The organism is Pelagibacterium lacus (genome assembly GCF_003345525.1).
Classification (GTDB): domain Bacteria; phylum Pseudomonadota; class Alphaproteobacteria; order Rhizobiales; family Devosiaceae; genus Pelagibacterium; species Pelagibacterium lacus.
The window spans coordinates 1-40,654 of record NZ_QQNH01000026.1 but is presented as its reverse complement, the minus strand read 5'-3'; the positions used below and the strand labels follow the sequence as shown (position 1 = coordinate 40,654).

At 65.8% G+C, this 40,654-nt stretch carries 38 protein-coding genes and 1 tRNA gene; 25 read left to right on the top strand and 14 right to left on the bottom strand.

Annotation, left to right across the window (positions count from 1 at the left end; all coding sequences use genetic code 11):
* Window positions 1–144 precede the first annotated feature (144 nt).
* Window positions 145–657 carry an MgtC/SapB family protein gene (locus DVH29_RS13865; protein WP_114646785.1) on the top strand — a complete coding sequence of 171 codons (513 nt, stop codon included), beginning with the start codon at window positions 145–147 and terminating at the stop codon, window positions 655–657.
* Window positions 658–742: 85 nt separating this feature from the next.
* Window positions 743–928 (top strand): DUF3008 family protein, encoded by a 186-nt coding sequence (locus tag DVH29_RS13860; protein ID WP_114646784.1) that lies wholly within the window; start codon window positions 743–745, stop codon window positions 926–928.
* Between the two features lie 10 nt (window positions 929–938).
* Here DVH29_RS13860 and DVH29_RS13855 read toward each other — a convergent pair whose 3' ends face one another.
* Complete coding sequence (locus DVH29_RS13855; protein WP_114646783.1) at window positions 939–1,316, bottom strand: response regulator; 378 nt, start codon at window positions 1,314–1,316, stop codon at window positions 939–941.
* A 218-nt stretch (window positions 1,317–1,534) separates the two neighbouring features.
* Between DVH29_RS13855 and DVH29_RS13850 the strand changes: the two genes are divergently transcribed.
* Window positions 1,535–1,768 carry a hypothetical protein gene (locus DVH29_RS13850; RefSeq protein WP_114646782.1) on the top strand — a complete coding sequence of 78 codons (234 nt, stop codon included), beginning with the start codon at window positions 1,535–1,537 and terminating at the stop codon, window positions 1,766–1,768.
* 86 nt (window positions 1,769–1,854) lie between these two features.
* Window positions 1,855–2,718: an aminoglycoside phosphotransferase family protein gene (locus DVH29_RS13845; RefSeq protein ID WP_114646781.1), complete on the top strand. Its 864-nt coding sequence runs from the start codon at window positions 1,855–1,857 to the stop codon at window positions 2,716–2,718.
* Here DVH29_RS13845 and glpK read toward each other — a convergent pair.
* Entirely contained in the window at window positions 2,703–4,220 is a 1,518-nt protein-coding gene (gene glpK, locus DVH29_RS13840) for a glycerol kinase GlpK (RefSeq protein WP_114646780.1), read from the bottom strand. The genes DVH29_RS13845 and glpK overlap by 16 nt on opposite strands.
* Window positions 4,221–4,331: 111 nt before the next feature.
* Here glpK and DVH29_RS13835 point away from each other — a divergent pair, with 111 nt between their 5' ends.
* Complete coding sequence (locus DVH29_RS13835) at window positions 4,332–5,267, top strand: AEC family transporter (protein WP_114646779.1); 936 nt, start codon at window positions 4,332–4,334, stop codon at window positions 5,265–5,267.
* 54 nt (window positions 5,268–5,321) lie between these two features.
* On the top strand, window positions 5,322–6,974 hold the full coding sequence (locus DVH29_RS13830; RefSeq protein WP_114646778.1) for an alpha-amylase family glycosyl hydrolase: 1,653 nt from the start codon (window positions 5,322–5,324) through the stop codon (window positions 6,972–6,974).
* Here the strand turns inward: DVH29_RS13830 and DVH29_RS13825 are convergent.
* Window positions 6,961–8,022 carry an AbrB family transcriptional regulator gene (locus DVH29_RS13825; RefSeq protein ID WP_114646777.1) on the bottom strand — a complete coding sequence of 354 codons (1,062 nt, stop codon included), beginning with the start codon at window positions 8,020–8,022 and terminating at the stop codon, window positions 6,961–6,963. The genes DVH29_RS13830 and DVH29_RS13825 overlap by 14 nt on opposite strands.
* Complete coding sequence (locus DVH29_RS13820; RefSeq protein ID WP_114646776.1) at window positions 8,019–9,185, bottom strand: M20 aminoacylase family protein; 1,167 nt, start codon at window positions 9,183–9,185, stop codon at window positions 8,019–8,021. Before DVH29_RS13820 ends, DVH29_RS13825 begins: the two co-directional genes overlap by 4 nt.
* 120 nt (window positions 9,186–9,305) lie before the next feature.
* Between DVH29_RS13820 and DVH29_RS13815 the strand changes: the two genes are divergently transcribed.
* A complete protein-coding gene (locus DVH29_RS13815) occupies window positions 9,306–9,920 on the top strand; it encodes a class I SAM-dependent methyltransferase (protein WP_114646775.1) in 615 nt (204 codons plus the stop codon).
* On the opposite strand, the gene DVH29_RS13810 is transcribed toward DVH29_RS13815, so the two are convergent.
* Window positions 9,917–10,174, bottom strand: a complete 258-nt coding sequence (locus DVH29_RS13810; RefSeq protein ID WP_114646774.1) for a BrnA antitoxin family protein — start codon at window positions 10,172–10,174, stop codon at window positions 9,917–9,919. The two genes, DVH29_RS13815 and DVH29_RS13810, sit on opposite strands and share 4 nt — an antisense overlap.
* Window positions 10,134–10,406, bottom strand: coding sequence for a BrnT family toxin (locus DVH29_RS13805; protein WP_114646773.1), 273 nt, complete (start codon window positions 10,404–10,406; stop codon window positions 10,134–10,136). Before DVH29_RS13805 ends, DVH29_RS13810 begins: the two co-directional genes overlap by 41 nt.
* Before the next feature lie 108 nt (window positions 10,407–10,514).
* Here DVH29_RS13805 and DVH29_RS13800 point away from each other — a divergent pair, with 108 nt between their 5' ends.
* From DVH29_RS13800 to DVH29_RS13785, 4 genes are all read left to right on the top strand, one after another.
* Window positions 10,515–11,699: an amino acid aminotransferase gene (locus DVH29_RS13800; protein WP_114646772.1), complete on the top strand. Its 1,185-nt coding sequence runs from the start codon at window positions 10,515–10,517 to the stop codon at window positions 11,697–11,699.
* Window positions 11,700–11,750: 51 nt separating this feature from the next.
* Window positions 11,751–12,407 (top strand): fructose-6-phosphate aldolase, encoded by a 657-nt coding sequence (fsa, locus tag DVH29_RS13795; RefSeq protein WP_114646771.1) that lies wholly within the window; start codon window positions 11,751–11,753, stop codon window positions 12,405–12,407.
* Window positions 12,408–12,458: 51 nt separating this feature from the next.
* Window positions 12,459–13,499 carry an Mrp/NBP35 family ATP-binding protein gene (locus tag DVH29_RS13790; RefSeq protein ID WP_245944989.1) on the top strand — a complete coding sequence of 347 codons (1,041 nt, stop codon included), beginning with the start codon at window positions 12,459–12,461 and terminating at the stop codon, window positions 13,497–13,499.
* A gap of 90 nt (window positions 13,500–13,589) precedes the next feature.
* On the top strand, window positions 13,590–14,915 hold the full coding sequence (locus tag DVH29_RS13785) for a GH1 family beta-glucosidase (RefSeq protein ID WP_114646769.1): 1,326 nt from the start codon (window positions 13,590–13,592) through the stop codon (window positions 14,913–14,915).
* Here DVH29_RS13785 and DVH29_RS13780 read toward each other — a convergent pair whose 3' ends face one another.
* Window positions 14,916–17,186: an LLM class flavin-dependent oxidoreductase gene (locus tag DVH29_RS13780; protein WP_114646768.1), complete on the bottom strand. Its 2,271-nt coding sequence runs from the start codon at window positions 17,184–17,186 to the stop codon at window positions 14,916–14,918.
* A gap of 91 nt (window positions 17,187–17,277) precedes the next feature.
* Between DVH29_RS13780 and DVH29_RS13775 the strand changes: the two genes are divergently transcribed.
* From DVH29_RS13775 to DVH29_RS13760, 4 genes are all read left to right on the top strand, one after another.
* Window positions 17,278–17,652, top strand: coding sequence for a winged helix-turn-helix transcriptional regulator (locus DVH29_RS13775; RefSeq protein WP_114646767.1), 375 nt, complete (start codon window positions 17,278–17,280; stop codon window positions 17,650–17,652).
* Between the two features lie 226 nt (window positions 17,653–17,878).
* A complete protein-coding gene (locus DVH29_RS13770; protein ID WP_114646766.1) occupies window positions 17,879–19,243 on the top strand; it encodes an ABC transporter substrate-binding protein in 1,365 nt (454 codons plus the stop codon).
* Between the two features lie 119 nt (window positions 19,244–19,362).
* Window positions 19,363–20,373 carry a carbohydrate ABC transporter permease gene (locus DVH29_RS13765; RefSeq protein ID WP_199562597.1) on the top strand — a complete coding sequence of 337 codons (1,011 nt, stop codon included), beginning with the start codon at window positions 19,363–19,365 and terminating at the stop codon, window positions 20,371–20,373.
* Entirely contained in the window at window positions 20,373–21,575 is a 1,203-nt protein-coding gene (locus DVH29_RS13760; protein ID WP_114646764.1) for a carbohydrate ABC transporter permease, read from the top strand. The genes DVH29_RS13765 and DVH29_RS13760 overlap by 1 nt, the downstream gene beginning before the upstream one ends.
* Here DVH29_RS13760 and DVH29_RS13755 read toward each other — a convergent pair.
* Window positions 21,530–22,654 (bottom strand): LacI family DNA-binding transcriptional regulator, encoded by a 1,125-nt coding sequence (locus DVH29_RS13755; protein ID WP_114646763.1) that lies wholly within the window; start codon window positions 22,652–22,654, stop codon window positions 21,530–21,532. The genes DVH29_RS13760 and DVH29_RS13755 overlap by 46 nt on opposite strands.
* A gap of 229 nt (window positions 22,655–22,883) precedes the next feature.
* Here DVH29_RS13755 and bglA point away from each other — a divergent pair, with 229 nt between their 5' ends.
* Window positions 22,884–24,566 (top strand): beta-galactosidase BglA, encoded by a 1,683-nt coding sequence (gene bglA / locus DVH29_RS13750; RefSeq protein WP_114646762.1) that lies wholly within the window; start codon window positions 22,884–22,886, stop codon window positions 24,564–24,566.
* A 25-nt stretch (window positions 24,567–24,591) separates the two neighbouring features.
* The gene (locus tag DVH29_RS13745) at window positions 24,592–25,653 is read left to right on the top strand and encodes an ABC transporter ATP-binding protein (RefSeq protein ID WP_114646761.1); all 1,062 of its coding nucleotides are present in this window, start codon (window positions 24,592–24,594) and stop codon (window positions 25,651–25,653) included.
* Here the strand turns inward: DVH29_RS13745 and DVH29_RS13740 are convergent.
* The gene (locus DVH29_RS13740) at window positions 25,650–27,938 is read right to left on the bottom strand and encodes a sensor histidine kinase (protein ID WP_114646760.1); all 2,289 of its coding nucleotides are present in this window, start codon (window positions 27,936–27,938) and stop codon (window positions 25,650–25,652) included. The two genes, DVH29_RS13745 and DVH29_RS13740, sit on opposite strands and share 4 nt — an antisense overlap.
* A 258-nt stretch (window positions 27,939–28,196) precedes the next feature.
* Here DVH29_RS13740 and DVH29_RS13735 point away from each other — a divergent pair.
* Window positions 28,197–28,273 (top strand) — tRNA-His (locus tag DVH29_RS13735).
* 11 nt (window positions 28,274–28,284) lie between these two features.
* Here DVH29_RS13735 and DVH29_RS13730 read toward each other — a convergent pair.
* Window positions 28,285–28,899 (bottom strand): L,D-transpeptidase, encoded by a 615-nt coding sequence (locus tag DVH29_RS13730; protein ID WP_439331628.1) that lies wholly within the window; start codon window positions 28,897–28,899, stop codon window positions 28,285–28,287.
* A gap of 128 nt (window positions 28,900–29,027) precedes the next feature.
* Here DVH29_RS13730 and DVH29_RS13725 point away from each other — a divergent pair, with 128 nt between their 5' ends.
* Window positions 29,028–29,636 (top strand): DNA-3-methyladenine glycosylase I, encoded by a 609-nt coding sequence (locus DVH29_RS13725; RefSeq protein WP_114646759.1) that lies wholly within the window; start codon window positions 29,028–29,030, stop codon window positions 29,634–29,636.
* Window positions 29,637–29,890: 254 nt separating this feature from the next.
* Here DVH29_RS13725 and DVH29_RS13720 read toward each other — a convergent pair whose 3' ends face one another.
* Window positions 29,891–30,103 (bottom strand): hypothetical protein, encoded by a 213-nt coding sequence (locus DVH29_RS13720; RefSeq protein ID WP_114646758.1) that lies wholly within the window; start codon window positions 30,101–30,103, stop codon window positions 29,891–29,893.
* A gap of 528 nt (window positions 30,104–30,631) precedes the next feature.
* Between DVH29_RS13720 and hisS the strand changes: the two genes are divergently transcribed.
* The 3 genes from hisS to hisG are packed head-to-tail and all read left to right on the top strand — an operon-like array spanning window position 30,632 to window position 33,857.
* Window positions 30,632–32,077, top strand: coding sequence for a histidine--tRNA ligase (hisS, locus tag DVH29_RS13715; RefSeq protein ID WP_114646788.1), 1,446 nt, complete (start codon window positions 30,632–30,634; stop codon window positions 32,075–32,077).
* On the top strand, window positions 32,074–33,153 hold the full coding sequence (locus DVH29_RS13710; protein WP_114646757.1) for an ATP phosphoribosyltransferase regulatory subunit: 1,080 nt from the start codon (window positions 32,074–32,076) through the stop codon (window positions 33,151–33,153). Before hisS ends, DVH29_RS13710 begins: the two co-directional genes overlap by 4 nt.
* Window positions 33,150–33,857 (top strand): ATP phosphoribosyltransferase, encoded by a 708-nt coding sequence (gene hisG / locus DVH29_RS13705; RefSeq protein WP_114646756.1) that lies wholly within the window; start codon window positions 33,150–33,152, stop codon window positions 33,855–33,857. Before DVH29_RS13710 ends, hisG begins: the two co-directional genes overlap by 4 nt.
* A 96-nt stretch (window positions 33,858–33,953) precedes the next feature.
* On the opposite strand, the gene DVH29_RS13700 is transcribed toward hisG, so the two are convergent.
* Window positions 33,954–34,337, bottom strand: a complete 384-nt coding sequence (locus tag DVH29_RS13700) for a DoxX family protein (RefSeq protein ID WP_114646787.1) — start codon at window positions 34,335–34,337, stop codon at window positions 33,954–33,956.
* Window positions 34,338–34,532: 195 nt separating this feature from the next.
* Here DVH29_RS13700 and DVH29_RS13695 point away from each other — a divergent pair, with 195 nt between their 5' ends.
* A complete protein-coding gene (locus DVH29_RS13695; RefSeq protein WP_114646755.1) occupies window positions 34,533–35,282 on the top strand; it encodes a TSUP family transporter in 750 nt (249 codons plus the stop codon).
* Window positions 35,283–35,544: 262 nt separating this feature from the next.
* On the opposite strand, the gene groL is transcribed toward DVH29_RS13695, so the two are convergent.
* Window positions 35,545–37,185 carry a chaperonin GroEL gene (gene groL / locus DVH29_RS13690; protein ID WP_114646754.1) on the bottom strand — a complete coding sequence of 547 codons (1,641 nt, stop codon included), beginning with the start codon at window positions 37,183–37,185 and terminating at the stop codon, window positions 35,545–35,547.
* Between the two features lie 50 nt (window positions 37,186–37,235).
* Window positions 37,236–37,526: a co-chaperone GroES gene (locus DVH29_RS13685; RefSeq protein WP_114646753.1), complete on the bottom strand. Its 291-nt coding sequence runs from the start codon at window positions 37,524–37,526 to the stop codon at window positions 37,236–37,238.
* Between the two features lie 220 nt (window positions 37,527–37,746).
* Between DVH29_RS13685 and DVH29_RS13680 the strand changes: the two genes are divergently transcribed.
* Window positions 37,747–38,877 (top strand): glycosyltransferase, encoded by a 1,131-nt coding sequence (locus tag DVH29_RS13680; RefSeq protein ID WP_114646786.1) that lies wholly within the window; start codon window positions 37,747–37,749, stop codon window positions 38,875–38,877.
* A gap of 17 nt (window positions 38,878–38,894) precedes the next feature.
* The gene (locus DVH29_RS13675) at window positions 38,895–40,430 is read left to right on the top strand and encodes a glycosyltransferase family 39 protein (RefSeq protein ID WP_114646752.1); all 1,536 of its coding nucleotides are present in this window, start codon (window positions 38,895–38,897) and stop codon (window positions 40,428–40,430) included.
* The last annotated feature ends 224 nt before the right edge of the window (window positions 40,431–40,654 follow it).

Sequence of the window (40,654 nt, the reverse complement as noted above, 5' to 3'; positions counted from 1 at the left end):
GATTTCGTCCGCATCGGCGCGGTGATGAACGTCGTCGTCTTCACCGCAGCCATGATCATGATCCCAATCGTCTTTCCGTTCTGACCCGCGGAACCGCGGCCCGTGTTGCGCGTTCCTCCGGGCAGGCGCAAACGGGGGACGGACATGCTCGAAAACTGGTTGGCCCTGGGGGGCAATCCCACCCACGAATCGGTCGCGGTCCTGGCCATTCGTTTGGGCGTTGCCGCCCTGCTCGGGGCGCTGATCGGCTTCGAGCGCGAGGCCAAGCAGCAGGCGGCGGGGCTGCGCACCCATATGCTGATCGCTGTCGCGGCCGCCGCCTTCACGGTGATGACCTTCGAGATTTATCACGAAATGATCGATCTGGGCGGCACCACCATGGCCCGCCTCGATCCGCTCCGGGTGATCGAGGCGGTGACGGCCGGTGTCGCCTTTCTCGCGGCCGGCGCGATCTTCCGGTCGCGGGCCGGCGACGTCAAAGGCCTGACCACGGGGGCGGGCATGTGGGCGGCCGGCGCCATCGGGGTCGCCTCGGGCGCCGGGTTCTTTTCCATCGCCGTGATGGCGACGGTCTTCGTCCTTGCCATCACCCTCCTGCTGCGCCCCCTGGAAAAGCGCCTGTTCGGCGACGACGACAAGCCGGACGATAAGGCATAGCCCTGTCGCCGGTTAACGCCCGGCGGAACCGCCGGGCCGGGGCTTCGTTTTCTCCCGCACACGCGTCTCAGGGAGATAAGCGAAAATGCCTGCCCGATCCAAAGCTCAGCAGAAGGCCGCCGGCGCGGCTCTTTCGGCCAAGCGCGGCGACACCCCCAAAAAGAACCTCAAGGGGGCGTCAAAGCAGATGGTGGACTCGATGACCGAAAAGGAACTCGAGGACATGGCTTCGACCAAGCGCAAGAACCTGCCCGAGAAGAAAAAGGACTGACCGCGCGCGGTCAGGCCGCCACGGCGACGAGGGAGCGCACGGTCTCGATAAGCTGCTCGGCCGCCATGGGCTTGGGGCAGATCGGCGCGCGCGAAAAGGCCGAGTCGAGCTGCGCCCGGTCCAGCCGGCCGGAATGAAAGAGGAAAGGTATGCCGCGCCGCACCAATATGTCCGCGGCGGGGAACACTTCGCGGCCTCCCAGGTCGACATCGAGAATGGCCGCGTCGATACCCTCATCGGCGGCGGCCGATTTCGCGTCCTCGAGCGAGTGGCAGGGGCCGACCACCTCGGCGCCCGCAGCGGCGAGCGAATCCGCCAGGTCCATCGCGATGAGCAATTCGTCCTCGACCACAAGCACGCGCTTGCCGGTCAACTGTCCGCTAGCCATTGTCCACTCCATGGGGCCAGACGAGGGATCGTCCAGTGTGCCATGGCCGGCCTTGCCCTTGGGTTAATGCCGCTGCAATTTTAATCGAATGCCGGCTTTGGCGTTTTCATCGGCTTGACCATGGAAGCGTGCGCTTGTGTGCAAGGGGTTCAGTTCTATGGTCCGACTCGGCGAGGATCATTACGCAATGGGGGCGAACCGACAGGGAGACAGAACACATGCCCTCTGCCTATACCTTGGCAAAAGATCAGATCGAACAGGCCCGCGCCATCCTCGCCAACGAGGTGTGGTACGATCCGGAAGTCGACAACCTGTTCGAACTGGCGCTGTTCCGGCTGCGCGAACTCGAAGCCTCGCTGGGCGATCTGCCCCATGACCATGTGCGGCCCGTCGCCCCCACGCCGCTTGAGGGCCCGGCCCGGCTTCGGCTGATGCCGTGGCTGGAAAGCTGAGGAAGGACAGACCTTTCGCCCGAAATTTGCTAGAATGGGAACTTATGGGAGAATCAGTTGATTCTTCCTGTCCGGGCTGACTCCGTTTGCAAGAGGGGGTTCCGATCGGTACCGCTCCGCACGACACCGTTCTCAACAAGGCTGCCATTCGCTGGAGCCTCACCAAGCTCACCCCCGTGGCCGAAACCGGCGCGGCGTGGACCTACAGGGTCACCCGCGACGACAACACCCCGGCCGCCTTGCGCATTTACAAGGCGAACGGCAGAAGCGCGGCCCGCGAGGGCGAACTCCTCGACTGGTATCGCGGCGACGGGGCCCTGCGCCATTACGGCACCGCCGAGAACTGCATCCTCACCGAATGGGCCGATGGCAAGCTGCTGTCCGAGCCGGCGCTGGACGGCAAGGACGATCAGGCCACCGGCGCCATCGCCAACCTGGTCGGCATGCTGCATGTGAACCGCCCCGACGCGCCGGAGAATCTGGTCGGCCTACGCGACCATCTCGCCGATTTCTTCGCCGCCGATGTACGCCTCTGGCCCGATACGGCGCGCGATCTCTATGCCCGCTCGGTGGGGATCGCCTATGGCGCGCTGGACAAGCCCTCGGCCGAAATCCCCCTCCATGGCGCCGTGCACCATGATCGCATCGTCTTGACCGAGCGCGGCTGGGTGGCCCGTTCGCCGCTCGGGCTGATCGGCGACCCGGCCTATGACATGGCGGCCAGCTTCCTGCATCCCTGGGGCAAGGTGAAGCTCGCCGCCAACCCCAGCCGCATCAATGCCATGGCCGATGTCTACGAGGCCAAGCTCGGCTACAAGCGCAAGCGCATCCTGGCCTTCGCCGCGATCCATGCCGCCAATTCGGCCAGCCAGGCGCTCATGCGCGGCGATTCGATCAACTGGCACCTGGCGGTGCTGCCCAACCTGCTGGCCGTCTACGACCTGGCCTGAATGCCATCCGCATAGCCGGTGAGGGTACGGCGCACCGCGTCGCGCCATCCGGCCAGCTTGGCGTTGCGCGTCCCGGCGTCCATTTCGGGCCGGAACTGGCGTTCCCGCGCCCAGCTTGCGGCAAACCGCTCCTGGCCCGGCCACAGCCCGGCCGCCTGCCCGGCCAGCCATGCGGCCCCCAGCACGGTGGTCTCGAGCATTTGCGGCCGGTCGACCGGCGCGTCGAGAATGTCGGCGAGGAACTGCATGGTGTAGTCCGAGGCGACCATGCCCCCATCCACCCGCAGGACGGTTGCCTCCGCCTCGCCCTGCCAGTCGCCGCGCATGGCGTCGAGCAGGTCGGCGGTCTGGTAGCACACCGCTTCCAGCGCCGCACGGGCGAATTCCTCCGGGCCGGTATTGCGCGTCAGCCCGAAAATGGCCCCCCGAGCCTCGGCGTCCCAATAGGGCGCGCCCAACCCGACAAAGGCGGGAACCAGATAGACGGCCTGGTTGGGATCGGCATCGCTGGCCAGTCGCCCCGAATCCGAGGCCTTGCCGATGATCTTGAGCCCGTCGCGCAGCCATTGCACTCCGGCGCCGGCGATGAAGATCGAGCCCTCCAGCCCATAGGTGGATTTCCCGCCCAGCCGGTAGGCGATGGTGGTCAGCAGCCGATTGTGCGAGCGCACCGGAGTGTCGCCGGTATTGAGCACCGCAAAGCATCCGGTGCCATAGGTCGATTTCAGCATTCCCGGCGCAAAGCAGGCCTGGCCGAGCATGGCGGCATGCTGGTCGCCGGCGACCCCGAGAATGGGCACCTCGGCCCCGAAAACGCCGGCATCGGTCACCCCGAAATCCCCATCGCAATCGAGCACTTGCGGCAGCAGGGTGCGCGGTATGCCGAACAGCGCCAGCAGGTCGTCGTCCCAGTCGTTCTCGATGATGTTGAACATCAGCGTCCGGCTGGCATTGGTGGCGTCGGTGACGTGGCGCCTGCCGCCGGTCAGCCGCCAGATGAGATAGCTGTCCACGGTCCCGAACGCCAGGGCGCCGCTTTCCGCTTTCTCGCGCGCGCCGGGGACGGTATCGAGCAGCCATTTGAGCTTGGTGCCGGAAAAATAGGGGTCGAGCAGCAGCCCGGTGCGTTCGGTGACGAGGTCTTCCTTGCCTTCGGCCCGCAGCGTCTCGCAGATCGGTGCGGTGCGCCGGTCCTGCCAGACGATGGCGTTGTGGATCGGCGCGCCGGTCCCCCGGTCCCAGACCAGCGTCGTCTCGCGCTGATTGGTGATGCCGATGGCCGCGATGTCGGCGGGCTGGAGCGCGGCCTCGCGCAGGGCGCGCCTTATCGCCCAGTCCACCGACTGCCAGATATCCTCGGGCGCGTGCTCCACCCAGCCGCTATTGGGAAAGTGCTGCGCGAACTCCTTTTGCCCCTGTCCCGCCACCTTCTGGTCGGCATTAAAGATCATTGCACGGCTCGATGTGGTGCCCTGATCGATCGCCAGAATGTGGTCGGCCATGCTGTTCTCCGCTTTTCCAGAACTTGCCCGAAACCCGCTCGCGGGTAAAGATTGACCTTGCGAGCGGGAACGTGTCTGCTGGCCATTCCCGCCTGACTGCGAAGCCCGTCCATGCTCTCGGTTCTCAATATCATCGCGCCCGTCTTCGTGCTCATCGGGCTGGGCTATCTCGCCGTCCGGCTGCGCCTTTATCCCCAGGAAGGGGTGCGGGGGCTGATCGCCTATGTGAACGGGTTCGCGACCCCGTGCCTGCTGTTCCGCGCCATGCTGGACGTGGATTTTTCCAGCGCCTTCAACCCGGCCATCATCGCGCCATTCTATGTCGGTGCGCTCAGCGCCCTGGCGCTGGCCGCGCTCACCGCAGCCTTCGTCTTCAAGCGCCGGCCGGGCGAGGCGGTTTCGGTGGGGTTTTCGGCGACGTTCACCAATACGGTGCTGGTGGGCATTCCCGTCATGCAGCGCGCCTATGGCGAGGAGGCCATGCCGGTGGTCTATTCCATCATCGGCCTGCACGCCCCCATCGTGATGACCCTCGGCATGTTCCTCATGGAACTGGCGCGCCGCGACGGCGGCAAGCTCGCCACGGCCCTCTGGCAGGGCCTGCGCAAGACCGTGGCCAACCCGATCCTGATCGGCATCGCGCTGGGGCTGGTGGGCAATCTCTTCGATGTGGAACTGTCCGGGATTGCCGACGATGTGACGCTGCTGCTCGCCAGCACCGTGATGCCGGTCGCCCTGTTCGGGCTGGGCGGCGCGCTCAACGAATACCGGCTCGGGGAGACCTGGGGTCCGGCGCTGATGACCTCGGCCATGCAGCTGATCGTCCACCCGGCCATCGCCTGGGTGCTGATGGTGCCGGTCTTCGGCGTCGACCCCCATATCGCGCGCTATGGCGTGCTGCTCGCCGCCATGCCGGCCGGCATCAACGTCTATATCTTCGCGACCTTCTACAATCGCGCCGTCGATGTCGCCGCCAACACCATCCTGATCTCGACGGTCCTGTCGCTGTTTACCATTGCCGGCTGGCTGCTGCTGCTCGCGGCGTGAACCGGCCCGGGTTTGACTATAGGATGCCGATCACAGGCTTTTACGGAGGATTTCATGGGTGACTGGTGGCGCGGCGGGGTGATCTATCAGATCTATCCCCGGTCCTTTCAGGACAGCAATGGCGATGGCGTCGGCGATCTGCGCGGCATTCTGGGCCGGCTCGATCACGTCGCCTCGCTGGGCGTCGATGCCATCTGGCTCTCCCCGATCTTCACCTCGCCCATGGCCGACATGGGTTATGACGTTTCCAACTATACCGACATCGATCCCCTGTTCGGCGCCCTGGCCGATTTCGACGCGCTGATCGAACGCGCCCACGATCTGGGGCTCAAGGTGATCATCGACCAGGTGGTCAGCCACACCTCCGACCGGCATCCCTGGTTCATCGAATCGCGATCCTCGCGCACCAATTCGCGCGCCGACTGGTATGTGTGGGCCGAGCCCAATGAGGACGGCACCCCGCCCAACAACTGGCCCTCTGTGTTCGGCGGCCCGGCCTGGGAGTGGAACGGCACAAGGCGGCAATACTATCTGCACAATTTCCTCATCGAGCAGCCCGACCTTAATTTCCATAACCCCGAGGTGCAGGATGCGGTTCTCGACGCCATGCGCTTCTGGCTGGAACGCGGGGTGGACGGCTTCCGCTTCGATACCGTCAATTACTATTTCCACGACCGGCAATTGCGCGACAATCCGGCCGCGCCGCGGGAGAAGGAAACCCCGCTCGAGGTCGATCCCTATGGCATGCAGCTGCACACCTATTCCAAGAACCGCCCGGAAAATATCGATTTCCTCAAGCGGGTGCGCCAGCTGATGGACGAATTCCCCGGCACGACCACGGTGGGCGAAGTGGGCGAGGCCCATCGCCCCATCGAGATCATGGCCGAATATACCGCCGGCGGGGATCGCCTGCACATGTGCTATTCCTTCTCCATGCTCGGCCCCGAATTCACCCCGCGCCATTTCCGCTCGCGCATCGAGGGCTTTTTCAGCGGCGCGCCCGATGGCTGGCCGTGCTGGAGCTTTTCCAATCACGACGTCAACCGCCATGTGACCCGCTGGGAGGCCCATGCCGCCAATCCCGATGCCCTGGCGCGTTTGGCGATTGCCATGCAATCGACCTTCAAGGGCTCGGTCTGCCTCTATCAGGGGGAGGAACTGGGCCTGCCCGAGACCGAGCTCGACTATGGCGAATTGACCGATCCGCCCGGCCTGCGCTTCTGGCCCGAAAACAAGGGCCGCGACGGGTGCCGCACGCCCATGCCATGGACCGGCGACGAGCATGGAGGGTTCTCCGACGTAAAGCCCTGGCTGCCGGTCAAGGCACCGCAGCGCAAGCGCAATGTGGCGGCGCTCGACGCCGACCCGGATTCCATTCTCAACTATTATCGCGCCATCCTCGCCTATCGGCGGGAGGTCCCCGCGCTGGTTGGCGGCGAGATCGTCTTTTATGACGTCGAGCGGCCGATCCTCGCCTTTGCCCGCCATAGCGGCCAGACGGCGCTGGTGTGCGTGTTCAACCTCTCGGCCTTGCCCCGCGGCCTCGCCGTCGACGGCCTGCCGCCCCTGGCGACCGTCGCAGCGGTTTCGACCGGGGCCGAATTGGGGGATGGCGGGCTGGCGCTCAAGGCCAATGGCTTCGCCATCATCGAATGCGGCGCGGGGTTCGACCCCGCCGCCTTGACGCTGGCCCTTATCGAGGCGTGACGCTGCGCGGGGCCGGCGGCGGCGAATAGCGCTTGAGCGCCACCACCACGATGGGGATGGCAAGGGTCAGCATCAGCAGCCGCGCCACGTGATGGGCGGCGATGAAGGCGGTGTCATAGCCCAGGGCGATCCCCAGCGCGCCCATGGATTCGAGCCCACCCGGCGACAGGCCCAGCCACAATTGCCCGATCGGCATCGATACGAAGCGGCTGACCGCGAGGGCGAACAGCGTGGTGACGGTGATGGTGAGCACCATGGAGACCGTGCCGCCCCAGGCGGCCTGCACGACTTCCGCGCGCGTGATCCCAGCAAAGCGCGACCCGATCAGCGCCCCCATGCCGACAAAGGTCAGGTCGACCAGCAGCGGGGGCAGGGCGCCATGGAAATTGCCGGTGAGCTTCATCACCGTCGCGAACAGCATCGAGCCCAGCACATAGCCGGCCGGCATCCGCAGCCGCGTGAATATCCACCCGGTCAGCGCGCAGCCTGCGACGCCGATGGCCAGCGTGTGCAGCGCCATAGGCTCGCTCGAGGCGCCTGCATATTGCCCGACCGGCAGGAACAGCGCCCCGATCGGCGCGAACAGCGTCAGCGCCATCACCCGCTCGACCTGGATGATGACGATCTGCCGGGGATTGCCGACCCCGGCGGTGGCCAGCGCCATGATGAAGGACAGGTGTCCGGGGAACGAGCTGAGAAAGGCGGTGCCCGAATCGAAGCGGAACATGCGGTGCAGCATCCACCCGCACAGGGCGACGATCACCACCAGTTCGAGGGCCAGCGCGACCAGCGTCACCGGCCATTGGCCGATCAGTTGCAGCGTATCGGGCGCCACATTGGCCCCCATGGAGAGGCCGACGCAGACGAACAGCACGTTGCGCACCCCATCGGGCATGGTGACCGGCGCGCCCAGCATGGCCGCGATCATCACCACGAAGGCGGCCCCCATCAGCACGCCGCCGGGGATGTCGAAGAACCCGAACGCGATGGAGCCGACCGCCGCGATGGCCAGCGTCATGAGGGTCCGCAGGATCATGCCGGTGTTCATCTGGCCGGCAGCGCCATTTCCGCCAGCCGCACCCAATAGCTGACCCCTGCCGGAATCGCCTCGTCGTTGAAGTCATAGGTATCGGTATGCAGGTCGGCGCTCTCGCCATTGCCGAGGAAGATATAGGCGCCCGGCCGTTCGTTGAGCATATAGGCGAAGTCCTCCCCGCCCATGGTGGGTTCGGCCGCGTCGTTGACCCGCTCGCCACCGGCCACGTCCCGCGCCACACGGGCGGAAAAGGCCGTCTGCTCCACAGCGTTGACCGTCACCGGATAGCCCGGCATCCAGGTGACCGTGGCGCTGGCGCCGAAGGCCTGGGCGAGTTGCGGCGCGAGCCGCTTGATGCCTTCTTCCATCTGCCTGCGCACCGCCTCGTCGAGGGTGCGCACGGTGCCGGTCAGCCGCGCCGTGCGCGGGATGACGTTATAGGCCGTGCCCGCATTGACGGTGGTGACCGACAGCACCGCCGAGCGGATGGGATCGACATTGCGCGAGACGAGTGTTTGCAGCGCGGTGATGATATGGGCCGAGACGATCACCGGATCGATGGCGAGATGGGGCATGGCCGCGTGCCCGCCATGGCCCTCGATATCGATGGCGAACTGGTCGGTGCCGGCCATGATGCCGCCCGCGCGCATGGCGAATTCGCCCAAGGGGATGCCCGGCATATTGTGCATCCCAAAGACTTCCGAGACCGGGAACCGCGTGAGGAGCCCGTCCTCGAGCATGGCGCGCCCGCCCCCGCCGCCCTCTTCGGCCGGCTGGAAGATCACCGCGACCGCGCCGTCGAAATTGCGCGTCTCGGCGAGATGGCGCGCCGCGCCCAGCAGCATGGCGGTGTGCCCGTCATGGCCGCAGGCATGCATTTTCCCCTCGTTCTGGGAGGCATAGTCCTTGCCGGTCCGCTCGGTGATCGGCAGGGCGTCCATATCGGCCCGCAGCCCGATCATCCGGCCCGAATCCGATGCGCCGCGGATGATCCCCACCACCCCCGTGCGCCCGATCCCGGTCACCACCTCGTCCACGCCGAAGCCCCGGAGCTTTTCGGCCACGAACGCCGCCGTCTCCTGCACGTCATAGAGCAGTTCGGGATTGGCATGGAGTTCACGGCGCCACGCCGTGATCTCGGCATGGAAGTCGGCGACACGATTGAGAATGGGCATGAAATGTCCTGATGAAATAGTCGAGAGCACCAGTTTCGGCTTCAAGCCTCTTTCCGTCAATGCACCTTGTGCCCGGCGGGGAACCTCTCTATGCCCGATCCACACCCCGTGGATGGATCGATGGCCGAACCGCAGGACCCCCATATTCCCATCGCGATCGATTTCGTCGGCGGCGCCGTGGGCTTCCGCCTGCGGAGCGGCGAGGGCAGGGGACAGCCCCTGGCGCGTGCCTGCGGACTGGGCAAGGGAGCCCTGCCCACGATCGTCGATGCCACGGCGGGGATGGGCCGCGACGCCTTTTTCCTTGCGGCCCTGGGAGCCGAGGTCACCCTCATCGAGCGCAGCCCGGAGGTCCACGCCGCCCTGGCCGACGCCATGGGGCGCGCCCGCCGTCACGATGCGGAGTATGCCGCCATCATGGGCCGCATGACGCTTGTCCACGGGGACGCCATCGACCTCCTCGCCGGGCTGGCGCCGGAGGTGGTGCTGGTCGACCCCATGCATCCCGAGCGGAGCAAATCGGCCTTGGTGAAAAAGCAGATGCGCGACCTGCGCGATGTGGTGGGCACCGATCCCGATGCCGCCGAGCTCATGGCCGCCGCCCTCGCCGCCGCCCGCCGGCGCGTGGTCCTCAAATGGCCCCTGCGCGCCGCCCCCATCCCCGGCCTGCGCAAGCCCAGCCACCAGATCGCCGGCAAGACCATCCGCTACGACGTGTTCGTCACCGCAGCCTAGGCCTTGGTTCCCGACATGGCCTTGCGAAGGGCTGCGTTGATCCGGCTTTGCCAGCCCGGACCGCCCTCGCGAAAATGCGCGATCACGTCGGCATCGAGGCGAATGGTGGTCGAGACCTTGGGCTGCTCGGCATGCGGCCGCCCGCGACGGGGCTTGGCCCGGGCAAGTTTCTCCTGCCATTGCGCTTCCGAAAGATCGGGAGCGTCGTCGGCATCAACCCAGTCTTTTTCCGTAGAGTGCCTGTTCGCGGACATTGGCTTTCCTCATGGAGCTAATTCTGTAACTGTCGTCTCTCGGCGTCCAGACGATCACGACCATCCGTCCGTCGAGCAATCCGATGGTGATGAACCGTGGCTCGCCATAGTCGAGCCGGTCGTCTTCGACCGTCAGGGTCGTCCCGATGAACACCTCGGCAGCCTGTGCCATGTCCAGGCCCCGGTTGCTGAGCGTCTGCTCGCGCTTGATCGGATCGTATGTGACGCGCATCAATTAATGTTACAACAATAAATAGGCATTTGCAATTGCCGTTGCAAACCGTCGCATGGCTACTATAAAGGCCGCGCGCCCTCTCTTTTCCCCTCTGGAAGCCCGAAAATGTTCGAAACTCTTTCCAAGGCCCCCCAAGACAAGATTTTCGCGCTGATGGCCGAATATGCGGCCGATAAGCGCGACGGCAAGATCGATCTCGGCATCGGCGTCTACAAGGACGATGCGGGCAATACCCCCATCATGTCGGCGGTGAAAAAGGCCGAGGAGCGCATCATCGCAACCGCCACGACCAAGACCTATGTCGGCGTCGCCGGCAATAAGGGGTTCTCGGCCGCCATGGTCAAGCTGGCGCTGGGCGACAGCGTGCCGCTCGATCGCGTGCGGGCTGCCCAGGCCCCCGGCGGCACGGGCGCGTTGTGGGTGCTGCTGACCCTGCTCAAGCGCGCCAAGCCCGATGCGACGGTGTGGATTTCCGATCCCTCCTGGCCCAACCACGCCCCCATGGCGCGCCAGGCCGGTTTCGCCGTCGAGCATTATCCCTATTTCGATCCCGAGACCGGCACGGTGCGCTTCGAGGACCTGCTGGCCCGCTTCGAGAAATTCTCAAAGCACGACATCGTGCTGCTGCATGGCTGCTGCCACAACCCCACCGGCGCCAACCTCACACCCGAACAATGGGACCGCGTGGTGGCGTTGCTCAAAAAAACCGGCGCCTTCCCGCTCGTCGACATGGCCTATCAGGGCTTTGGCGACGGGCTCGAGGAAGACGCCTACGGCCTGCGCGCCGTGGGCCGGGAAATCGAGCAATTCGTCTGCGCCACCTCGTGCTCGAAGAATTTCGGCGTCTATCGCGAGCGGGTCGGCTGCGCCATCATCGTGGGCAAGGACGCGGCCCAGGCCGATATCGTTAACTCCCAGATGCTCAACGTCATCCGTGGCGCCTATTCCCAGCCGCCCGATCACGGGGCGGAAATCGTGCGCCTGATCCTCGAGGACGACGCACTGCGGGCCGAGTGGCAGGCCGAGCTCGAAGCCATGCGCACCCGCATGATCGCCAATCGCAAGGCGCTGGCCGAGGCCATCCGCAGCCGGTCCAACAGCTCCGATTTCGACTTCGTGGCCGAGCATCGCGGCATGTTCTCCCTTCTCGGCCTTAGTGCCGAGACTGTGAACCATTTAAAAGCCGAAAATGCTGTCTATATGTTGGATGACAGCCGCATCAACATCGCGGGCCTGGCCGATGACCGCATCCAGCGTCTTGCCGACGCCGTCGTTGCCGCCAGCCGCTGATCCGTCCAGACCGCCGAACACCGGACCACTACGATCCCGAAGGGGGAGACAATGAAATTCTTCGTCGATACCGCCGACATCAGTGAAATTCGTGAACTGCACGAGGCCGGCCTGCTCGATGGCGTGACCACCAATCCCTCGCTGGTGGCCAAGTCGGGCCGCGATTTCAAGGAAGTGGTCAAGGAAATCTGCGACCTGCTGCCCGGCCTTCCCGTGTCCGCCGAAGTCACCGCGACCGATTACGAGACCATGATGGCCGAGGCCGACGTGCTGGCCGCCATCGCCGACAATGTGGTGGTCAAGGTCCCGCTCACCCTCGCCGGCCTCAAGGCCTGCAAGGCCCTGTCCGACAAGGGCGTCAAGACCAACGTCACCCTGTGCTTCTCGGCCAACCAGGCCCTGCTCGCCGCCAAGGTCGGCGCCACCTATATCTCGCCCTTCCTGGGCCGGCTCGACGACATCAATCTCGATGGCATGCAGCTCATCCAGGACATCCGGGTGATCTACGACAATTACGATTTCTCGACCCAGATCCTCGCCGCCTCCATCCGCTCGGCCAACCACGTTTCCGATGCGGCCTTGGCCGGCGCGGACGTGGCCACCATTCCCCCGGCCGTCCTCAAGAAGCTGGCCGACCATCCTTTGACCGACAAGGGCCTCGCCGCCTTCGTCAAGGATTGGGAATCCACCGGCCAGTCGATCCTCTGACCGGCGCATAGCGAGAGCGGCTTGGCGGACGAGGACCTTCGGAAACGGATCATGGACGCGCTGGGCACCATCGAGGTGCCCGGCGGCTCGTCCCTTGCCGCCTTTCCCGGGCTGTCCGACATCATCGTCACCAAGGGCGCGGTCGCCTTCGCCATTTCCGTGAGCCCGGGCATGGAAGCGGCCTTCGCCCCGGCCCGCACCGAGGCCGAGGCGGCGGTGAAGGCAGTGGCCGGCGAGCGCAAGGTCATGGTTTCCCTCACCGGCAGCAAGGCCCCGGTCCAGGCCGCGGCGCCGACCCCGGGTCACCGGCCTGGTCCCCCGCCGCGCACGCCCGTCCCCGGCATAAGGCACATCCTCGCGGTCGGCTCCGGCAAGGGCGGGGTGGGCAAATCCACCTGCTCGGTCAACATCGCCCTGGCTCTGGCCAAGGAAGGTCTGCGGGTCGGCATCCTCGACGCCGATCTCTATGGCCCGTCCCTCCCCAAGCTGCTGGGGATCGAGGGCGAGCCCGCTGTCCGCAACGACAATATCTTCAAGCCCTTCGAGGTCCACGGGCTCAAGGCCATGTCGATCGGCCCCATGCTCAGCGGCACCCAGGCGGTGGTCTGGCGCGGCCCCATGGCCACCTCGGCCCTGCGCCAATTGCTGCGCGAAACCGATTGGGGCCAGCTCGACGTGCTGGTGGTCGACCTGCCGCCGGGCACCGGGGATATCCAGATCTCCCTCGTGCAGCAGGTCGAACTGGCCGGGGCGGTGATCGTCTCCACCCCGCAGGACATGGCGCTGATCGACGCCCGCAAGGCCATCGACATGTTCCGCCGCACCCAGGTGCCCGTGCTCGGCATCGTCGAGAACATGAGCTATTTCCGCGCGCCCGATACCGGCCAGCGCTATGATATCTTCGGGCATGGCGGGGCGAGGGCAGCGGCCCGCGAACTCGACATCCCCTTCCTTGGGGAAGTCCCGCTGGTCATGACGATCCGCGAAGGCTCCGATGCCGGCCGGCCCCCCATGGTCACCGATCCGGACGGCCCGGAGGCCGAGGCCTTCACAGCGCTGGTCCGTCCGCTCGTCGCCCGTTTCAGGCCCTAGGCGGGAGTGGCGCGGTGACAAGGACGGCCCCGGCTGCTAGCTTGACCGTAACCGATTGCAGTGCTGGTTACCGGGCGGAGAGCGCATTCGATGTTCACCCATAAGCGGGCCGATTTCGGCCAGGATTTCATCTTCGGCGCCGCCACGGCCTCCTATCAGATCGAGGGCGGGCAGACCGATGGGCGCGGTTCCTCGATCTGGGACACTTTTTCGGCCACCCCCGGCAATGTGCGCGATGGCGATACCGGCCGCGTCGCCTGCGACCATTACAATCGCTGGCCGGAAGACCTCGACCTTCTGGCCGATGGCGGCTTCGACGCCTATCGCTTTTCCTTCGCCTGGCCGCGGCTGATCCCCGAGGGCACCGGCGCGGCCAACCCCAAGGGCATCGACTTCTACGACCGGCTGATCGACGGCATGCTCGAACGCGGCCTGAAACCCTTCGCCACGCTCTATCACTGGGACCTGCCCAGCGCCCTGCAGGACAGGGGCGGCTGGATGAACCGCGACATCGCCGCCTGGTTCGCCGACTATGCCGTTCTGGTCAACAGCCGCTTCGGCGACCGCCTCGCCGCCACCGCCACCATCAACGAGCCCTGGTGCGTGGCCTATCTCTCGCACATGCTGGGCATCCACGCCCCCGGCTATCGCGACATCCGCGCCGCCGCCCGCGTCTCCCACAACGTGCTGCTCACCCATGGCACGGCCATCGCGGCGCTGCGGGCCGAGGGCGCGAAAAATCTCGGCATCGTGTGCAATTTCGAAAGTGCCCAGCCCGCGAGCGATTCGCCCGAGGACCGCGAGGCCGGCCGCCTGTGGGATGGCGTATTCAACCGCTGGTATCTCGACGGGCTGTTCAAGGGCCGCTATCCGGACGATGTGCTGGCCCAGTTCGGGCCGCACATGCCCCAGGCCTATACCGACGACATGGCGGTGGTGTCGGCGCCCCTCGACTGGTTCGGCATCAATTACTATTCCCGCAGCCTGTGGGCCCACGATCCCCGGCGCAGCGCCTTCCCGCTGCGCCAGGTCGAGGGCCCGCTGGAAAAGACCGCCATCGGCTGGGAAATCTATCCCCAGGGGCTGGAGGATATCCTCACCCGCATCTCCGACGACTACACCAAGCTCCCCCTCTACGTCACCGAGAACGGCATGGCCGAAGTGGAAGGCACCGACGATCCGCGCCGCGTCGCCTATTACGACGCCCACCTCGGCTCGGTTCTCGCCGCCCGCCAGCGCGGGGCCGATGTGCGCGGCTATTTCGGCTGGTCGCTGCTCGACAATTTCGAATGGGCCGAGGGCTATGACAAGCGCTTCGGACTGGTGCATGTGGATTACCAAACCCAGAAGCGCACGCCGAAAACCTCCTATCGCGCCTTCCAGACCCTGCTCACCGGCGCAAACAACCCGCGATGATCATACCGCCGCGCGCAGGTCCGCCGCCGGAACGATGGCGAAATTCTGGTTGAACACATTGTCGGGGTCATAGCGCCGCTTGAGTGCCCGCAGCCGCGACAGGGCGGGTTCCGGAAACGCCTCGGCCAGCCGGTCCGGATGGGTGTCGGTCTCGAAATTGGTATAGAGCCCGTTGAGCAGCGGACGCAATTGGGCCCATTGCGCCTCCAGCGCTTCGCGATGGCCGGCCGTGGCGATCATGGAGAAATTCTGCGTGCGGTGCGCATAGGCCATGGCGTCGGGCGCCACATCGTTCACCGCCCCGCCCACCGCGCGGATTTGCAGCATCCCTGCCGCGCCCGAGGCGAGCAGCCCGGCCGCCCGTCGGGCGATCTCCGGCGTGAAATGGTCGACCAGCCCGGAGCGGATCACCGCGCTCCCGCCCCGATGGGGGCTGGCCGCATGGTTGACGATGGCCGGGTAGGGGACCAGATAGCCCCGCTGGTCGAGCAGGGGCCCGGCCGCCGACAGCGCGTTGAGCGCGTCGGAGGCGGCCTCCACATCCTCGCTCGCGAACACCGTGGTCGCCTGCGCGATGGCCGGCTGGCCGCTGCGGGCCGGGACCACGACGAGGAAGCTGGTCAGCTCGCGCGGCGCGGCTTCCACCAGCCGGCCCCAGTTCTCGAGCAGGTCAGCCGCGTCGCTCGCATCGAAAATCTGCGTCGCCTGCACCACATTGCCCAGCCGATAGGCTTCGAGCTCGAAGGCGGTGATGATGCCGAAATTGCCGCCCGCCCCGCGCACCGCCCAGAAGAGGTCCGGTTCGTTCTCTGCGTCGGCCCGCACGATCCGCCCATCGGCGAGGACGATCTCCACCCCCACCACATGGTCGATGGTCAGCCCGTATTTGCGGGCGAGAAAGCCCAGCCCGCCGGCGCTGGCCAGCCCGCCGACCCCGACCGCGCCATAGTCGCCCGAACTCATGGCCAGCCCGGCTTCGGCGAGCCTCGACGCCACCGCGCCCCACCGCGCGCCAGGCTCGATCCGCACCAGGCCGCGATCCGGGGCGAGGATCTCGATCCTGTCCATGCGGCCCAGGTCGATGACGATGCCGCCGCGATTGGTCGAGCGGCCGGAAATGCCGTGCCCGCCGCTGCGCACCGCAAGCGGCACGTCCTGCCGCCGGGCGAAGCCTATGGCGTCGGCCACCTCCGATGCCGTCTCCGGCCGCAGGATCAGCCCGGGCCGCCCCGACCACACATAGGAATGGCGCAGGTCTTCGAAGGCGAAATCCCCCGGCTCGACGGCCTTGCCCTTGAGGGTACCGGGCAGGGAATCGTAGTCGATGCCGTCGGCCCGCTTGGCCAGTGCCCGGCTCGACGTCGGCGCCGCCATCCCCGACACCTGCCGGGCTTTGGAAACCGCCTCGCGCACCGCCGGCGCGATCTCGCGCCCGATGGTGGTGAGCAGGTCGGGATCGTCACCCCCGAAGAAGAAGCCGCTGAACCCGTGTTCGAGCACCAGTTCGCTCAGCTCTTCCACCCACTGGCTGACCGGCCCTTGCAGGAAGCCGGCATTGTCCGGGCTAATCGCGGTGCGCATGATGTTGAGCAGGCGCTTGACGTCCCCCGGCTTCCGCCCCGCTTCGAGCGCCGCCGCATCGATGATGCGGTTGGATTCGGCCATGTCCGGCGATTTGAAATAGTCGTAGGAGGGTAGCCAGCCATCCGCCTTGGCTCCGGTGATCCCGAGCATGCGCGGCTTATAGGCGCCCAGCCATATGCCGATCTCATGGGCCGGCCGCGGCCCGCGCCGCAGACCGGCGATCTGGTAGTGCTCGCCCTGGTGCCTGAGCCCGGCGCGGCTGGTGTCCCAGACCCCGCGCATCACGTCGATGGCCTCCTCCAGCGCGGCGACGCGCTGACCCACCGTCTGGTCCGGCCCGCCCGCCGCCTTGATGGCGTCGCCGAACCCGCCGGCCCCCAACCCCATCTCGAATCGCCCGCCCGAGAGCAGGTCGATGGAGGCGGCCATCTTGGCCAGCACCACCGGCGGGCGCAAAGGCAGGTTGGTGACATTGGCCGCCACCTTGATGCGGCTGGTGCGGGCCGCGATCCAGGTCAGCAGCGTATAGGTGTCGAGGAAGTCCGAATTATAGGGATGGTCCTGCAGCGTGACCGCGTCGAGGCCCGCTGCCTCCGCCGCTTCGGCCACCGCCAGCGCGTGCTGCGGATTGGCGGCCGAGGGCGTGGTGAAGGTGCCGAACATCAGCGCGTGGCCGTAATCGGGCATGGCCTGGTCCTCTTGTTACTGTTTGTTCCCGTCGTATATCATGGTAAGCATGATCATCCGCAAGTCGGCACGCGCGTGTAAGGCCAGGCACATGAATGTAATCGAAAACACCCACCCCACCGAGCAATGCCTCAAGATCAGCCAGGTGCTGGCGCGCATCGGCGACAAATGGAGCCTGCTGATCGTCGGCCGGCTGGGGGGAGGGCCCATGCGGTTCGGCCAGTTGCTGCGTTCGATCGAGGATATTTCCCAGCGCATGCTCACCCGCACCCTGCGCGGGCTCGAACGCGACGGGCTGGTGCGGCGCACCGTGGTCGCCGACCTGCCGCCCCATGTCGAATACGAGCTGACCGATCTGGGCCGTTCCCTGCAGGCGCCGGTGACCGTGCTCAGCGACTGGGCCGCCAACAATCTTTCCGCCATCGACGCCGCGCGCTCCAGCTACGACGCCGCCGACGAGGCCTGATCGCCGGGCCGGGAGAGGGGCGTTTTCCGTTGCGTCGCATCCGCCTCGCGGGCTGCGTTATCGGCTTGGCAACGCATTGCGTTTGTGCGACCTTTTGAAAGCCGCAAAGACGTTGCCCGCGCCTCATAAAGGGCAACTAAAACGTTTTGGCTGCCAAAACGTTTTGGACTGTCGTGTGCGGCGGTGTGACGCCTCGTGCGTCTCCATTGTGCTATGGGAGGACTACATGCACAAAACTCTATTGGCCGGGGTTTCCACCCTGGCGCTCGCCATGACCGCGACTGCGGGCTTTGCCCAGGACATCGTGCGCGGCGAGGGTGATTTCTCGTGGGATTCTCTCGATGCCTTCGAAGCCGAATATGGCGACCTCGGTGGCCAGCTCACGTTCTGGACCCCCTGGCGCGACGATCCGGGCGATGCTTCGCAATGGCGTGCGGTGGTGTCCTTCTTCGAGGAAGCGACCGGCGTTTCCACCCAGCTCGGCTCCTCGCCCAATTATGAAGAGCAGGCCCGCATCGATATCGCCGCCGGCTCGCCCGCCAACATCACCATCCTGCCCCAGCCGGGCCTTTTGGCCGAATTCGCCGCCCAGGGCGCGCTGACCGATCTCGGCGACGACGCCACCGCCTGGATCAACGAGAACTACGCCGCCGGGGAATCCTGGTCGGCGCTCGGCCAGTTCGAAGGCCAGGACGGCAATGTCGCCCAATACGCCTTCCCCTTCAAACAGGAAGTCAAGTCGCTGATCTGGTACTCGCCGGTCAATTTCGACGAGATGGGCTATGAAGTGCCCGAAACCATGGAAGGGCTCTTCGCCCTTCAGGACCAGATCAAGGCCGATGGCGGCACGCCGTGGTGCGTGGGGCTCGAATCGGGCGGGGCCACCGGCTGGCCGGCCACCGACTGGATCGAGGACCTGATGCTGCGCACCCAGACCCCGGAAGACTATGACGCCTGGGTCTCCAACGAGCTCAAGTTCAACGATCCCAAGGTCGTCGAAGCCATCGAGATCTTCGGCTCCATCGTCAAGGACGACGCCAATGTCGCCGGCGGCACCGCGGCCGTCGCCACCACCGCGTTCGGCGACAGCCCGCTAGGCCTCTTCACCATCCCGCCCCAGTGCTACATGCACAAGCAGGCGTCCTTCATCGCTTCCTTCTTCCCCGATGGCAGCGAAGCGGGCTCGGATTACGACTTCTTCTACATGCCGCCCTATGAATCCGAAGCCGATCTGGGCCGTCCGGTGCTCGGTTCGGGCACGCTGATTTCGATCACCCGCGATTCCGATGCGGCCCGAGCCTTCATCGAATATCTCAAGACCCCGATCGCCCACGAAATCTGGATGGCTCAGCCCAATTCGAGCTTCCTCACCGCCCATACCGGCGCCAATGTGGACGTCTATTCCTCCGACGCGCTGCGCCAGCAGGGCGAGATCCTGCTCGAGGCGACCACCTTCCGCTTCGACGGTTCGGACATGATGCCCGGCGCCATCGGGGCCGGCTCGTTCTGGACCGGCATGGTCGATTTCGTGAACGGCCTGTCCGCGCAGCAGGCGGCCGATCAGATCCAGGCCTCCTGGGACAATCTCTGACCGCGCCTGGCGCCCCCTGTGGGGCGCCCGTCTTTGCCGTGGCGGGACATTCCCGCCACGGAACCGGAGGGGCAACGGCAGGAGACCGGGCTCCACCACATGTGAGGGGGTAGGCGATGATCGGGCAGGTTCTGAATGCCATCCTGGCAGTGGTCGTGGCCCTCGTGGCGGCGGGCGCCTATTTCTGGGGCTCCAACTGGCTCCTCGACAAGTTTCTGCGCTCCGATGCCGGGGTGAGCCCCGGTGCGTCGGTGCGCAACGACCGGCTCCGCACCTCCATCCGCCCTTGGCTGTTTCTCGCCCCCGCCCTGTTGTTCCTCTCGCTCTATCTTGTCTATCCGGTGTTCGAGACGGTGCGCCTGAGCTTGATGAACAACAACAGCACCCGCTTTATCGGGCTGTCCAACTATCTCTGGGCCATCAACGACGCCAATTTCCGCCAGTCGCTCCTCAACAATTTCCTCTGGCTGCTGATCGTCCCGGCGCTCTCCACCGCCTTCGGCCTCGTCATCGCAGTGCTGGCCGACCGGCTCTGGTGGGGCAATATCGCCAAATCCCTGGTCTTCATGCCCATGGCGATCTCCTTTGTCGGCGCCTCGGTCATCTGGCGCTTCGTCTATGCCTATCGCGGGCCCGACCAGGCGCAGATCGGCGTGCTCAACGCGCTGGCCACCGGCATGGGCTTTGCGCCGCAGAACTGGCTGACCAACATCCCGTGGAATTCCTTCCTCCTGATGGTCATCCTCATCTGGATTCAGACCGGCTTTGCCATGGTCATCCTCTCCGCCGCCCTGCGCGGCATTCCCGAGGAGACCCTAGAAGCCGCCCGCATCGACGGGGCCAACGAAGTGCAGATCTTCTTCACCATCATGATCCCGCAGATCACCAGCACGCTCATCGTGGTGTGGACCACCATCACCATCACCGTGCTCAAGGTGTTCGACATCGTCTTCGCCATGACCGGGGGGCAGTTCCAGACCGAGGTGCTGGCCAATCTCATGTATTCCTGGATGTTCCGCTCCGGCGATTTCGGGCGCGGCTCGACCATCGCCGTGGTCATCCTCATCGCCGTGATGCCGATCATGATCTGGAACATCCGCAACGCCAATCGTGAGCAGGGGACCCGCTGATGAGCACCGTTTCCGCCAGCCCCGCCGCCCCGGCCGCCACCGCCGAACCGGCTTCGGCCTTCGCCCGGCTGAGGATCGGGCGCATCGCCGCCAATCTGGCGCTGCTGCTGATCGTCGCGCTGTGGACCTTCCCCACCGCCGGCCTCCTGATCTCCTCGGTCCGCGACGCCGACCAACTGGCGCTTTCGGGCTGGTGGACCTCGCTCACCACCTCGGAAGCCACCGGCGCCGCGGCGCTGGGCACCGCCGCCGACCAGACCGACGAGGACGGCCAATACGTCATCTCCGGCGATATCCTCGCCGATGGCACCAGCTTCACCGTCAGCGCCGTGGGCATCACCAGCCGCGAGCCCGGCGCCTTCGGGGTCGGCGAGCCGGTCGAGATGCGCGATGGCGGCATTTTGACTGTCGACGAGACCGGGGCCTATCGCTGGACCTCCGCCACCCCCTTCGCGCATGAGCGCGGACCGCGCGTCTATTATGTGGCCAGCGAACCCCCGCGCTTCACCTTCGACAACTATGTCTCGGTGCTTACCGCCAACGGCATCGGCCAGTCCTTCATCAATTCGCTGACCGTGGCCATCCCCGCCACCGTGGTGCCCATCCTCATCGCCGCCTTCGCGGCCTATGCCCTGGCCTGGATGAGCTTTCCCGGCCGCGGCATCCTGGTCGCCATCATCGTGGGGCTGCTGGTCGTCCCCCTGCAGATGTCGCTGATTCCCATCCTGCGCATCTATAACGGCATCGCCCTCACCTTCGGCGGCGAGGCCAAGGGCTATCTCGGGGTCTGGCTGGCCCATACCGCCTTCGGCCTGCCGCTCGCCATCTTCCTCCTACGCAATTACATGGTCGGCCTGCCGCGCGAGATCATGGAGAGCGCCCGCATGGACGGGGCGACCCATTTCCAGATTTTCGTCACCATGGTGCTGCCGCTGTCCTTCCCGGCCCTGGCCTCCTTCGCCATCTTCCAGTTCCTCTGGGTGTGGAACGACCTGCTGGTGGCGCTGATCTTCCTCGGCTCGCAGGATACCGAGCTGGTGCTCACCGGACGGCTGGTCAACCTGCTCGGCACCCGCGGCAACAATTGGGAATTGCTCACCGCCGGCGCCTTCGTCTCGATGATCGTGCCGCTAATCGTCTTCTTCTCGCTGCAGCGCTATTTCGTCCGCGGCCTTCTGGCCGGCTCGGTCAAGGGCGGCTGACCGGGGGGAGCGGCGAGCGCCTCTCCCTCGACCCCATCCCCCAGATTGAAGACCGAGGGGATCAGCGTGCCGGTCACCGTCTTGCGCTCGCATTGGCGGATCACCTCGGCCACCAGCGCCCGCCCGGCCTCGCGCAGCGACGAGCGCACATAGGTGATCTGGCCCTCGAATGGGGCGAGGTTGAGATATTGCAGCTCGTCGTTCATCGAGGCGAGCATCACGTCCCGTCCCGGCACCCGACCGGCCCATGTCACCGCCCGCAACCCGTCCGTGGCCAAAAGGATCGAGGAATAGGCAAAGGCCGTCACCCCCGGCTCGGCCAGCGCCAGTTCGGTCAGCTGGTCGCCGGCCTCGACCATGGGATGGGTGCTTTCGAGATAAAGCACCGTGTCTTCGGGGAGGCCCAGATCGGCCAGCGCGGCATAGACCGCCTCCCGCCGCACCTGGGCATAGAGGAACCGCTCGTCGCCATTGATGAAGGCGAAGCGCTTATGCCCATTGCCGATGATCAGCCGGGTGAGCTGGTAGAAATTGCCCCAATTGTCCACGTCCACCCAGCCATAGCGGTCCGAGCGCGCCTCGCGCCCGTGCACGACGAACGGAATGCCCGCCTCGAGCAGGAAGCTGATGCGCGGATCGTCGGGGCGGGGCAGGTCGACGATGAACCCGTCGACGCTGCCATCGCGCACATAGCGCTCATAGGCGGCGATTTCCCGCTCCGGCGTCTCGCTGGTGAGCAGAATGTCGTAATGGGCGCTGCGCGCCTCGCGCAGCACCCCGGTCATCACCTCGATGAAGTGCGGATCGGAATATTTGTTGTCCCCGTCCGACTGGATCCAGCCGATCGAATGGGTGCGCCGCGTCACCAGCCGCTGGGCGTTGCGATTGGGCATGTAGCCGAGCCGGCGCGCCGCTTCGACCACTTTCTTGCGGGTCTTCTCCCCCACATCGGCATAGCCGTTCAGGGCCCGCGAGATGGTGGTGATCGAAAGGCCCAACTCGGTCGCCAGGTCCTTGATCGTGACATTGCGGTTCTGGGCTCCGGCCCGCTTGCGCGACCGGGTCGAGCCATTGGTCATCTGTTGCGGGCTCCTCGGTCCCGTGCGGTGCGAACGCCCCGTGCCGCGCCGTCTCCCGCCTTTGCGGCCCTTGCACAATATTGGGGCGGGCAATGCAAGTCCCGGTTGACGCCGCTGGCGGCTCCAGCGTAAGGATTCTGATCCAAAACGTTTTGGAAGCAAGTGCGATCTTTGCACCGGACGGCGGCGCCAGCCGCGAGCCGGCCATTTTGGGGGAGTGCGCCCGGCGATGAGTTATTTTGCGTCCGAGGCCAGTCAGTACGTCCATCCCGAAGACACCTCTCCCGCCGCCCGGGACTGGTGGCGCGGCGCGGTGATCTACCAGATCTATCCGCGCTCGTTCCAGGATCACAACAATGACGGGGTGGGCGATCTGGTCGGCATCACCTCGCGGCTCGAATATGTGGCCGATCTGGGGGTCGATGCCATCTGGCTCTCCCCGGTCTTTACCTCGCCCATGAAGGATTTCGGCTATGATGTCGCCAATTACCGCGACATCGACCCCATCTTCGGCACCCTCGAGGATTTCGACCGGCTGGTGGAAAAGGCCCATTCCCTCGGCCTCAAGGTTATGATCGATCAGGTGATCTCCCATTCCTCGGACCGCCATTCCTGGTTCGCCGAAAGCCGCCTGTCGCGCACCAATGAAAAGGCCGACTGGTATGTGTGGGCCGATCCCAAGCCCGATGGCAGCCCGCCCAACAACTGGCTGTCGATCTTCGGCGGCTCCGCCTGGCAATGGGACGGGCGGCGCATGCAGTATTACCTGCACAACTTCCTCGTCTCCCAGCCCGACCTCAATTTCCACAATCCGGACGTGCAGGACGCGCTGCTGGCCGAGATGCGCTTCTGGCTCGAGCGCGGCGTCGACGGCTTCCGCCTCGATACGGTGAATTTCTACTTCCATTCCGTGGGGCTCGAAGCCAATCCGCCCGTGCGCCCGGAGGATTTCAACGCCTCGACCGCGCCGGCGGTCAATCCCTACAACCTGCAGGAGCATATCTACGACAAGAGCCGGCCGGAGAACCTTCTGTTCCTCAAGCGCGTGCGCCAACTGATGGACGAATATCCCGGCACCACCACGGTGGGGGAGATCGGCGACGCCCAGCACCAGCTCGAAATCATCGCCCAATACACCTCGGGCGATGACATGCTGCATATGTGCTACACCTTCGACTATCTCGGCGGGCACTACACCGCCGCCCATTTCGCCGATGCGCTGCGCACCACCCGCGAGAAGGCGCCCGATGGCTGGATCTGCCTCGCCTTTTCCAACCATGACGTGGTGCGCCACGTCTCGCGCTGGGCGCCGCACGGTTTCGAGGAGCGGCTGACCCGCCAGGCCGCGCTCATGCTGCTCACCATGCGCGGTTCGGTCTGCCTCTATCAGGGCGAGGAGCTGGGGCTGACTGAGGCCGAGATCGCCTATGAGGATCTGGTCGATCCCTATGGCATCGAGTTCTGGCCCGAGTTCAAGGGCCGCGATGGCTGCCGCACCCCCATGGTCTGGCAGGCCCATGTGCGCAATGGCGGTTTTTCCACCGCCAACCGCACCTGGCTACCCGTGCCGGCCCAGCATCTGGTCCACGCCGTCGACCAGCAGGACAATGTCGAAGCCTCGACCCTCTCCTTCTATCGCGCCGTGCTGCGCTTTCGCCGCGAGCATCCGATCTTTGCCAAGGGCGATCTGGATCTGGTCGAGACCATGCCCGAAGGGGTCCTGGCCTTCATCCGCACCCATGAGGGGCAATCGCTGTTCTGCGCCTTCAACATGACCCCCCATGACATGATGGTCGAGCTCGATGCCGGGCTGGCGCTCAGCGCGGCGGGGGCGCCGGGAGCGGACGCGGTCCTGGCCGGCAATCGGTTGAGTTTCGGGCCTTACGGCTCCTATATTGGACACATGACATAGGGCGAATGCTCTGGAGGGAGGAACGATGTCGGACTTGAAGATCACCGGCCTTTACAAGCGCTACGGCAATATCGAAGTGCTCAAGGACATCAATCTCGACATCAGGTCCGGCGAGTTCATCGTCTTCGTGGGCCCCTCAGGCTGCGGCAAATCCACCCTGCTGCGCACCATTTCCGGGCTCGAAACCATTTCGGCCGGCCAGCTCGAGATCGGCGGGCGCGTGGTCAACGATGTGGCGCCCTCCAAGCGCGGCATCGCCATGGTGTTCCAGTCCTATGCGCTCTATCCGCATATGACCGTGTTCGACAACATGGCCTATTCCTTGAAACTCACCCGCACGCCCAGGGCCGAGATCGAAAAGAAGGTCCGCGCCGCCGCCGACATGCTGCAGCTTTCGCCCTATCTCGACCGCCTGCCCAAGGCCCTGTCGGGCGGGCAGCGCCAGCGCGTCGCCATCGGCCGCGCCATCGTGCGCAATCCGCAGGTCTTCCTGTTCGATGAGCCGCTCTCCAATCTCGACGCCGCCCTGCGCGTGGCCACCCGCATGGAGATCGCCAAGCTCAAGGAATCCCTGCCCGATACCACGATGATCTACGTCACCCATGACCAGGTCGAAGCCATGACCCTCGCCGACCGGATCGTGGTGCTCAAGGACGGCGTGGTGATGCAGGTCGGCACCCCCATGGAGCTCTACGACCACCCGCAATCGCTGTTCGTCGCCGGCTTCATCGGCTCGCCCCAGATGAATTTCCTCACCGGCCCGAACGCGGCGCCCTATAAGGCCGCGACGGTCGGCGTGCGCCCAGAGCACATGGAAGTCCTCCCCGATGGCAAGGGCGCCTGGTCGGGCAAGGTGATCTATTCCGAAGATCTGGGGTCCGACAGCTACATCTATGCCGATATCGGCCAGGACGAGGCGGTGATCGTCCGTCAGGACGGCAAGACGCCCTACCATTCGGGCGATACCATCAGCTTCTCGCCCAAGGGCGATCTCTATCACCGCTTCGATGAAGCCGGAAAGCCCATGGGCTCGGGCGGCGTGGCGGCCCCCGTCGATCCGGTTCAACCGGATCGGGAACTACTCTAAGCCTTCACCACCAGGCTGGCCGGTATGGTCAGCATCATCAGCGTGCCGCTTTCGCTCGACGGTTCGAGGCTGAGCGAGCAGGCATTGACCGCCACCAGCGAGCGGGTGAGGGTCAGCCCGATGCTCGATTGCGTCGGTACCCGTTCGGCGCCATCGGCCCCGATTCCGTCGCGGAACACCACGAATTTCTCGGCCAGCGCATTGGGGCCCTTGGCGGTGTCGCGCACATGGATCACCACCGAGCCGTCCTCTTCCACCTGCGCCGAGAGCACCACGCGGCTGCCTTCGCCGCCCTCGCTGATGGCGCTGGCCAGCATGTTGAGCACGGCCTGCTTCAGCGTCGTGGCGTCCACCCGCACATAGGGCAGGCGCTCGGAGATGGCGCTGCGCAACAGCACCCGCGCCTTGCTGGCCTGCCCGCGCACCCGCACGAGCGAGGAGGCGAGGAGGCTCGCAATGTCCACATCGGCCGGCGCCAACGGCAGCGCGCCCTCGGCGATGCGGATATAATCGTCCAATTCATCGGCCAGGTCGCCGATCTCGGCCCCGGCGGCGCGGATGTCGCGGGCATATTCGAGATAGCGCGGATTGGTCAGCGGCCCGAAGGCCTCGGTGGCCATCAGTTCGGAAAAGCCCGAAACCGTGTTGAGTGGTCGCCGCAGCCCGCGGGTGATCCGGCTCAGCGCCGCCGTGGGCAGGCTGCCGCGCGGGGCGGGCTCGCGGGCGCCCGCCGCCCCGATCAGCCCGAAATAGCCGGTGACGATCCCGGCGCGGCCCTCGGCGAACAGCGTCAGCGTTTCCCCCGCCTGGGTGCCCTTGAGCGCGATGGCGGGCCGCGCATCCCCGGCGAACCGGGCCGGCAGGGCGAGGAAATGGCGCAGCGCCGAATGATCGCCCATGGCCACCAGCAGGTTGAGCGGCGCGCCCTCGGCCACCGCCCGGCCATGGCGCTGCGGCACATGCCCGGTGATCACCCCGGCCCGGTCGGCGGTGACGAAGCCGTAATTGGCCGTCCTGGCCCACAATTCGGCGAACTGGCGCACCTCGGCTTCGCGCAGGGGCTCGATTTCATTGGGCTGCGCCGTCAGCATGAAGCCGGGCCGCCCCTGCCAGGTGATGGCATTGAGCCGCGCATTGACCGCCAGTTTCGAGCCGTCCCGGCGCAGCAATTGCGTCACCGGACCGGCCGGCTCGGCGCCGTCCACCATGGGCAGCAGCGCCGAAAGCCCCAGGCTGCGCAATTGCCCGGCGCTCCCATGCCCGGTGAGGTCGACCAGCGCGCGGTTGACGAACAGGATGTCCTGATCGCGGAAGATGAGGATGCCCAGCGGCAGCCGGTTGAGCACCATCGCCTCCTCGCTCAGCGCCAGCAGCGCCGCCGTGGGCCGGGTCTCGGGAGGCGGTGCGGGCGATGGGGCAGGGGGCTCCTCGCGCCCCACCCGGTCGGTGAGGATGCGCGACAGCTCCTCGAAATTATAGCGCGAGGCCTGGTCGATCTCGGGCCCTTCCGGCTCGGAAACCGCGTCCTCCTCGGCCGCCGGCGGCTCGTCGGCCCGCGCCAGCCCGCGCCCGGTCACCTGCCAGAGCCGGGTCGGCCCCGTGTCGGCGGCGCTGTCGGCGGCAAAGGCCTGTTCCTCGATCCGGGTGGGGTCCTCCTCGCCCCAGTCGGACCCGCGCTCTGCGTCGGCCTCCAGCGTCGCGTCATATGCGATCGCGGCATAGTCGCGTCCGGGAATATCGTTCGGTGGGGCGGGCGGCGTCTCGTCCTCTTCGGCCACCGCCTCGAACAGCGCCTCATGCCGCCCCAGCCGGTCCACCAGCCCGGCCAGCGTCTGCGGCGGCGCGTCCGGTTCCTCCGGCGCTTCGGCGGGTTCGGCCACCCCATCCGGCGCTGGCGCGGCCGGCGGTGCGGCCGCCAGAATCTCCTCGGCAATCGGTTCGACGGCGACGACCAGCAGGTGCACCTCGCCCTCGGGCAGCGCGATCGGCGTGCATTCGCAGGTGGCCGAGAGCGGCTTGCGGCCGGCGATGAACTGCAGGCGCGAGCGCATGGTCCGGCCCACCAGCCCCATGCGCAGGATGCGGCTGGCCTGCCCGCGCACCGGCTTGAGATCGCGGACGGTTTCGAGGCCCTCGGGGGTGAGCCTCGCCCCGAACAATTCCGCCGCCCGGTTGTGCCAGATCGCCGGCCGGCCATCGCCCGGCCACACCCAGGCCGGCCGCGGATCGTCCGCGAGCCTGGCGAGGGGCGCCATCTGGGGCAAATTGGTCCGGTCTTCGCTCATGACCCTTCGATATCGCTGCATTTCCGGCATCGGGCCGACGCTAAAGGTTGATGAAACCTTAAATATAGGGACTCCCCCGGCCGGTCCATGCGCAAACCCGATTGCCCCCGATCAATCGCCGGTGATGGTTAAGCCCGCCCCGGCGGCAAAAAGTGTTCTTCCGTCGCCAAACCGGCTTGTCTTTGCCGCCAACTCGCCCTATGGTCCGCCGCGTTTCGGGACGGTGCCGCAGGTGCCCGATGATGTCCCAGCACCCATGCCGTCGTAGCTCAGTTGGTTAGAGCGCTAGATTGTGGATCTAGAGGTCCCCCGTTCAATTCGGGGCGACGGTACCACCCTACTTCCCTCAGACCACGATCACCTTGGCGCCCACCGGCACCCGGTTGTAAAGATCGATCACGTCCTGATTGGTCATGCGGATGCAGCCCGAAGACACCGAGCGGCCGATGGTCCACGGCTCGTTGGTGCCGTGGATGCGATAAAGCGTCGAGCCGAGATAGAGCGCTCGCGCGCCCATGGGGTTGTTGGGTCCGCCCGGCATGAAGCTGGGCAGGCCCGGCTGGCGCGCATGCATCTCCGCCGGCGGCGTCCAGCTCGGCCATTCCGCCTTGCGCGTCACCCTGTGCGTCCCGCTCCATTCGAATCCCGTGCGCGCCACCCCGATGCCATAGCGCATGGCCTTGCCGTCCGGCAGCACCAGATAGAGGAAATGCTGCCGCGTATCGATGACCAGCGTGCCCGGCGATTCGGAGGTGGAATAGGCGACCACCTGGCGCAGCCACATGGGGTGGCTCACATAGTCGGTCTGGTATTGCAGCATGTGCTGCGGCCGCTGCCGCGTCAGTTCCACCCCGGCGGGCGGTCCGAACATGGTGTCCATATAGCCGCGATAGGGCGATGCCGCCTGGGCCGGCAGGGCCAGCGCCAGAAGCGTCACGAGGGCAGGGAGCATGCGGGCCATGGCCATCTCCAGGGGGGCGGTTGGTTGGGGGCAGTCTCCGCCCGCGAGGAAAACATTGCGTCAAACAGGATGGTTAAATCTGTGCTCGCCCCTATGGTTGCCGCGAGCTTAAAAAGGAGGCGATTCGCGTGACCGAGACCGAAACGATCCGCTGCCCCTGGCCCGGCAGCGATCCCCTCTACCAGCACTATCACGACACCGAATGGGGGTTCCCCGTCGCCGACGACACCCGCCTTTTCGAAAAGCTGTGCCTGGAAGGCTTCCAGTCCGGCCTCTCCTGGCTGACCATATTGCGCAAGCGCGAGAATTTCCGCGCCGCCTTCGCCGGCTTCGACATCGACCGGGTGGCCGGTTTCGGCGATGCCGACATCGCGCGCCTTCTCGCCGATGCCGGTATCGTGCGCCATCGCGGCAAGGTCGTCTCGACCATCAACAATGCCCGCCAGGCGCAGGCGCTGCGGACGGAATTCGGTTCGCTCGCTGCCTATTTCTGGCGTTTCGAGCCGGCCCCGGCCGACCGGCCCACCGATCTGGGCTGGGAGCATCTGCGCACCCTCGCCACCACCCCGGCCTCGGTGAGCCTGTCGAAAGACCTCAAGCGGCGCGGCTTCACCTTTGTCGGCCCCACCACCTGCTACGCCTTCATGCAGGCCATGGGCCTCGTCAACGACCACATCGCCACCTGCACCGCCCGCGCCGCAGTGGAACGCCAGCGGGACAGGTTCGTGAAGCCGTGAGGGGAATGCGGCAGCTCAGCGCCCCCCTCATCCGTCTCGCCCTCCGGGCGATCCACCTTCTCCCACCAGGGGAGAAGGAAGGCTTGCCGCTGCCTCATTCTTCCCTTCTCCCCTGGTGGGAGAAGGTGGCCGCGAAGCGGTCGGATGAGGGGGGCGCAGCGCCAGTAAAAAAGCCCCCGCCCATTTCGTCCCCCCAAAAAAACAGAGGCGGAGCCCCAACGGCTCCGCCCCCTTTCCTTTTCCGCCGACGGCGCTCAGAAGCGGCTGTAGACCGTGAGCACCATCGGCCTGCTAGGCGGGTCGACGATTGCCGGCAGGCCGATGTCGCGGCGGATGGCGATCGGCAGGTCGCTGGAGCGGACCCTTTGCACCTGCCGCTTGCTGCGCGCCATCGCCCTGAGGGCCATGATGACGACGCTCCATTTGCCGTGTTCGGCGATGAGGGTTTCGACGGATACGCGCAACATCGCGCTCTCCGTACGGGCATGTACGTGCGACATGGATGTCTCCAGCCGTTTCGAAACGGACTGGTCCCTTATTGCTGTTGATCGAGGATTCCGGCGGCAGGACGCAAAGGTGCTGTCGTCAGAATCGAAAGGTTCGAGATGGGTTTGGAAGGGTGGGCCGAAGCCCGGTCATTGTGCCGGCGTCAGCGGAAAGTGCTGATCGGGCCGGTCCAATTGAAGCGGCGGACGAGAGTCGTGCCGCGACCTTCAACACCATGGGCGAGGACGTGAGCAAATGCAGCCATGAAGACGCCTCCCTCGGAGTTGCGATGGCGCCACGGGGAGCGACGCCAGTGTTGAAGACGCTCCTCCATAACTAACGAATCCGTGATCGCCAACCCCTTTCTGTGACCCGATGTCGCACTTGTCCCTCGCCTGTGGCGCCCGGGCAACACTTTTGCCTTGCCTTGTCTCGGCACCCCAGATCGTTTAGGAACGGCCCGGTATTGCGAAAGGCCCCAGTTCCCCGGGGTTTTGAAGGATCAGGACATGGCAAAGAATTCCGCGCTCATCGAGCCGCGCCTGCCGCGCGGTTTCGTCGATTCCGAACCCGCCGATCTCGCGGCGGTCGAGGAGATGGTCGCGAAAATCCGCCATGTCTATGAGCGCTATGGCTTCGACCCCCTCCAGACCCCGTTCCTCGAATACACCGAGACCCTGGGCAAGTTCCTGCCTGACACCGACCGGCCCAATGCCGGCGTGTTTTCGATGCAGGACGATGACGAGCAATGGCTCAGCCTGCGCTATGATCTCACCGCGCCGCTGGCCCGTTATTTCGCCCAGAACTATCAGGACCTGCCAAAGCCCTTCCGCTCCTATCGCCAGGGCTGGGTGTTCCGCAATGAAAAGCCCGGTCCGGGCCGCTTCCGCCAGTTCATGCAGTTCGATGCCGATACTGTCGGCGCGGCGGGGCCGGAGGCCGATGCCGAAATCTGCATGATGATGGCCGACACCATGGACGCGCTGGGGCTGGCCGGCAAATACGTGGTGCGGGTGAACAACCGCAAGGTGCTCGACGGCGTCTTGCAGGCCATCGGCGTCGCCGATGAAGGCCAGAAGCTCACCGTGCTGCGCGCCATCGACAAGCTGGACAAATTCGGCCCCGAGGGCGTGCGCCTGCTTCTCGGCGAAGGCCGCAAGGACGAGAGCGGCGATTTCACCGCGGGCGCGGGGCTCGACCCGGCGCAGATCGCCGCCGTCATCGACTATGTCGGGGGCAAGGTGCCGTCCGGCAATGAGGGCATCGCCGAGCTCGATGCCATGGCCGCGCTGTTCGCCTCGGCCGGCTATGGCGAGGACCGCATCCGCATCGACCCCTCGGTGGTGCGCGGCCTCGAATATTACACCGGCCCGGTGTTCGAGATCGAACTGACCTTCACCGTGCAGAACGAGAAGGGCCAGGACGTGTTGTTCGGCTCGGTGGGCGGCGGCGGACGCTATGACGGGCTCGTCTCGCGCTTCCGCAACGAGGAGACCCCCGCCACCGGCTTTTCCATCGGCGTGTCCCGCCTCGCCAGCGCATTGAAGCTCACCGGCAATCTGTCGAGCCGGCCGGCGACCGGCCCGGTGGTCGTCACCGTCATGGAAAAGGACCGCATCGCCGACTACCAGAAGATGGTCGCCGAACTGCGCGCCGCCGGCATCCGCGCCGAATTGTTCCTCGGAAGCTCGAAGAACATGGGCAAGCAGATGAAATATGCCGACAAGCGCAACGCCCCGGCCGTGATCATCCAGGGCTCCGACGAGCGCGAAGCGGGGATCGTGCAGATCAAGGACCTCGCCGAAGGCGCCGAGGCTGCCGCATCGATCACCGACAACGCCGCCTGGAAAGCCGAGCGCCCGGGCCAGTATTCCGTGCCGCGCGGCGACATGGTCGATTTCGTCCGGCAGATCCCCGCCGTCGCGGCCTGGATGGAAGTGAACGCCCGCCCATGACCCCCGCCGCCCGCCGCGATGCGCTCAAGGGGCTGGTCTCGGCCCCGGGCATCACCTTCGCCACTCCGCCGATTCTCATTTCCCCCGCCCCCTATTTCGATCTGGCCGGCGAGCAGTTCGGGGCGCGGATGATCCTCACCCAGGGCACGGACGGCACCGAATTCTGCCTGCGTCCCGATTTCACCCTGCCCATCGCCATGGACCATATCTCCAGCGGCGCGGCGACCCCGGCCGCCTATGGCTATCTCGGCCCGGTGTTCCGCCAGCGCGCCGAGGGTCCGGCCGAATTCGTGCAGGGGGGCATGGAGCTGCTGGCGCTTCCCGATGCCGGCGCGGCGCTCGACAGGATCATCGCCTTCGCCCGCGCCGTGCTCGATCTCTATGGCGTCGTGACCCCCCATATGCGGGTGGGCGATATCGACCTCTTCGAAACCCTCCTCGCCGCCTGCGACATGCCCGAGGTCTGGCGTCCCCGCATCCGCGCGCGCTTCGGCCATCCCGAGGCCATGGCGGCGCTGCTCGACCGGCTGGCCAGCCCGCACGGCGCCCCGGAGGGCCCCGCCGGGATGAAGCTCGACGACATTATCGATTGGGTGGGGGAGTTGATGCTCAGCAACGGCCTCAGCCTCACCGAGAGCCGCAGTCCCGAGGAGATCGCCCGGCGCTATGTGGAAAAACAGGCCCTCGAAGCGGCCCACGTCCCCGCGCCGACCATCGCCTTGTTGCGCGATTACCTCGCCATTTCCGGCCCGGCCGCCGAGGCGCTGGCGGCCATCGACCGGCTGGCCCGGGCCAGTGCCCTCGATCTGGGGGATGCGCTCGCCAAGGCCGAAACCCGCGTCGCGGCGCTCCAGACGGGGCTGGCGGCGGGCAGTCTGGTGTTCGATGCCGGCTTCTCCCCGCGGCTCGATTATTATACCGGCCTCACCTTCGAGGTGACCGGGCGCCGGGGCGAGGTGCTGGTCTCGGGCGGGCAATATGATCGCCTGCTGCGGCGATTGGGCGCCGCCCGCGATATCCCGGCGGTCGGTTGCGCCGTCTGGGCCGAACGGCTGGACGAGGAGGTCGCCCGATGAGCACCATTCTGCTGGCGCTGCCCTCCAAGGGGCGCATTCAGGAAGAAGCCATCGCGGTGTTCGATAGGGTGGGGCTCACCATCTCGCGGCCTGGCGGCGCGCGCTCCTATCTGGGTGCCATGGCCGGCATGCCCGATGTGACGGTCCGCTTCCTCTCGGCTTCGGAAATCGCCCGCGAGCTCATTCGCGGCAGCATCGATTTGGGCATCACCGGCGAAGATCTGATCCACGAGACCGCCGAGGCCGGTCCCGCCCAGGTGGCGGTGGCCAGGCGGCTCGGCTTCGGGCGCGCCGACGCGGTGGTCGCCGTGCCCGACAGCTGGATCGACGTGACGACCATGGAGGATCTCTCCGACGTCGCCGCCGATTTCCGCGCCCGGCATGGCCGCTGGCTGCGGGTGGCGACCAAATTCGTCAACCTCACCCGCCGCCATTTCGCCCGCCACGGCATCGCCGAATACCGCATCGTCGAAAGCCTCGGCGCCACCGAGGCCGCCCCGGCCTCCGGCGCCGCCGATCTTGTGGTCGACATCACCTCGACCGGCTCGACCCTCAAGGCCAATGGCCTGCGGGTTCTGGAAAACGGCGTGATGCTGCAAAGCGAGGCGTTGCTTCTGGTAGCCCGCAACGCCCCCTGGACGCCGGAAAAACGCTCCACCCTCAACCGGCTCCTCGCACCGTTGGGCGCGGAGCCTTTCGAGTAGAGGGTTTCCAGGATAAGTGGGCACCACTTATCCGGTTCGGAAGCGCGACCAGACAATGGCTCTGGGGGTGGGGCCAGCGCCGCCACCCCCGATCCGTTACGTCTTGCGCTGATCCATCGAGAAGGCCCCGGCGCCATAGGCGACGACATAGAGCAGGCCGCCGATGATGGCGAGGTTCTTCATGAAGTTGATCAACTCGGCCGGATTGCCGAAATCGGTGTGGAAGATCACCCCGGCGACGAGGGTGAAGGCGGCGAGGGCGGCGGCGGCCCAGCGGACCTGGAAGCCGACGATCAGCATCACCGCGCCGGCGATTTCGACGATGATCGTCGGCCACAGCAGGATGCCCGGCACCCCGAAGGCTTCCATATAGCCCACATTCATGCCCGGATCGGTGATCTTGGAAATTCCCGACATGAAGAAGATGATGGCCATGAGAATGCGGCCGGCAATCGGGAGATAGGTCTGAAGAGAGGTCATGTGCATATCCTTAAAAAACGATAGGCCCATCATGCCTCACGCCGCTCATTCTGGAAATGGCCCCCGACGCCGACAGTTCGTCTCGCATTTGCGAACGATCCCGGCCAATTGTCCGCAACCGGATGCACCCCCGGTTTTGCCATTGCTTTGCCGCCCGCGCTGGGGCAACACCATGCCGGTTCCGGAGGATGACGCGTGTTCGATCTATGGGTTCTGCTGCTTCTGGGCGGCGTGGGCGTCTTGGCTGGTTTCGTCGATGCCGTGGCCGGGGGCGGGGGGCTGATCACCATTCCGGTGCTGTTGTCGTCCGGGTTGTCGCCGGTAGGGGCCCTGGCCACCAACAAGGCCCAGAGCATCGTGGGCACCACGGCGGCGGCCATCACCTATTGGCGCAAGGGCTATGTCTCGCTGCTGGCGCTGGTGCCCGCCATCGCGGCGGCCTTCGCCGGCTCGCTGCTCGGCGCCGCCGCCGTCAAGCAGGTCGATACCGCGGCGCTGGAAATCGCCGTGCCCGTCGCGGTGATCGCCGTGGCGCTCTATTTCACCTTCTCGCCGTCGATCCGCGATGCCGATGGCACCGCGCATCTGAGCTTTTCGCGCTTCGTGTCGGTGTTCGGCTTCGTCATCGGGTTCTATGACGGGCTTTTCGGCCCCGGCGCGGGCTCGTTCTTCATGCTGGCCTTCATCGCCCTGTTCGGGCTTTCGGCCGCCCGGGCCTCGGCCCACACCAAGGTGCTCAACGTCACCTCGAACTTGGCTGCTTTGGTGTTCTTCATCTTTGCCGGCGATGTGGTGTGGCCCGTGGCCATCGTCATGGCCATGGGGCAGGTGGCCGGCGGCTATCTCGGCGCGCTCACCGGCATCCGCTTCGGCGCCTGGGTCATCCGCCCGCTGGTCATCGTCGTGTCGCTCGCCCTTGCGATCAAGCTGCTGCTGTTCCCCTAACGGCAGGCGCCGTCAAAGCTGCGCCACTCAAAAAATGAACGGGAAATCCCAAAAACGGAAAAGGCGGCCACAAGGACCGCCTTCCCGTTCGAGGGTCTGGAGAGACCCCAATTTTTATCCAAGGCGCGAAGAGCGCCCGGCCGGTGTCGGCCGCGCCCGCGCAGGGCCAGCAAGCGGCCCAGCGCGGTTTTAGCGCGTCGGGCCGATTGCGGTACGGCCCGTGAGCGAAAGAGAAAGAGAAACTCTAAATCGCGTGCGCGATTTAGAAATCCATCCCGCCCATGCCGCCCATGCCACCGCCGCCCGGCATGGCCGGAACGTCGGCCTTGGGCAGTTCGGCAACCATGGCTTCGGTGGTGACCAGCAGGCCGGCGACCGATGCGGCGTCCTGCAGCGCGGTGCGGACCACCTTGACCGGGTCGATGATGCCCATCTTGATCAGGTCGCCATATTCGCCCGTCTGGGCGTCATAGCCGAAGGTTGCATCGCCGTTGTCGAGGATACGGCCCACGACCACCGAGCCTTCGTCGCCGGCATTGTTGGCGATCTGACGGACCGGCTCCTGCAGGGCGCGGCGCACGATGTTGATGCCGGCTTCCTGGTCGGCATTGACGCCGCTGGCCTTGATCTCGGTCGAAGCGCGCAGCAGGGCGACGCCGCCGCCGGCCACGATGCCTTCTTCAACGGCAGCGCGGGTGGCGTTGAGCGCGTCGTCGACGCGGTCCTTGCGCTCCTTGACCTCGATTTCGGTCGAGCCGCCGACGCGGATCACCGCGACGCCGCCAGCGAGCTTGGCCAGGCGTTCCTGGAGCTTCTCGCGGTCGTAGTCGGAGGTGGTTTCCTCGATCTGCGCCTTGATCTGGTTGACGCGGCCTTCGATGTCTTCCTTGGAGCCCGAGCCATCGACGATGGTGGTGTTTTCCTTGGAGACTTCCACGCGCTTGGCGGTGCCGAGCATGTCGAGGGTCACGTTCTCGAGCTTGATGCCGAGGTCTTCCGAGATCACCTGGCCGCCGGTCAGGACGGCGATGTCCTCGAGCATGGCCTTGCGGCGGTCACCGAAGCCCGGGGCCTTGACGGCGACGACCTTGAGGCCGGCGCGCAGGCGGTTGACCACCAGGGTCGGCAGCGCTTCGCCATCGACGTCTTCGGCGATGATGAGCAGCGGACGCTGGCTCTGCACCACGGCTTCGAGCACCGGCAGCAGGGCCTGCAGGTTGGAGAGCTTCTTCTCGTGCAGCAGGATGAGCGGATCATCGAGCTGGGCGACCATCTTTTCGGTGTTGGTCACGAAATAGGGCGAGAGATAGCCACGGTCGAACTGCATGCCTTCGACGACGTCGAGTTCGGTCTCGGCGGTCTTGGCTTCCTCGACGGTGATGACGCCTTCATTGCCGACCTTCTGCATGGCCTCGGCGATCATGTCGCCGATTTCCTTTTCGCCATTGGCCGAGATCGTGCCGACCTGGGCGACTTCGCCCGAGTTGGAGATCTTGACGGCGCGGGTGGCGAGGTTGGCGACCACGTCGGTCACGGCGAGGTCGATGCCGCGCTTCAGATCCATCGGGTTCATGCCGGCAGCGACGGCCTTGATGCCTTCGTTGACGATCGACTGGGCGAGGACGGTGGCGGTGGTGGTGCCGTCGCCGGCGATGTCGTTGGTCTTGGAGGCCACGGCGCGCAGCATCTGGGCGCCCATGTTCTCGAACTTGTCTTCAAGTTCGATTTCCTTGGCGACCGATACGCCGTCCTTGGTGATGCGCGGGGCGCCGAACGACTTGTCGATGACGACGTTGCGACCCTTGGGGCCCAGGGTCACCTTGACCGCATTGGCCAGGATGTTGACGCCGCGGACCATCTTGTCGCGGGCGTCGGTCGAGAATTTGACTTCCTTGGCAGCCATTTTCGATGTGCTCCGATATTAACAGGAAAAGAGTGTGAGAAGCTAAAGGCTTAGCCTTCGATCACGCCCATGATGTCGGACTCTTTCATGATCAGCAGGTCTTCGCCGTTGATCTTGACTTCGGTGCCGCTCCACTTGCCGAACAGCACGCGGTCGCCGGCCTTGACGTCCAGCGCGGTCACCTTGCCGGAATCGTCGCGGGCGCCCGGGCCGACGGAAACGATGACGCCCTCGGAGGGCTTTTCCTTGGCGGTGTCGGGGATGATGATGCCGCCAGCGGTCTTTTCTTCGCTGTCGACGCGCCGAACCACGACGCGGTCATGCAGGGGACGGAAGCTCATGGTCGCTCCTTTGGAACGTAATGTTGAGATGCAATTTCCTCAGCTGTTAGCACTCCTGCATAGAGAGTGCCAGCAAGCCTGCCGAGCAGATAGGAGGAGGGCTCCTCAGAGTCAAGAATGCCGCCGACAATATTTTTTGCATCCCCGGGCGCCGCTTGCTATGCGGGGGTGGCGGTTCGCGGCCGGCACCCGCATGCATGGGAAAAATAAAGACGATACAATGACAGATCCCGCCCCCTCATTCGCACGGGCCTGGACGGCGCCGACCCTCTCGGTGATCGTTCCCACCTTCAACGAACGCGACAATATCGCCCCCCTGGTCGAAAAGCTCGAGGCCGCCCTTGCGGGCGTTGCTTTCGAGGTGATCATCGTCGACGATGACAGCCCGGACGGCACCGCCGCCCTCGCCAAGCAGATCGCGCTCGAAAAGCCCCATGTGCGCTGCATCCACCGGGTGGGGCGGCGCGGGCTGTCCTCGGCCTGCATCGAGGGCATGGCCGCCTCGGCCGCCGAATTCGTCGCCGTCATCGACGCCGACCACCAGCACGACGAGTCCATCCTGCCCCTGATGCTCGAACGGGCGCGCGAGGGCGCCGACATCGCGGTCGGCTCGCGCTATACCGGGGAGGGGAGTTCGACCGAGGGCTTTTCCGCCCGCCGCGAGGCCGGTTCGAAACTGGCCACCCGCCTTTCGGGCTTTATCACCGGCAAGGCGCTGTCCGATCCCATGAGCGGGTATTTCCTCTTGCGCCGCGCGCTGTTCAACGAGATCGTGCCGCGCCTTTCCCATGAAGGCTTCAAGATCCTGCTCGACATCATCGTCACCGCCAACCGGCGCCGGTCGGGCCGGCTGGTGATCGCCGAGGTGCCCTACAGCTTCCGCCCGCGCTTTGCCGGCGAAAGCAAGATGAGCCCCCTGATCGTCGCCCAGTTCCTCGGGCTGATCGTCTCGCAGGTCTCGCGCGGTTTCCTGCCGACCAGCTTCCTGCTGTTTTCCCTCGTCGGCGCCTCGGGCATCCTCGTCCACCTCGTCACGCTGACCCTGGCCTTCGAGGTCTTCGACTTCAACTTCGCCAATTCGCAATTGCTGGCCACCGTCGTGGCCATGACCACCAATTTCATCCTCAACAACGAGTTGACCTATGCCGACAAGAAGCTGCGCGGCCGCCGCTTCTGGACCGGCCTTCTGAGCTTTTATCTGGTGTGCAGCTTCGGGGCCCTGGCCAATGTGTCGGTGGCCAGCGTGCTGTTCGAGGCGCATGTGGTCAATTTCCTCTTCGCCGGCATCGCCGGCGCCATCATGAGCGTCGTCTTCAACTACGCCGCCACGAGGATTTTCACGTGGCGCTAGCTCGGCCGGAGATCGCGATGACGACTGATTCCCCCCGCATCGGCCCCTTCACCCCGGCCCAGGCGACCCTTGTGCTCATCGCCGTGACCTTCGTCTTGCGCATGATCGGCGCCACGCTGGTCGGCTGGGGCACGGGGGAGGCCTATTATCTTGCCTCGGCGCGGCAATTCCATCTCTCCTATTTCGACCAGCCGCCGCTTTCGCTGTGGACCATCTGGGCCACCCTCCAGCTCACCGGGTCCGAAGCGCTGCCGGTCATCCGCCTGCCCTTCGTCGTCATGTTCGCGGTGTCGACCTGGCTGGTCTTCGACATAACCCGCCGCATCCACACCCCGCTGGCCGGCTTTTATGCGGCGCTGATCGTCAATGCCTGCGTGTTGTTTTCCCTCTCCATCGGCTCCTGGACCCAGCCCGATGCGCCCATGCTGCTGTTCTGGCTGGCGACGCTGCGCGTGCTGGTCTCGATCTTCTTCGGCTCCGGCGCCCGGCGTCCATGGCTGATGTGGGGTCTCGGCGGCCTCTTTCTCGGCCTCACCTTCCTCTCGAAATACCACGCCATTTTCCTCGCTGGGGGCACGGGCCTGTTCCTCCTCGCCAATTCCACCCAGCGCCACTGGCTGCGCCACCGCGCGCCCTGGATGGCGGTCGCCATCGCGCTCGTCGTGTTCTCCCCGGTGCTGGTCTGGAACGCCCAGAACGATTGGGCCAGCTTTGGCTTTCAGGGCGGCCGCGCCGTCGAAACCCAATCCGGCCTGCGCTGGGACGGGCTGTTGCGGATGGTCTGGGGGCAATTGCTCTATATGGTCCCCTGGCTCGCCATCCCGGCCCTCTGGGTGGGCGGACGCGCGCTCGCCGCCGGCCCGCGCGGCCAGTTCCCCACCGGCGCGGTGCCCGGTGCCGCGGCGCTCTTGGCCTATCTCGGCTGGCCGTCCATCGTCTTTTTCACCCTCGTGGCGCTATGGAGCGATACCCAGTTCCATTTCCACTGGCAGGCGCCGGGCTATCTCATGCTGTTCGTGCTCATGGGCGCCTGGGCCGCCAATCGCGACGGCAGGGCCATCCGCATCTGGCTCTATGACTCGGCGACGGCGACCTTCGTCATCCTGGCGCTACTGGTCTCCCACGCCGCCACCGGCTGGGCTCGCGCCGTGTTCCCGGGCGATTGGGAAGACCCCACCGCCCTGCAGCTGCCCTGGACCGAGCTCGGCACCGCCCTTGCCGACCGGGGCGCCTTCGGAGAGGGCGAGGCCTTCGTCATGGGCATCAACTGGATCGATTGCGGCTATATCGATACCCAGGTGGCCGGCCGCCTGCCTCTGGCCTGCCTGGGCGCCGACACGCGCAATCTCGCCTATAATTTCACCCCCGCCGAGCATCGCGGCTGGAACGCCTATGTCGTCGTCCAGACCCGCAATCCGGAACGGGCCGCCGAACAGCTCGCCGACCGCTTCTCGGCCATCGAACACCTCGAAACCCTCTCCATCGCCCGCAATGGCTATCCCGAATTGGAGAATATCCAGCTCTTTTATGCCGAAGGGTTTTCGGGGCAATAAGCAACGCCCGGGGCCGGCCTGCACCGGCCCCGAGGCTATTTGTCTGGAGCGTTTCCAGAATAAGTGGGCACCACTTATTCGGTTCGGAAACGCGACAAAACAAACGTTAGAGCGCCTGATCTGATTCAATCAGATTGGGAATTGCTCTAGGTTCAATCGACATTCAGGATTCAATTCTGTCGGGGAGTGTGATTCATGGGTTTCCAGATTCAATGATCTGGAGG

What these genes read in the sequence shown, in the direction of transcription:
- DVH29_RS13865 (WP_114646785.1), top strand. Translation starts at nt 145, where the DNA reads ATGCTCGAAAACTGGTTGGCCCTGGGGGGCAATCCCACCCACGAATCG.
- DVH29_RS13860 (WP_114646784.1), top strand. Translation starts at nt 743, where the DNA reads ATGCCTGCCCGATCCAAAGCTCAGCAGAAGGCCGCCGGCGCGGCTCTT.
- DVH29_RS13855 (WP_114646783.1), bottom strand. Translation starts at nt 1,316, where the DNA reads ATGGCTAGCGGACAGTTGACCGGCAAGCGCGTGCTTGTGGTCGAGGAC.
- DVH29_RS13850 (WP_114646782.1), top strand. Translation starts at nt 1,535, where the DNA reads ATGCCCTCTGCCTATACCTTGGCAAAAGATCAGATCGAACAGGCCCGC.
- glpK (WP_114646780.1), bottom strand. Translation starts at nt 4,220, where the DNA reads ATGGCCGACCACATTCTGGCGATCGATCAGGGCACCACATCGAGCCGT.
- DVH29_RS13835 (WP_114646779.1), top strand. Translation starts at nt 4,332, where the DNA reads ATGCTCTCGGTTCTCAATATCATCGCGCCCGTCTTCGTGCTCATCGGG.
- DVH29_RS13830 (WP_114646778.1), top strand. Translation starts at nt 5,322, where the DNA reads ATGGGTGACTGGTGGCGCGGCGGGGTGATCTATCAGATCTATCCCCGG.
- DVH29_RS13825 (WP_114646777.1), bottom strand. Translation starts at nt 8,022, where the DNA reads ATGAACACCGGCATGATCCTGCGGACCCTCATGACGCTGGCCATCGCG.
- DVH29_RS13820 (WP_114646776.1), bottom strand. Translation starts at nt 9,185, where the DNA reads ATGCCCATTCTCAATCGTGTCGCCGACTTCCATGCCGAGATCACGGCG.
- DVH29_RS13815 (WP_114646775.1), top strand. Translation starts at nt 9,306, where the DNA reads ATGGCCGAACCGCAGGACCCCCATATTCCCATCGCGATCGATTTCGTC.
- DVH29_RS13810 (WP_114646774.1), bottom strand. Translation starts at nt 10,174, where the DNA reads ATGTCCGCGAACAGGCACTCTACGGAAAAAGACTGGGTTGATGCCGAC.
- DVH29_RS13805 (WP_114646773.1), bottom strand. Translation starts at nt 10,406, where the DNA reads ATGCGCGTCACATACGATCCGATCAAGCGCGAGCAGACGCTCAGCAAC.
- DVH29_RS13800 (WP_114646772.1), top strand. Translation starts at nt 10,515, where the DNA reads ATGTTCGAAACTCTTTCCAAGGCCCCCCAAGACAAGATTTTCGCGCTG.
- fsa (WP_114646771.1), top strand. Translation starts at nt 11,751, where the DNA reads ATGAAATTCTTCGTCGATACCGCCGACATCAGTGAAATTCGTGAACTG.
- DVH29_RS13790 (WP_245944989.1), top strand. Translation starts at nt 12,459, where the DNA reads ATGGACGCGCTGGGCACCATCGAGGTGCCCGGCGGCTCGTCCCTTGCC.
- DVH29_RS13785 (WP_114646769.1), top strand. Translation starts at nt 13,590, where the DNA reads ATGTTCACCCATAAGCGGGCCGATTTCGGCCAGGATTTCATCTTCGGC.
- DVH29_RS13780 (WP_114646768.1), bottom strand. Translation starts at nt 17,186, where the DNA reads ATGCCCGATTACGGCCACGCGCTGATGTTCGGCACCTTCACCACGCCC.
- DVH29_RS13775 (WP_114646767.1), top strand. Translation starts at nt 17,278, where the DNA reads ATGAATGTAATCGAAAACACCCACCCCACCGAGCAATGCCTCAAGATC.
- DVH29_RS13770 (WP_114646766.1), top strand. Translation starts at nt 17,879, where the DNA reads ATGCACAAAACTCTATTGGCCGGGGTTTCCACCCTGGCGCTCGCCATG.
- DVH29_RS13760 (WP_114646764.1), top strand. Translation starts at nt 20,373, where the DNA reads ATGAGCACCGTTTCCGCCAGCCCCGCCGCCCCGGCCGCCACCGCCGAA.
- DVH29_RS13755 (WP_114646763.1), bottom strand. Translation starts at nt 22,654, where the DNA reads ATGACCAATGGCTCGACCCGGTCGCGCAAGCGGGCCGGAGCCCAGAAC.
- bglA (WP_114646762.1), top strand. Translation starts at nt 22,884, where the DNA reads ATGAGTTATTTTGCGTCCGAGGCCAGTCAGTACGTCCATCCCGAAGAC.
- DVH29_RS13745 (WP_114646761.1), top strand. Translation starts at nt 24,592, where the DNA reads ATGTCGGACTTGAAGATCACCGGCCTTTACAAGCGCTACGGCAATATC.
- DVH29_RS13740 (WP_114646760.1), bottom strand. Translation starts at nt 27,938, where the DNA reads ATGAGCGAAGACCGGACCAATTTGCCCCAGATGGCGCCCCTCGCCAGG.
- DVH29_RS13730 (WP_439331628.1), bottom strand. Translation starts at nt 28,899, where the DNA reads ATGGCCCGCATGCTCCCTGCCCTCGTGACGCTTCTGGCGCTGGCCCTG.
- DVH29_RS13720 (WP_114646758.1), bottom strand. Translation starts at nt 30,103, where the DNA reads ATGTTGCGCGTATCCGTCGAAACCCTCATCGCCGAACACGGCAAATGG.
- hisS (WP_114646788.1), top strand. Translation starts at nt 30,632, where the DNA reads ATGGCAAAGAATTCCGCGCTCATCGAGCCGCGCCTGCCGCGCGGTTTC.
- DVH29_RS13710 (WP_114646757.1), top strand. Translation starts at nt 32,074, where the DNA reads ATGACCCCCGCCGCCCGCCGCGATGCGCTCAAGGGGCTGGTCTCGGCC.
- hisG (WP_114646756.1), top strand. Translation starts at nt 33,150, where the DNA reads ATGAGCACCATTCTGCTGGCGCTGCCCTCCAAGGGGCGCATTCAGGAA.
- DVH29_RS13700 (WP_114646787.1), bottom strand. Translation starts at nt 34,337, where the DNA reads ATGACCTCTCTTCAGACCTATCTCCCGATTGCCGGCCGCATTCTCATG.
- groL (WP_114646754.1), bottom strand. Translation starts at nt 37,185, where the DNA reads ATGGCTGCCAAGGAAGTCAAATTCTCGACCGACGCCCGCGACAAGATG.
- DVH29_RS13685 (WP_114646753.1), bottom strand. Translation starts at nt 37,526, where the DNA reads ATGAGCTTCCGTCCCCTGCATGACCGCGTCGTGGTTCGGCGCGTCGAC.
- DVH29_RS13680 (WP_114646786.1), top strand. Translation starts at nt 37,747, where the DNA reads ATGACAGATCCCGCCCCCTCATTCGCACGGGCCTGGACGGCGCCGACC.
- DVH29_RS13675 (WP_114646752.1), top strand. Translation starts at nt 38,895, where the DNA reads ATGACGACTGATTCCCCCCGCATCGGCCCCTTCACCCCGGCCCAGGCG.